This window comes from Stutzerimonas kunmingensis (assembly GCF_032106285.1).
GTDB lineage: Bacteria > Pseudomonadota > Gammaproteobacteria > Pseudomonadales > Pseudomonadaceae > Stutzerimonas > Stutzerimonas kunmingensis_B.
On the sequence record NZ_DAMCPO010000016.1, the window covers coordinates 56,884 to 114,554 of the forward strand.

Annotated in this window: 48 protein-coding genes (2 of these 48 only partly in view); 13 read left to right on the forward strand and 35 right to left on the reverse strand. The window is 65.1% G+C overall.

The features are described from left to right. A protein-coding gene (locus RT582_RS14020; protein WP_313477978.1) for an aldehyde dehydrogenase crosses the window boundary here: on the forward strand, positions 1 to 750 show its 3' portion. It extends 744 nt beyond the left edge of the window; the window shows 750 of its 1,494 coding nt (coding positions 745–1,494); its start codon lies beyond the left edge, outside the window; the stop codon is at positions 748 to 750. Positions 751 to 850: 100 nt separating this feature from the next. On the opposite strand, the gene RT582_RS14025 is transcribed toward RT582_RS14020, so the two are convergent. From RT582_RS14025 to RT582_RS14070, 10 genes are all read right to left on the reverse strand, one after another. After that, positions 851 to 2,254 (reverse strand): glycosyltransferase family 2 protein, encoded by a 1,404-nt coding sequence (locus RT582_RS14025; RefSeq protein WP_014822187.1) that lies wholly within the window; start codon positions 2,252 to 2,254, stop codon positions 851 to 853. Next, positions 2,251 to 3,375 carry a HEAT repeat domain-containing protein gene (locus RT582_RS14030; RefSeq protein ID WP_313477980.1) on the reverse strand — a complete coding sequence of 375 codons (1,125 nt, stop codon included), beginning with the start codon at positions 3,373 to 3,375 and terminating at the stop codon, positions 2,251 to 2,253. The genes RT582_RS14025 and RT582_RS14030 overlap by 4 nt, the downstream gene beginning before the upstream one ends. Beyond that, positions 3,365 to 4,501 (reverse strand): YaiO family outer membrane beta-barrel protein, encoded by a 1,137-nt coding sequence (locus tag RT582_RS14035; RefSeq protein ID WP_313477982.1) that lies wholly within the window; start codon positions 4,499 to 4,501, stop codon positions 3,365 to 3,367. Before RT582_RS14035 ends, RT582_RS14030 begins: the two co-directional genes overlap by 11 nt. Next, positions 4,498 to 4,887: a response regulator transcription factor gene (locus RT582_RS14040; RefSeq protein ID WP_014822184.1), complete on the reverse strand. Its 390-nt coding sequence runs from the start codon at positions 4,885 to 4,887 to the stop codon at positions 4,498 to 4,500. Before RT582_RS14040 ends, RT582_RS14035 begins: the two co-directional genes overlap by 4 nt. Beyond that, the gene (locus RT582_RS14045; protein WP_313477983.1) at positions 4,884 to 7,760 is read right to left on the reverse strand and encodes a CHASE3 domain-containing protein; all 2,877 of its coding nucleotides are present in this window, start codon (positions 7,758 to 7,760) and stop codon (positions 4,884 to 4,886) included. Before RT582_RS14045 ends, RT582_RS14040 begins: the two co-directional genes overlap by 4 nt. Positions 7,761 to 7,892: 132 nt before the next feature. Beyond that, the gene (locus tag RT582_RS14050; RefSeq protein ID WP_313477985.1) at positions 7,893 to 9,530 is read right to left on the reverse strand and encodes a diguanylate cyclase; all 1,638 of its coding nucleotides are present in this window, start codon (positions 9,528 to 9,530) and stop codon (positions 7,893 to 7,895) included. Beyond that, positions 9,523 to 9,909 (reverse strand): response regulator, encoded by a 387-nt coding sequence (locus tag RT582_RS14055; RefSeq protein WP_014822181.1) that lies wholly within the window; start codon positions 9,907 to 9,909, stop codon positions 9,523 to 9,525. Before RT582_RS14055 ends, RT582_RS14050 begins: the two co-directional genes overlap by 8 nt. After that, complete coding sequence (locus RT582_RS14060) at positions 9,909 to 12,320, reverse strand: PAS domain S-box protein (RefSeq protein ID WP_313477987.1); 2,412 nt, start codon at positions 12,318 to 12,320, stop codon at positions 9,909 to 9,911. Before RT582_RS14060 ends, RT582_RS14055 begins: the two co-directional genes overlap by 1 nt. 73 nt (positions 12,321 to 12,393) lie before the next feature. Continuing rightward, positions 12,394 to 12,780 (reverse strand): response regulator, encoded by a 387-nt coding sequence (locus RT582_RS14065; RefSeq protein WP_313477990.1) that lies wholly within the window; start codon positions 12,778 to 12,780, stop codon positions 12,394 to 12,396. Positions 12,781 to 12,826: 46 nt separating this feature from the next. Then, the gene (locus RT582_RS14070; RefSeq protein ID WP_313477992.1) at positions 12,827 to 15,790 is read right to left on the reverse strand and encodes a PAS domain S-box protein; all 2,964 of its coding nucleotides are present in this window, start codon (positions 15,788 to 15,790) and stop codon (positions 12,827 to 12,829) included. A 315-nt stretch (positions 15,791 to 16,105) separates the two neighbouring features. Between RT582_RS14070 and desA the strand changes: the two genes are divergently transcribed. Beyond that, a complete protein-coding gene (gene desA / locus RT582_RS14075; RefSeq protein ID WP_312143016.1) occupies positions 16,106 to 17,296 on the forward strand; it encodes a delta-9 fatty acid desaturase DesA in 1,191 nt (396 codons plus the stop codon). A gap of 124 nt (positions 17,297 to 17,420) precedes the next feature. Beyond that, positions 17,421 to 18,419: a GGDEF domain-containing protein gene (locus tag RT582_RS14080; RefSeq protein WP_014822177.1), complete on the forward strand. Its 999-nt coding sequence runs from the start codon at positions 17,421 to 17,423 to the stop codon at positions 18,417 to 18,419. 27 nt (positions 18,420 to 18,446) lie between these two features. Here RT582_RS14080 and RT582_RS14085 read toward each other — a convergent pair whose 3' ends face one another. The 5 genes from RT582_RS14085 to RT582_RS14105 form a co-directional block, all read right to left on the reverse strand. After that, complete coding sequence (locus RT582_RS14085; RefSeq protein ID WP_313477994.1) at positions 18,447 to 18,851, reverse strand: VOC family protein; 405 nt, start codon at positions 18,849 to 18,851, stop codon at positions 18,447 to 18,449. Positions 18,852 to 18,894: 43 nt separating this feature from the next. Continuing rightward, on the reverse strand, positions 18,895 to 20,001 hold the full coding sequence (gene aguA, locus RT582_RS14090; protein WP_313477996.1) for an agmatine deiminase: 1,107 nt from the start codon (positions 19,999 to 20,001) through the stop codon (positions 18,895 to 18,897). 65 nt (positions 20,002 to 20,066) lie between these two features. Beyond that, the gene (gene aguB / locus RT582_RS14095; protein ID WP_313477998.1) at positions 20,067 to 20,948 is read right to left on the reverse strand and encodes an N-carbamoylputrescine amidase; all 882 of its coding nucleotides are present in this window, start codon (positions 20,946 to 20,948) and stop codon (positions 20,067 to 20,069) included. A gap of 132 nt (positions 20,949 to 21,080) precedes the next feature. Further along, entirely contained in the window at positions 21,081 to 21,731 is a 651-nt protein-coding gene (locus RT582_RS14100) for a TetR/AcrR family transcriptional regulator (RefSeq protein WP_313478000.1), read from the reverse strand. Between the two features lie 74 nt (positions 21,732 to 21,805). Next, positions 21,806 to 23,179, reverse strand: coding sequence for a glutamine synthetase family protein (locus RT582_RS14105; RefSeq protein WP_014822170.1), 1,374 nt, complete (start codon positions 23,177 to 23,179; stop codon positions 21,806 to 21,808). 240 nt (positions 23,180 to 23,419) lie between these two features. On the opposite strand from RT582_RS14105, the gene RT582_RS14110 reads away from it, so the two are divergent. The 8 genes from RT582_RS14110 (at position 23,420) to RT582_RS14145 (ending at position 32,714) form a co-directional block, all read left to right on the forward strand. Continuing rightward, a complete protein-coding gene (locus tag RT582_RS14110; protein WP_046618196.1) occupies positions 23,420 to 24,166 on the forward strand; it encodes a gamma-glutamyl-gamma-aminobutyrate hydrolase family protein in 747 nt (248 codons plus the stop codon). A gap of 42 nt (positions 24,167 to 24,208) precedes the next feature. Next, entirely contained in the window at positions 24,209 to 25,567 is a 1,359-nt protein-coding gene (locus RT582_RS14115; RefSeq protein ID WP_041015505.1) for a glutamine synthetase family protein, read from the forward strand. Between the two features lie 86 nt (positions 25,568 to 25,653). Next, entirely contained in the window at positions 25,654 to 27,012 is a 1,359-nt protein-coding gene (locus tag RT582_RS14120; RefSeq protein ID WP_014822167.1) for an aspartate aminotransferase family protein, read from the forward strand. Positions 27,013 to 27,230: 218 nt separating this feature from the next. Beyond that, a complete protein-coding gene (locus tag RT582_RS14125; protein WP_313478003.1) occupies positions 27,231 to 28,328 on the forward strand; it encodes a polyamine ABC transporter substrate-binding protein in 1,098 nt (365 codons plus the stop codon). Between the two features lie 206 nt (positions 28,329 to 28,534). Continuing rightward, the gene (locus RT582_RS14130) at positions 28,535 to 29,620 is read left to right on the forward strand and encodes a polyamine ABC transporter substrate-binding protein (RefSeq protein WP_313478005.1); all 1,086 of its coding nucleotides are present in this window, start codon (positions 28,535 to 28,537) and stop codon (positions 29,618 to 29,620) included. 150 nt (positions 29,621 to 29,770) lie between these two features. After that, positions 29,771 to 30,922, forward strand: coding sequence for a polyamine ABC transporter ATP-binding protein (gene potA, locus RT582_RS14135; RefSeq protein WP_014822164.1), 1,152 nt, complete (start codon positions 29,771 to 29,773; stop codon positions 30,920 to 30,922). After that, complete coding sequence (locus tag RT582_RS14140; protein ID WP_014822163.1) at positions 30,919 to 31,815, forward strand: ABC transporter permease subunit; 897 nt, start codon at positions 30,919 to 30,921, stop codon at positions 31,813 to 31,815. Before potA ends, RT582_RS14140 begins: the two co-directional genes overlap by 4 nt. Further along, positions 31,812 to 32,714 (forward strand): ABC transporter permease subunit, encoded by a 903-nt coding sequence (locus RT582_RS14145; protein ID WP_014822162.1) that lies wholly within the window; start codon positions 31,812 to 31,814, stop codon positions 32,712 to 32,714. The genes RT582_RS14140 and RT582_RS14145 overlap by 4 nt, the downstream gene beginning before the upstream one ends. Before the next feature lie 114 nt (positions 32,715 to 32,828). On the opposite strand, the gene RT582_RS14150 is transcribed toward RT582_RS14145, so the two are convergent. Further along, positions 32,829 to 33,398 carry a DUF6436 domain-containing protein gene (locus tag RT582_RS14150; RefSeq protein ID WP_041015499.1) on the reverse strand — a complete coding sequence of 190 codons (570 nt, stop codon included), beginning with the start codon at positions 33,396 to 33,398 and terminating at the stop codon, positions 32,829 to 32,831. An 84-nt stretch (positions 33,399 to 33,482) separates the two neighbouring features. Between RT582_RS14150 and RT582_RS14155 the strand changes: the two genes are divergently transcribed. Beyond that, entirely contained in the window at positions 33,483 to 34,421 is a 939-nt protein-coding gene (locus RT582_RS14155) for an alpha/beta hydrolase (RefSeq protein ID WP_312723048.1), read from the forward strand. A gap of 5 nt (positions 34,422 to 34,426) precedes the next feature. On the opposite strand, the gene RT582_RS14160 is transcribed toward RT582_RS14155, so the two are convergent. After that, positions 34,427 to 35,191, reverse strand: a complete 765-nt coding sequence (locus tag RT582_RS14160) for a hypothetical protein (RefSeq protein ID WP_023445782.1) — start codon at positions 35,189 to 35,191, stop codon at positions 34,427 to 34,429. A 154-nt stretch (positions 35,192 to 35,345) separates the two neighbouring features. Here RT582_RS14160 and RT582_RS14165 point away from each other — a divergent pair, with 154 nt between their 5' ends. After that, entirely contained in the window at positions 35,346 to 35,954 is a 609-nt protein-coding gene (locus RT582_RS14165) for a 2OG-Fe(II) oxygenase (RefSeq protein WP_023445783.1), read from the forward strand. Positions 35,955 to 36,030: 76 nt separating this feature from the next. Here RT582_RS14165 and dctM read toward each other — a convergent pair whose 3' ends face one another. From dctM to RT582_RS14255, 18 genes are all read right to left on the reverse strand, one after another. Further along, the gene (gene dctM / locus RT582_RS14170) at positions 36,031 to 37,311 is read right to left on the reverse strand and encodes a C4-dicarboxylate TRAP transporter large permease protein DctM (protein WP_023445784.1); all 1,281 of its coding nucleotides are present in this window, start codon (positions 37,309 to 37,311) and stop codon (positions 36,031 to 36,033) included. Then, positions 37,311 to 37,937 (reverse strand): TRAP transporter small permease, encoded by a 627-nt coding sequence (locus RT582_RS14175; RefSeq protein WP_023445785.1) that lies wholly within the window; start codon positions 37,935 to 37,937, stop codon positions 37,311 to 37,313. The genes dctM and RT582_RS14175 overlap by 1 nt, the downstream gene beginning before the upstream one ends. 265 nt (positions 37,938 to 38,202) lie before the next feature. Then, complete coding sequence (gene dctP / locus RT582_RS14180) at positions 38,203 to 39,198, reverse strand: C4-dicarboxylate TRAP substrate-binding protein DctP (RefSeq protein WP_228207838.1); 996 nt, start codon at positions 39,196 to 39,198, stop codon at positions 38,203 to 38,205. 345 nt (positions 39,199 to 39,543) lie between these two features. Then, positions 39,544 to 40,938, reverse strand: coding sequence for a sigma-54-dependent transcriptional regulator (locus RT582_RS14185; RefSeq protein ID WP_313478010.1), 1,395 nt, complete (start codon positions 40,936 to 40,938; stop codon positions 39,544 to 39,546). After that, positions 40,935 to 42,743: a sensor histidine kinase gene (locus RT582_RS14190; RefSeq protein WP_313478014.1), complete on the reverse strand. Its 1,809-nt coding sequence runs from the start codon at positions 42,741 to 42,743 to the stop codon at positions 40,935 to 40,937. The genes RT582_RS14185 and RT582_RS14190 overlap by 4 nt, the downstream gene beginning before the upstream one ends. Before the next feature lie 125 nt (positions 42,744 to 42,868). Continuing rightward, positions 42,869 to 43,783: a dTDP-4-dehydrorhamnose reductase gene (gene rfbD / locus RT582_RS14195; protein WP_313478017.1), complete on the reverse strand. Its 915-nt coding sequence runs from the start codon at positions 43,781 to 43,783 to the stop codon at positions 42,869 to 42,871. After that, on the reverse strand, positions 43,780 to 44,325 hold the full coding sequence (rfbC, locus tag RT582_RS14200) for a dTDP-4-dehydrorhamnose 3,5-epimerase (protein ID WP_313478019.1): 546 nt from the start codon (positions 44,323 to 44,325) through the stop codon (positions 43,780 to 43,782). Before rfbC ends, rfbD begins: the two co-directional genes overlap by 4 nt. Then, on the reverse strand, positions 44,322 to 45,194 hold the full coding sequence (gene rfbA, locus RT582_RS14205; protein WP_003282440.1) for a glucose-1-phosphate thymidylyltransferase RfbA: 873 nt from the start codon (positions 45,192 to 45,194) through the stop codon (positions 44,322 to 44,324). The genes rfbC and rfbA overlap by 4 nt, the downstream gene beginning before the upstream one ends. Next, positions 45,191 to 46,261 (reverse strand): dTDP-glucose 4,6-dehydratase, encoded by a 1,071-nt coding sequence (gene rfbB / locus RT582_RS14210; RefSeq protein WP_313478026.1) that lies wholly within the window; start codon positions 46,259 to 46,261, stop codon positions 45,191 to 45,193. Before rfbB ends, rfbA begins: the two co-directional genes overlap by 4 nt. Before the next feature lie 204 nt (positions 46,262 to 46,465). After that, positions 46,466 to 47,593, reverse strand: coding sequence for an ABC transporter permease (locus tag RT582_RS14215; protein WP_313478029.1), 1,128 nt, complete (start codon positions 47,591 to 47,593; stop codon positions 46,466 to 46,468). Between the two features lies 1 nt (position 47,594). After that, positions 47,595 to 50,336, reverse strand: coding sequence for a ribosome-associated ATPase/putative transporter RbbA (rbbA, locus tag RT582_RS14220; protein ID WP_313478032.1), 2,742 nt, complete (start codon positions 50,334 to 50,336; stop codon positions 47,595 to 47,597). Next, a complete protein-coding gene (locus RT582_RS14225; protein ID WP_313478035.1) occupies positions 50,333 to 51,409 on the reverse strand; it encodes an HlyD family secretion protein in 1,077 nt (358 codons plus the stop codon). Before RT582_RS14225 ends, rbbA begins: the two co-directional genes overlap by 4 nt. Positions 51,410 to 51,526: 117 nt before the next feature. After that, complete coding sequence (locus tag RT582_RS14230; protein WP_313478037.1) at positions 51,527 to 52,153, reverse strand: ABC-type transport auxiliary lipoprotein family protein; 627 nt, start codon at positions 52,151 to 52,153, stop codon at positions 51,527 to 51,529. Further along, a complete protein-coding gene (locus RT582_RS14235) occupies positions 52,150 to 53,088 on the reverse strand; it encodes an MlaD family protein (RefSeq protein ID WP_023445796.1) in 939 nt (312 codons plus the stop codon). The genes RT582_RS14230 and RT582_RS14235 overlap by 4 nt, the downstream gene beginning before the upstream one ends. 144 nt (positions 53,089 to 53,232) lie before the next feature. After that, on the reverse strand, positions 53,233 to 54,015 hold the full coding sequence (locus RT582_RS14240) for an ABC transporter ATP-binding protein (protein WP_313478040.1): 783 nt from the start codon (positions 54,013 to 54,015) through the stop codon (positions 53,233 to 53,235). Next, on the reverse strand, positions 54,012 to 55,160 hold the full coding sequence (locus tag RT582_RS14245) for an MlaE family ABC transporter permease (RefSeq protein ID WP_313478041.1): 1,149 nt from the start codon (positions 55,158 to 55,160) through the stop codon (positions 54,012 to 54,014). Before RT582_RS14245 ends, RT582_RS14240 begins: the two co-directional genes overlap by 4 nt. A 127-nt stretch (positions 55,161 to 55,287) precedes the next feature. Beyond that, positions 55,288 to 56,424: a catalase family protein gene (locus tag RT582_RS14250; protein ID WP_221104313.1), complete on the reverse strand. Its 1,137-nt coding sequence runs from the start codon at positions 56,422 to 56,424 to the stop codon at positions 55,288 to 55,290. Between the two features lie 26 nt (positions 56,425 to 56,450). Next, positions 56,451 to 57,671 carry part of the coding region annotated (locus RT582_RS14255; RefSeq protein WP_313478043.1) for a di-heme-cytochrome C peroxidase on the reverse strand (this coding region is incomplete at its 5' end). 270 nt of the annotated region lie beyond the right edge of the window, so 1,221 of the 1,491 annotated nt are shown.

Sequence of the window (57,671 nt, forward strand, 5' to 3'; positions counted from 1 at the left end):
GCCAAGCAGCTGATGATCTATGCCGGCGAGTCGAACATGAAGCGCGTCTGGCTGGAGGCGGGCGGCAAGAGCCCGAACATCGTCTTCGCCGACGCGCCCGATCTCGAAGCAGCAGCTCAGGCTGCGGCCGGCGCCATTGCCTTCAACCAGGGCGAGGTCTGCACCGCCGGCTCGCGCCTGCTGGTGGAGCGATCGGTCAAGGAGCGCTTCCTGCCCATGGTGGTGGAGGCGCTCAAGGGCTGGAAGCCGGGCAACCCGCTGGACCCGGCGACCAACGTCGGCGCGTTGGTAGACACCCAGCAGCTGAATACCGTGCTCGGCTACATCGACGCCGGGCGTGAGGCGGGCGCGCAGGTGCTGATCGGCGGCCAGCGTACGCTGGAGGAAACCGGCGGGCTGTACGTCGAGCCGACCATCTTCGATGGCGTCGACAATGCGATGAAGATCGCTCAGGAGGAAATCTTCGGCCCGGTGCTGTCGGTGATCACCTTCGACAGCGCCGAGGAAGCGGTGGCGATCGCCAACGACACGCCCTACGGCCTCGCCGCCGCCGTGTGGACCGCCGACCTGTCCAAGGCACACCGCACCGCGCGGGCGCTGCGCGCCGGCAGCGTGTGGGTCAACCAGTACGACGGCGGCGACATGACCGCGCCGTTCGGCGGCTTTAAGCAGTCCGGCAACGGCCGTGACAAGTCGCTGCACGCCTTCGACAAGTACACAGAGCTGAAGGCGACCTGGATTCAGCTCTGACGGCATCCGTAGGGTGGATGTCGCTTTTTACATCCACCTTGTTGCACGGCCATGGTGGATCGATGAAGCGTGATCCACCCTACGGTTTTTGAGCGTTCAGCTAGCTTTGCCCCCACTGCCCGCTGCGACGCATTGCGCCCCAGTGGTGCTTGCGTCGCGAGAACCATTGCCAGAGCCCGCGGCAGCGCCAGACGGTGTTCAGCTGGCGGTAGCCGAAGTTCTCCAGCACGGCCATCAGAAACAGCTGCAGCATGTCGCGTCGGCGGCTGTAGACGCGGAACGACATGGTTTCCAGCAGCAGGCCGTTGACCGACAGCAGGATGCCCATGCCGATCGCCACCAGCAGGAAGGCCGCCAGCGCCGCGTAGGACACCGCACCGAAGGCGAAGCCGGCGAGCATGAAGCCGTAGCCGACCAGCTCGATCAGCGGGCCGATCCATTCGAACAGCGCCATGAACGGCCAGGCCAGCCAGCCCGGCGTGCCGCCACGCAGGCTGAAAGCCAGCCGCGCATGACGGCCGAGGCTTTCGGCCAGGCCGCGCTGCCAGCGGCTGCGCTGGCGGCCGAGGGTGCCGAGATCTTCCGGGCATTCGGTCCAGCAGATCGGGTCCGGCAGGTAGCGGATGCGGTAGGGGATGCGCTTCTCGCGGTGATAACGGTGCAGCCGCACCACCAGCTCCATGTCCTCGCCAACGGTATCGGTGCGATAGCCGCCGACCGCCATCACCCGTTCGCGGTCGAACAGGCCAAAGGCGCCGGAGATGATCAGCACGGCGTTGAGCGGCGACCAGCCGAGACGGCCGAAGAGAAACGCACGCAGGTATTCGACGATCTGGAAGCGCGCCAGCCAGTTGCGTGGCAACCCGGCCTGGATAAGAAAGCCGCCGCGCACCTGCGAGCCATTGGCGATACGCACGGTGCCGCCGGCGGCAATGGTGCGCTCGTCTTCGAGGAAGGGCTGCACCACGCGCAACAGGCTGTCGCGCTGCAGGATCGAGTCGGCGTCGACGCCGCAGAACAGTCCATGGCGTGCCGCGTTGATACCGGCATTCAGCGCATCGGCCTTGCCGCCGTTGGCCTTGTCCACCACCCGCAGATTGGCGTAGCGCCGCGAACGATAGATGGCCTGCACCGGTTGGTGGGCCACGGCCTGGCGCAGCGGCTCGGGGTGCGGCACCAGGTCGAATTCCTCGATCAGCACGGCGAGGGTGTTGTCCTTCGAACCGTCGTTGATCACCACGATCTCGAACTCGGGATACTGCAGCTGCAGCATCGAGCGCACCGAGGTGCGGATGGTCGCTTCCTCGTTGAACGCCGGCATCAGCACCGAGACTGGCGGTTCAACCCCCAGGTAGGGCGCCAATTCGCCGGTTTCCGCCCGTTGCCGGATGTAGCCCATGAGGCTTGCCATCGACAGCATGTTGAGCAGCAGGTACATGCCGTTGAGCAGCAGGAAATAGAGGATGAATGCGACCTGCAACCACCACAGCCAGGTATCGGTCACCGGCGCACCTCCGCGATGGCGCGGCGCAGGGCGTCCCTGCCGTAACGATCACGAACCTGTTCAAGCATATGCTGCAGCCCCTCCAGCGTTGCGCCCGGCATCGCCGCCAGGCTGTCGGCCGCCGCCTGGCGCACCCACCAGCTGCTGTCCGATAGCAGCGGCAGGAACAGTTCGCTGTCTTCGCGGCGTGCCTGTTTGTGCAGTGCCTGCAGCGCAGCCAGACGCACGGTGTCCTGATCGTGCTGCAGGGCGCGTAGCAGGCGGTGGCGGTCGCGCGGGTCGCCGAGTTCGCACAGGCAGCGCAGCGCTACCTGCAGATATTCTGCCGGTGCGCCTTCGTCCAGCCGGGCACGGGCCCAAGGCGCGGCGTGGCGGGGATCGCCCTGCACGAGCAGGGGAACCAGACGCTCGCGACGCGGATCCTCCGAGGAGGACAGCACGATCAGCAGCGGCGTGGTCACGGCCTGTTCGCCAGCCTGCTGGCAGAGACTGATCAGCCGCGGCAGTGCCCAGTCGGGGCGATTCACCGCCGCCGGCAGGATTAGCGCCATGGCTTTGCTGGCGTCCATCGCCACCAGGGTCTGGGCGGCGGAGAGGGCGACGATGGAGTTGCGGCTCAGCAGTAGCGGTTGCACCGCCTGCCAGTGCGCCGGGTCAGCCAGATGCCGCAGGCAGGTCAGGCCAATCAGCTTGCTGCGCACCCTCCCGCGCAGCAGGATCAAGGCCTGGCGGTCCATGCCCAGGGCGATCAGCGCGCGGTTCATGCGCTCACGGGCGGCGCCGCGCAGTTGCAGCTGGGTACGGTTCCACTGCAGCAGGAACCAGAGCTGATGCCGTCGTGGCAGCGGCGCATGGCTGGCTGGCAGTTCATCGCTGAGGCTGCAGAGGGCGAAGTAGGGCCGCCACTGTTCGTTGAACTGCTGCCGGCGCACGGCGCGTCGGCGCGACAGCTCGCCGAGCAGCAGCACCTGCAGCAGCACCAGCAGCGTCAGCGCGCCGAGGCCGAAGGCGCCGTACAGCGCCAGCTGCAGCATGCGGTCTTCCGGCCAGAGCTGCGCCCAGGCGTTCGCCGGTGCTTCGCACAGCCAGCGGGGGCAGCGCGCCAGCCATTCAGAAAGCATGACGCAGGCCGAGCTGCAGCCATTGACGGTCGTAGTAGCTGCCCTGCTGGTGATGGCCGATTTCCCAGCTCAGCGCCCAGCGGCTGTCGAACCAGTGGCGACCCTGCAGGCTGATGGCGCGCACGTCGCTGGTGATCAGCTGCTGTTCCTCCACCGCTTCTTCCTCGCCCACGGTCAGGCGCAGGCCGGCGTAGCTCAGGCCCTGGTAGTAGTAGTCCAGCGCCACATCATGGCCGATTGGCGTGCCGGCATTGGCGACATCGGTGACGTTCAGCGTGTAGCCGGCGCGCCAGGCGTTCCAGTAGCGTTCGGCACTCAGCGCCAGGCGGTCGACCCGGGTGGTTTCGTACTCGGTGCGGCGGACACTGACAGCGCCGAGGTAGCCGTCCGGTAGCCGCCGCTGCAGGCGCAGATCGGCATGCCACTCGGGAAGGAAATAGGGTGACGGCTGGTAGCCGACCTCCGGTTGCAGGGTCCAGTTCTCGTCCAGCGCAATGACGGCGCCGGCTTCGACGCCTTCGTCCCACTCGCCGAAGCGTTGCTCGCGTGTCAGCGCGCCATACCAGCCGAGACTCTCCGGCTTCGTCGAGGCGTAGTCCAGGCGCTGGCTGCGCCAGTTGTCAAAGCCGCTGTCGAGCCAGTCCTGGCGAGCAGAGATTTCCAGTTCGTGGCGTCGCCTGGTCGCGGCGTCGACGACCGGCACGGGCGCCGCTGCGGTGCTGGGCACGGTCAGCGCAGCACGGGCCTGCTGGATCACCTGCTGCACCTCGGCATAGTCCGGGGCGAGCTGGGCGGCGCGTTCGAGCGATTGCAGCGCACGTTGCGGATGACCGGCCCAGAGTAGCGCCTGGCCCTCGCCGAGCAGATAGTCGGCGTTGTCCGGCTGATGCTGCAGCAGGCGGCGATAGATCGGCAGCGCCTGTTCAGGGCGGCCTTGCCAGCTCAATACGCGGGCGAGCAGGAACTGCGCCGCGGTGTCGTCCGGCTGCCCGGCCAGATGCGCCCGAAGTGTTGCTTCGGCCGCGTCCAGTTGTTGCGCCTGGACCTGCCGCTCGGCGGTGGTGACGTCCGCCAGCGCCGCACCGCAAGGCAGCGCCAGGGCAAGCAGCATTACCGCTCGCTTCATCGGCGGCCCCTCAGCAGACGGCGGATGCGCGCCAGCAGTTCTTCCGGCTGGAACGGCTTGGTCACGTAGTCGTCGGCGCCGAGTTCCAGCGCTCGGACGATGTCCACTTCACGGGCCTTGGCCGTCAGCATCAGCACCGGCACGCTGTCCCAGCCGGGTTGCGCCCGCAGCCGTTCGATGAGTTCCAGGCCATCATGGTAGGGCAGCATGATGTCCATCAGCGTCAGGTCCGGCGGCTCGCTCTGGGCGAAGTACTCCAGTGCCTGCCGGCCATCGGCGGCGTGGTCGACCACGAAGCCGTGACGTTCGAGCATGTAGCGGATGAGAAAGGCGATGTCTTCTTCGTCTTCCACCATGAGAATGCGTTTGCTGGCGGATTCGCTCATGGGTGAGCCTCGTCGGTTTCGTGTGTGTGCCCCGGCGGCCAGTGTTGCAGCAGGTGCTGGATCAGCCTGGCCAGCTCATCGCCGTCGTGACGGGATTTCACCAGTTGGCGCAGCGCCAGGCGGTCGTCCTGAATCGGGGTGTCGAGCGCGGAAAAGATGATCACCGGCGGCGGTGGGACGCTCTGCGCCAGCTGGTCGAACAGCTCGGTGCCCTGGCCGTCCGGCAGCATCAGGTCGATGATCGCCAGGTCGAAGGTCTGTGCCGCGATCAGCTCGCGCGCGTCGTGCAGCGTCGCGGCGCCGGAAAGATCGACATCGAGCGCGGCGATCTGCCTGGCCAGCAGCACCCGCAGGTCGTCGTCGTCCTCGACGTGCAGGATGCGCGGTTTGTGCCCGCCGAGCTGCAGACAGGCGCGGATCACGTCCATGACCCGCGAGGGGTCGATCGGTTTGTGCAGCCAGTCGATCACGCCTACCGCGCCGCCGCGCAGCGTGCCGTCGTCATCATCGCGGCGCTGCGGCTGCAGGCTGACGATCAGCACCGGCAGGTTGCGGTAGTTGTGCTGGCTGCGCAGGCTCTGCAGGAAGGCCGCGCTGTTTTCGTCATCCAGCGCCGGGCTGAGGGTCAGTGCCTCGACGTCGAACCGCTGCAACAGCTGACGCGCCTCGGCTGCGCTCCCGCTGATCAGGGTGGCGTAGCCATGTTGTTGCAGCGCTCTGGCCAACTGCTCGGCGGCCCGCGCATCCGGCTCGAGGATGAGGATCAATGGCGCGTCGTCACGCTGAGCGGCGCTGGCTGGCGCTGCGGCGGGTCGCTGCAGCGGCGTCGCTGGTTGCTCCGCCAGCGGCAGCTGCAGCCAGAAGCGCGAGCCGTGACCTTCCTGGGAGTCGAAACCGATCTGTCCGTGCATCTGCTGCACCAGCGAGCGGGTGATCGCCAGTCCCAGCCCGGTGCCGCCGCGCTGGCGGGCGTCGGAGGAATCGGCCTGGGCGAAGCGCTCGAAGATGCGCCCACGGAAAGCCTCGGGAATCCCCGGCCCCTGATCCTGTACGCCGAGTTCCAGCACGTTGTCATGGTGACGTAGATCGACCGTCACGCTGCCGCCGGCGGGGGAATGCTTGATCGCGTTGGACAGCAGGTTGGCCATCACCTGGGCGAAGCGGTCGGGGTCGACCATCGCTTCGCTCGACAGCGACTCATCGGCGCCCACCAGCCTGAGATTGACGTCGTAGTCGCGGGCGTACGGCTGGATATCCGACAGCGCCTGCTGCACCAGCGCGCGCACGTCATGGTGGCCGAAGTTGAAGGCCAGGCGTCCGGCTTCGAGTTTTTCGATGTCGAGGATGTCGTTGATCAGGCGCACCAGGCGTTCGCTGTTCTTGTGAGCGATATCCAGCAGCGGGCGGGCGTCGTCGCCGATATGTCCGGCAATGCCTCCGATCAGCATACCGAGGGCGCCGCGGATGGCGGTCAGCGGCGTGCGCAGCTCGTGGCTGACGATGGAGATGAATTCGGTCTTCATCTGCTCCATGCGTCGGCGCAGGGAGATGTCCACCGCCACCGTGACCACATGACAGGTACGTGTCGAGATCCGCAGCGGGCGCTTGACCACCTGGAACCAGTGCTCCGCGCCATGGGCATCGGTCAGCGCGACCTCGGTGCTGCGCAGATCGCCGCTGCCTCCCGCCAGTTCGGCCAGCTCTTCGTCACCCAGCAGCAGCGGTTGCAGCCGCACGGCAGACGGCACCTCGTCGGGGCGGCGCTGCTCGATGTCCTGCGGGCGCACGTCCAGCAGGGCCGCGAGCGCCGAATTGCAGAGCAGGAAACGGCCCTGGGCGTCGCGAACGAAGATCAGGTTCTCGTCGGTGTCGACCACGCGGCGGAGAAAGACCTGCTGGTCATGCAGGCTGTCGCGGTTGTGCTGCAGTTCGCTGACGTCGCGCGCGATGGCCAGATGATCGCCCAGCCCGGTGGGCGTCAGACGAACCTCGAAGGTGCGCTGGGTCTGCAGCTCGCACCAGGTCTTCTGGCGCAGTGCGCCCTCGTCGGTCTGATTGAGCAGCTCGATGAGCAAGGGTTCGATCGCTTCCGGCGGCGGTGCGCGGCGCGGGGTGCCTCGCGAAATGCTCGACACCTGCTGCCGCTCATCGACCGCGTAGAGGTGGTCCGGGATGGCCTGCAGCAGCGCCCCGAGGCGTGCCTCGCCGGCCTGGGCGCTGCGGGCGAGCTGCTGGCGAATCTGCAGATTCCGCTGCAAGGCCCAGAAGGCCGCCAGAAACAGCCCGATCACCACCAGCGTGCCCATCAGTGCCAGTTGCTGCGCGCGCTCGGTGGTGCGTGCCACGGCTGCGCTGGCGGCGGCCAGGTGGCTGCGCTCGTGCTGCTCGACGGCGTTGAGCAGTGCGCGCAGGCGGTCCATCAGCAGGTGCCCGCCGGCCTCGCGCAGACGCTCCACGGCAGCCTGCAGCCCGGCCTCGCGGCGGGTCTGCATGTTGCCGGCGGCTACTTCGAGGCGGTCGGCGATGGTGGCATCGAGGGTCCGGAACCAGCGTCGGTCGGGATAATCACGTCCTTCGACCTGGCGCTGCAGGCTGCGTCGGTTGCCTTCCAGCTGTCTGAGGCCACGTTCGTAGGGTTCGAGATAGGTGGGGTCGCCGGTGAGGATGAAACCGCGCGAACCGGTTTCGATGTCCTGTAACGAAGAAAAGATCGCCTGGACCGAGGTGATGATTTCCAGGCTGTGGCTGACCGAGCGATTGGTCTGCAACAGCGCTTCCTGCGTGCGCTTGCCTTGCCAGCCAAGCGCGACGAGCAACAGAAACGCAGCGAGAAAGGCGATTGAATGCCAACCGATCGCGAGTCTTGCGGGCAAATCGGACTCCTTCCGCCGGGGATGACTGCACAGAATCCCCAGTTGCCTCGCTACCGCGTGGTCACCGGGATGAACTCAGTGTAGTCAGACCTGCACGAACCACAGCGGTTCGCCGCCGAAAGGGCCGGGCGCTCAGCGCTGGGCGATCTGCACCTGGTTGCGGCCGTTGTGCTTGGCCACGTACAGCGCCTGGTCGGCATGCTCGAGCAGCAGGCCGGAGGCGCTCTGGCCGTCGGTCTCGCAGATGCCGGCACTGAAGGTCACGCGGAACTCCTGGTCGCCGGCATTGAAGCTCAGCGCAGCGAAGCGCACGCGGATTTCGTCGAAAATGCGTCGGGCCTGCAGGGCCGAGCATTCGGGCAACACGGCGACGAACTCCTCGCCCCCGTAGCGGCCGAGGCTGTCGATACGCCGCAAGCGCTGGCGTAGCAGGTTGGCCAGGGCGCGGATGACGTTGTCGCCGGCGGCGTGCCCGTAGGTGTCGTTGATCTGCTTGAAATGATCGAGGTCGAGCATCACCACGCTGGCGGGTTTGCCGGTGCGGGTGGTGCGCTGCACTTCCAACGCCAGCTGTTCCTTGATATCGGCGTGCTTGAGCAGGCCGGTCAGGCTGTCGCGGGCCAGCGCCGTACTCAGCGAGCGCGCACGCTGGGCGTGGGAATACACCGCGGCCACCAGCGCGGTATCGCTGATCGGCTTGGTGATGAAATCGTCGCCGGCCTTGAGCAGCGCCGCCATCTGCCGGTGGGTATCGGTCTCGGCGGAAAGGTAGATGATGGTCACCCGCAGCCATTCGTCATGCAGGCGGATCATCTGCGCCAGCTCTGGCCCCGAGCAGTCCGGCATGTTGACGTCCAGCAGCAGTACCTCGGGGTTGAAGCTGCGCATGGTCTCCAGTACGCGGGTCGGTTCGGTAAGGATCTGCACCTGCATCTGCGCGTTGCGCAGCACCAGGCTGTAGCGTGCGGCCAGCTCGGCGTCGTCATCGACGATCAGCACGCGGAAGGGTTCGCCCTGCTGCCGATCGAGGCAGCGCTCCAGGCTGTTCTCCAGCTGGGTGATATCCAGCGGGCGGACGAAGAAGCCCTGGGCGCCGGCACGCACCGCGGCCAGCTGGCTGGCGAAATCGGCCCGGTCATGGATGACCAGCAGCGGCAGTGGCTGCTCGAGGCCTTGCTGCAGAGCGGCGAGCGCGTCGAAATCGCTGTCCTGCTGCACGCTGACGATCAGCGCGTCGGGCAGTTCATCGGCCACGGCCGCTTGCAGTGCGGCGAAGTTGGGCCACTGGCTGACCAGATAACCGAAGTTGCGTAGGGTCACCGCCATGCTGGCGCCCGCGACCGGATCGGCCTTCATCAGGTAGATGCGACAGCCGGGTGCAGGCTCCTCGTGGTGCTCCGGCAGTTCCGCCGCGCCGTCGCGTTCCTGGCCAGGGGTTTCGCCGGCCAACTGCAGCACCGCGCGGGCGAAGGCCTCGGCGGCGCGGCTGCCCGGCTTGGCCGAATCCAGCCAGCGGTCAGCCCGCTGCTCCAACTGCCTGGCGCGCTCCCCGAGCTTGGCGAAGCCGAAGGTGCCGGCGGCGCCGGCCAGCCGATGCAGGCGCTCGCGGATGCTCAGCATCACCAGCCGGCGGCTGGCGGTGGCACGGGTCTGCTGCAGATCCTGGGCGAGCGTGGCGAGGTCGGTCAGGTCGGCCTGCAGGCGCTCGCCGAACTGCTGTTCCAGCTGCGCCAGCTGCTCTTGCAGCGCCAGGCGGGTGCGATCATCCATGCTCGGCCTCCCAGATCTGCCGCAACTGGGTGGCAAGTTGCAGCGGGTCGAAGGGCTTGCCCAGCACCTGGCGCACGCCGAGCTGGCGCAGCTCCTGCAGCCGTTCGGGCTGCAGGTGGCCGGTGAGAAACACCACGGGCGTCTGCTGCAGATCGACCAGATCGGCTAGTTGGCGAACCAGCTCGATGCCGTCCATCTGCGGCAGCATCACATCGAGCAGGATCAGGTCCGGAGCGAAGGCCTGCACCTGGTCGAGCGCGGCCTGGCCGGACTGACAGCTGAGCACTTCGAAGCCGCCGAGCTTTTCCAGGGCGATACGCGTCACCACCTGGATGGACGGTACGTCTTCGACGTGCAGGATGCGCTTGAGCTGTTTCATCACGGGCTCTCCTTGGCCTGGCCTTGTATGGGTAGTTCGAACCAGAAGCAGGCGCCCTGGCTCGGTTCGGATTCGAAGCCGATCTGCCCGCCCATGTGCTCGATCAGCTCCTTGCTGATCGCCAGGCCCAGTCCGGTTCCGCCTTGCTGGCGGCTGTCGGACGAGTCGGCCTGGGCGAACTTCTGGAATACCCGCGCACGAAATTCGTCGGAAATGCCCGGGCCCTGGTCTCGGACGCTGACCCGTACCCGGCCGTCACTGACCTGCGCCGACAGCTCGACCCGTTCACCGGCCGGGGAAAACTTCGCCGCGTTGGACAGCAGGTTGCTCAGCACCTGCTGCAGGCGCATGGCGTCGACCGTCACGTTTACCGGCGGGCAGGCGCCGAGGTGCAGTTGCACGCCATGCCGTTCGGCGTAGCTGCCGTTGCTGCGCAGGGCCAGCTCCAGCTGCGGCTGCAGCGGTTGTTCGAGCATGTCGAAGCGCATCTTGCCGGCGTGCAGCTTGTCCATGTCCAGCAGGTCGTCGATCAGCGCGCTCAGGCGCTGGCTGTTCTGCTGGGCGATCTCCAGCAGTTCGTGCATCGACTCGGGCACTTCGCCCATGACGTTCGAGCAGATCAGCGCCAGCGCACCGGTGATGGACGTCAGCGGCGTGCGCAGCTCATGACTGACGGTGGAGATGAACTCGCGCTGCAGGCGTTCGATGCGCTTGCGTTCGGTGATGTCGTGCAGCACGACGACCGCGCCCATTCGCTGGCCATCGGAGGTGTACAGCGGGTCGGCGTTGGACAGTACGTGCCGCGGTGCGCCATTGCTCAGCAGCACCATCTCGTGATCGATGACGTGCTCGCCATTGAGGGCGCGGCGCAGCGGAATCTCTTCGGGTTCCAGCGGGGTGACGCCATCGGCGCGGTACAACCGGTAATGGCGGGCCCATTCGCTCGGCGATAACGGGGCGACATCGGCGCCATGCCACTGCTTGGCCTTCTCGTTGAACAGGGTCAGATTGCCCTCGGCGTCGCAGGCGATCACCGCTTCGCTCAGCGCCTCGAGCAGGCGCCGGTTCATTTCCTGCTGCTTGTCCAGCTCCAGCTGCTCGGCCTTGCGCGCGGTGATATCGGTGACGAAACCGTGCCAGAGTACAGTGCCATCGGCCTGCTGCAGTGGCGTGGCCCGTGCCTCGACCCAGATCAGCCCCTTGCGCGGGTGTTCGACGCGGTGCTCGCTGTGCCAGGGCGTAAGCTCGCTTGCAGCCTTGCGGATGCTGATCAGCAGCGCGCTGCGGTCGGGCCCGTGAACCCGGCCGACGATCGGCGCGAAGCTGCCGGCCAGCTGCCCGGGGCTCAGCCCGTAGATCTGCTCGACGCCCTCGCTGACGTAGGGAAAGCACGCCGGGCCATCGGCGCGCCAGTGGAACTGGAAGAGCATGCCCGGGACCTGCGCGGCGATCTGCTGCAGGCGCAGTTGCAGCTGCTCCTGATAGGCCAGGTCGTAGGCGTTGACCAGGTAGCCGCGCAGGTGCTCCTGCTCGTCATGGATCGCAGTCACGCCCAGCAGCACCGGCACCTCGTGGCCATTCTGGTGGCGCAGGCGCCATTCGGACATGTCGCGTCGGCCGCGGTGCAGCGGCGCGCTCAGCACCGAGAAATCGGCCTCGACCGGCACCTGCAGTTCGCTGGAAAGCAGCAGCGCCCGGCGCTGTAGCGCCTCCGGACGGAACAGCGCGGCGGTCAGCGGATGGCCGACCAGCGCCTGTTCGCTGTAGCCCAGCAGGCGTTCGGCGGTCGGGTTGACGCTGGTCACTACGCCGTCGGGGCGGGTCACCAGCACGGCGCTGGAGGCGCTGTCGAGGATCGCCTGTTGCAACGCCGCCTGCTCCGCATGGCGGTGCGCCAGCAGATGCTGCTCGAACAGGCGGATCACCTGGCGCCCGAGGCGCTCCAGGGTCTCGCGCTGCTCTGGGCTGAGGCGGCGTGGCTGGCGGTCGATCACGCACAGGGTGCCGAGGTTGTAGCCATCCGGCGAGGTCAGCGGCGTGCCGGCATAGAAGCGGATATGCGGATCGCCGAGCACCAGCGGGTTGTTGCTAAAACGCGGGTCCTGCAGCGTATCCGGTACCTCGAAGATCTCGTCGCCGGCGATGGTGAAGGTGCAGAAGGAGATCTCCCGCGAGGTCTCGCTGACGTCGAGGCCGACCCTGCTCTTGAACCACTGGCGGCGGTCGTCGACCAGCGAGATCAGCGCGATCGGCGTGTCGCACATCTGCGCGGCAAGCGCTGTGAAGTCATCGAAGGCGCTGTCTTCGGGGGTGTCGAGGATTTCGTAGCGCAGCAACGCTGCCAGGCGTGACAGCTCGCGCGGCTGGGCGGTCGATGGCATCGGCGTCGTGCTTTGTTGCGGTGACTCCATCGTCGCGCCTTGCTGGTTCGGTGGGGGCGTCCGGTCGGCAGCGTTTCACGACCGGGGGGTTAAGCAGTTCTGCCTAGTATCGGCCACTCAGCCAGATGCTGCGAATCTGCTCGGCCAGCTGCATCGGGTCGAACGGCTTGACGATCACGTCGCGCGCGCCCAGCTTGCGCAGGTGCTCGATCTCGCTCGGCTGCACCTTGGCGGTCATGAATGTTACCGGAATCCGTTCCAGGTCGATGCGCTCGCGCAATCTGAGCAGCGTCTGCGGACCGTCCATGCCCGGCATCATCACGTCCAGCAGGACGAAGTCGGGGGCGAAGGCTTCGACTTCCTCCAGCGCCTGTGCGCCAGAGGAGCAGGACAGCACCTCGTATCCGCCAACGGCCTCCAGGGCCAGTTTGGTCACCGCCTGAATCGACGGATCGTCTTCAACGTGCAGGATGCGCCTTAGCTCGGCCATTGTGCCTCCGGGGGTCGTTTGCGTGCGCGTCCGCTTAACGGAAGCATCAGGATCGATCTTGCGCCAGCGGCGCGACTGGTAATTCGCACCAGAAACAGGCGCCTTCGCCGGGCTCGGAATCGAAACCGATCCGGCCGTGCATGTGTTCGATCAGTTCCTTGCTAATGGCCAGGCCTAGCCCGGTGCCTTCCTTCTGGCGGCTGTCGGAGGAATCGGCCTGGGAGAACTTCTGGAAGATTCGTGTGTGGAATTCGGCGGCGATGCCCGGTCCCTGATCGCGTACCGAGATTCGCACCCAGTCATCGCGTCGCTCGCTGCCGAGCGTAACGGTGCCACCCTGCGGCGAGAATTTGACCGCATTGGAGATGAGATTGGCCAGTACCTGCTGCAACCGGTCGTCGTCTGTCATCAGCTGCACGTCCGGCGCGGGCAGCAGCTCCAGCGTGACACCGTGCTTGGCGGCATAGCCCTGATTGGCGGCGATTGCCTGTTGCAGCTGCGTCGGCAGCGCATGCGCGCGCAGGTCGAGGGTCATCTTGCCGGCGACCAGCTTGTCCATGTCCAGCAGGTCGTCCACCAGGCGCCCCAGGCGCAGGCTGTTCTGGTGGGCGATGCTGATCATCTGGCCCATGTTTGGCGAGGGTTCGCCCAAGGCACCGCCGACGATCAGGCCGAGGGCACCGGAGATCGAGGTCAGTGGCGTACGCAGCTCGTGGCTGACGATGGACACCAGCTCACTCTTCATCCGCTCGATGCGCTTGCGCTCGGTGATGTCGCGCACCAGGCCGATGAATCGGCGCTCGCCGTGGTGGTTGATCTGCGAGACGCGCAGTTCGATGGTGAAGGTTTCGCCGGTACGCCGCAGGGCGGTGAGTTCGCGGTTCTGCTCCAGCGCGCGAGGAATGCCGCGTCGCTCGTAGGTTTCCAGATAGCCGTCGTGGGCGGAGCGGTCCGGTTCGGGCATGAGCATCGACAGGTTGCGGCCGATGACCTCCGCGGCGCTGTAGCCGAAGATCTGTTCGGCGGCATGGTTGAAGGTTTCGATGATGCCGCGGGCGTCGATGATGATGATGGCGTCGATCACGTTGTCGATCAGCATGCTCAGGTAGCGCTCGCGCTCCTGCATCTCTTCCTTGGCCAGCGCCTGGTCGGTGACATCCCAGATGAAGCCGTCGCACCAGCCCACCGGGTCGTCACGCTCGTGCAGGACGCGGGCTTTTTCCCGCACGTAGACGGTCCGGCCTTCGGCATTGGTGAGTCGGTAGATGCCCTCGAAGGTGTCCTGCTCGGCGTGCTGCCGGGCCAGCTCCAGATCCTCGGGATGAATCAGGCTGGCGTAGCTGCGCACACGGTCGCCGACGAAATCGCTGGCCGGGTAGCCGGTCAGGCGTTCGATGCCGTCGCTCAGGTAGCTCATGCGCCGGCGACCGTCGTTGCGGCAGCGGTAGACCACGCCCGGCAGGTTGCTGACCATGGCGCGGAAGCGGCTCTCGCTCTTCTGCAGCGCGCGGGTGGCTTCCATCAGTTCGGTGATCTCGGTGACGAAGCCGTGCCAGAGCACGGTGCCGTCGGGACGTCGTTCGGCGGTGGCACGTCCCTCGGCCCAGAGCAGGCCGCGTTGCGGATGCTGGATGCGGAACTCCACCGAACCGGTCGTCGACCGCGCAGCCAGGCGCAGCAGTGCGGCTTTCAGCCGCGGCAGGTCTTGCGGGTGAACGTGCACCAGGGCCTGGGAAGCATCTTCCAGTAGCCGCTGCGGGTCGATGCCGTACAGGTCACGTGCGCCCTCGCTGGCATAGAGGAAGGCATAGCGGCCGTTGGCGAAGCGCTTGAGCTGAAACACCACGCCGGGCAACAGGCTGGCGATCTTCTGTGCGCGGTCGAGCAGGCGCTGGCGACGACGGCCTTGCTGTTGCTGGCTGAACTGGTGCTGCAGCTGCACGCTGATGCGCCGTTGCAGCAGCACCGCCAGAGTCAGCAGCAGCGCCTCGGCGATCAGCCAGGCCAGGCTCCATTTGATCAGCAGCCGGCGCTCGGCCTGTTCGTGCTCCTGCTGCATGGCGCTGATGTCGCGCCAGACCAGCGCCGCTGCCAGCAGCGGCGCCGATGGCTGGGCCCGGCGCTCGCTGTGCAGGGGAATCTGGTTGAGCATGTAGGTGCGACCGTCGGCACTCAGCAGGCGCAGGGCCATGCCGCTCTCCGGCTCGGGCAGCATGCCCTGCTGCGCCCAGTGCAGAATCTGCGTCGCCGAATGCTCGATCAGCAGCCAGTCGCCGTCGCTGCGCAGTTGCACGCCACTGGGGGATTCCACGTCCGCCGCCTGCAGTGCCTGGCGATTGACCACCAGCGCCAGCCCGGCAGCCAGCTGATCGCCCAGCTCGGGCAATTCCGGCAGCACGTTGTAGCCGACTTCCAGGGCGCCGATGATCTCGCCGGACTCGCTGTCGGTGGCACGCAAAGGAACGATGGCGCGACTGCTGGCGCCGAGCGCATTGACCTCCATGCCGTACTGCATGCTGCCTTCGCTCATCGCGCGGCGCAGCATCGGGCGCTGCGCCGCCATTGCGTCACCGAAGCGCTCCGGTTGCTGCATGCGCAGCAGGGCGACCCCGGCGTCGCTCCAGAATATCTGCAACTGCAGCGCGCCGTGGCGTTGCATGGCGCTCCAGGCCGGGCTCAACGCGGCGCGCAGACGCTGGCGTGCCAGTTCGATCCGTGCTTCGTCCATGGCCCGGCCATCGCGCAGCACCGTATCGATCTGGCGCACCTGGCGCAGCACTTCGGCATTGCCGGCCAGCGCCGTGGCGACCATGTCGGCCTGCCGCCGCTGATTGAGCTGCGCGCTCTGCAGCGCCAGGCTCTGCAGCTCGCCGTGAGTGTCGATTTCCAGGTGCCAGGCGGCATCGCGCGCGCGGTAGTCATTGAATGCCAGGCTGCCGAACAGCAGCACGAGCAGCAGGCTGCCGAGCGTAAATATCCAGTGGGGTGTGGTGATGCCGGCGTTCGTCATCGGCGGGCCGGCCAGAGGCGCGAGGTGCTGCGCTCGACGTACGACGTTTGCATGAGCCGCAACTTTCCAAGGCAAAAAAGAAACAATGATAGCTCTATGCCAGTACGGCCGATAGCGTCTTTCGGGAATGCACGTCAGCATGCGCCACGTACCGAAGCGTAGCGATTGCAGCCGAATCTGGCTAAAAAATCACCAGCTTTTAGACGGTCGGTCGGGCCGTTTCCTAGACTCGCCGACGCCTGGTGTTAGGCTGAAGGCAGGTGGACGCCAGCGGAGGTCGCTGGCGCACCGTTCTGCAAGAGGCACCCCGTTATCATGTGGCACACCGGTTTACTCGACCTGTCGGTCTGGCAACTCATCGCGACCACGCTGCTGCTGACTCACGTCACCATCGTCAGCGTCACGGTCTACCTGCACCGTTACTCGGCGCACCGCTCGCTGGAGCTGAATCCGGCGCTCAAGCATTTCTTCCGCTTCTGGCTGTGGCTGACCACGGCGATGAACACCCGCGAGTGGACTGCCATCCATCGCAAGCACCACGCCAAATGCGAGACCCCCGACGACCCGCACAGCCCGGTACACAAGGGGCTGAGCACGGTCGTGCGCAAGGGCGCCGAGCTGTACATGGAGGAGGCGAAGAACGAGGAAACCCTGCGCATCTACGGCAAGAACTGCCCGGACGACTGGATCGAGCGCAACCTCTATTCGCGTTTTCCCAATACCGGCATCGTGCTGATGCTGCTGATCGACCTGGCGCTGTTCGGCGCGCTCGGCCTCACCGTGTGGGCCGTGCAGATGATCTGGATTCCGTTCTGGGCCGCCGGTGTGGTCAACGGTCTCGGTCACGCGGTCGGCTATCGCAACTTCGAATGCCGTGATGCGGCGACCAACCTCGTGCCCTGGGGCATCCTCATCGGCGGCGAGGAGCTGCACAACAACCACCACACCTATCCGAACTCGGCCAAGCTGTCGGTGCGCAAGTGGGAGTTCGACATGGGCTGGGCCTGGATTCGCCTGTTCAGCCTGTTGCGGCTGGCAAAGGTCAACCGTACCGCGCCGATCGCCCACCGCATCGAGGGCAAGCAGCAGCTGGACATGGACAGCGCCATGGCGATCCTCAACAACCGTTTCCAGATTATGGCGCAGTACCGAAAGCTGGTCATCGTGCCGCTGGTGCGCCAGGAACTGGGCCGCGCCGACGCCACGCTGCGTCATCAACTGCGCCGGGCCAAGCGTCTGCTGGCGCGAGAGCCGAGTCTGCTGCAGCAGGAGCAGCAGGCGCACATCGACGACATGCTGGCGCAGAGCCAGTCGCTCAAGGTGATCTACGAGAAGCGTCTGGCGCTGCAGCAGATCTGGACGCGAACCAGCTCGAACGGCCACGAAATGCTGGCGGCGATCAAGCAGTGGGTGCACGAAGCGGAGGCCAGCGGCATCCAGTCGCTGCGCGAATTCGCCGAGCATCTGCGGACCTATTCCCTGCGCCCGTCGGTCGCCATCGCCTGACCTTCCATCGGCTCAAGCACAAGGCCTGCAGCCGGCCGGAACTTTGCCTCTGGCCGGCTCTCTGAACAGCATTCTCAACATGCAGTACCGTCGCAATCGCGACGGTCGTTTCAGGAAGAAGGCTATGCGGCTGGCGAGTAATCAGGGTGATTCGGGTATGGGCATGCTACCGGGCGGCGATGCGCAGACATTGCTCGCACTGATGCATGCGCGCGCGGAGGCTGCCCGCCTGGGCGAGCGCGAGCAACTGTTCAGCACCCTGCTGGGCGGCGTCAACGCCGTGCTCTGGGCGTTCGACTGGCAGGCGCAGCGGATGATCTACGTCAGCCCGGCCTACGAGCGCATCTTTGGTCGCTCGCCGGCCCTGCTGCTGGCCGATTACGGCGAATGGCGCAACGCGATCTATCCAGATGACGTCGAGTTCGCGCAGAAGAGCATGCTCGCCGTGCTCGACGAGGGCGCGGTGGAAACCCGCGAGTACCGCATCATCCGTGGCGACGGGCAGTTGCGCTGGTTGAGCGACAAGTGTTTCCTCGGTCGTCGCGCCGATCGTGGCCAGGGCCCGATCATCGTGGGTATCGCCGAAGACATCACCGAGAAAAAGCAGCTCGAAGGCGAACTGCAGCGCCTGGCCACTACCGATGTGCTAACCCAGAGCAGCAACCGCCGGCACTTCTTCGAATGCGCCCGCGGCGAGTTCGAGCGGGCGCGGCAGTTTGCTTCCTCGCTGGCGTTTCTGCTGCTGGATATCGATGACTTCAAGCGCATCAACGACACCCACGGCCACCAGATGGGCGATCAGGTGCTGCAGAAGGTGGCCCGCTGCGGCGCCGCCGTGCTGCGCCAGAGCGACCTGTTCGGACGCATCGGCGGTGAGGAATTCGCCGCGGTACTGCCAGGCTGTCAGCCGGATCTGGCCGAACAGATCGCCGAACGCCTGCAGCGCGAGATCGAACGCGTGGTGTTTACCGCCGAGAACGGCGAGCGTTTTCGCGTCACCGCCAGCCTGGGCCTGACCTACCTGAAAGCCAGCGATCCCGAGCTGAGCAGCGTGTTCGCCCGCGCCGACGCGGCGATGTATACCGCCAAGCGCCTGGGCAAGAACCAGGTGATCGTCGGCTGAGCAGACAGGTGGGGATGTCCGATCAGCTCAGTTGGCCAGCTCGTCGTAACCCCGGCCGATGAACTGCAGCAGGCAGAAGCCATGGCCGAATGGATCGGCCATCAACGCCGGCTTGTGCCCGGCCTGAGCCGTTATCGGCTGTTCCAGCTGCGCGCCGTGAGTGACGGCTCTGGTGGTAGCGGCTTCGATGTCGTCGACGACGAAGTCCAGGTGCACCGGCGTCCAGTGCCGCGCATAGTCGCGTTGCCGAGAGCCATAGGGCGTCGCGGCGCTGCCCGCATCCTTGAGCAACAGATAGATCGGCGTCGGGCCGCCGAGCATTTCCACCGCGAAGGTGCCGAGAGGGCGGCCGACCCGTAGACCGAACACCGATCCGTAGAAGTCGACGGCCCGTTCCAGGTCGTCGACGTCGAGGTTGACCAGAAACTCCATCGAACCTCCCCTTGCCTGGCTTGGCAGGCTCAAGGCCAGCGTTTCAGCGCGATAACGGTGCCGGCTGCTGCTGGGTGATGCAGTGGATGTTGCCGCCGCCGAGGAGAATCTCGCGGCCAGGCACCATGACGACCCGGTGCTCCGGAAAGACCTGCGCCAGGATGCGCTCGGCTTCGGCGTCCAGCGGGTCGCGGAAGGCTGGGGCGATGATGCCGCCGTTGACGATGAGGAAGTTCACGTAGCTGCCGGCCAGGCGTATCGACGGGTCGCGCGGCTGGCTGCCATCCAGGGCGAGGACCCCGGCGCATTCTTCGGCAGTCGCATGCAGCGGGCCGGGAATCGGCATCTTGTGCACCGTCAGCGTGCGGCCCTTGGCGTCGCGAACGCTCTGCAGCACGGCCATGGCCGCCTGACAGCGCTCGAAGTTGGGGTCGTTCGCATCGTCGGTCCAGGCCAGCAGTACTTCGCCCGGGCGCACGAAGCAGCAGAAGTTGTCGACGTGACCGTCGGTTTCATCGTTGAACAGGCCGTGCGGCAGCCAGATGATGCTGTCGACCGCCAGCTGTTCCCGCAGCACGCTCTCGATCTGCTCGCGGGACAGATGCGGGTTGCGATTGCGATTGAGCAGGCATTCCTCGGTGGTGATCAGCGTGCCCTCGCCGTCGACGTGGATCGAGCCGCCCTCGAGCACGAAGCCCTCGGTGCGGTAGCGGTCGCAGTATTCGAGTTCGAGGATCTTGCGCGCCACTTCGTCGTCGCGCTGCCAGTCGGCATAGAGGCCGCCGTCTTCACCGCCCCAGGCATTGAACGTCCAGTCGACGCCGCGCAGGCCGCCTTGGTCGTCGATGACGAAGGTCGGCCCGGTATCGCGCACCCAGGCGTCGTCGGTGCTCAGTTCCACCACGCGGATGCGCGGATCGTCCAGTGCCGCGCGGGCTGCGAGGTACTGCTCGGCGCTGGCGCAGACGGTAACCGGCTCGAAGCGTGCAATGGCCTTGGCGACAGCGGTGAACGCGGCCTGCGCGGGCGCGCCATTGTCACGCCAGTTGTCCGGGCGTTGCGGCCAGACCATCCAGGTCTGGCTGTGCGGTGCCCATTCGGCGGGCATGAAGTAGCCATCGGTACGCGGCGTGGTGGTCAGGGTGGTCATCTGCATCTCTCATGAAGCGGGAAAGGACAGGCCTTTCCCGTGGTTCGTAGCGGCGGGCGCGCGGCTCACTCTGAAGGCTGCGAGCCGTCCAGGGTCCGGATCGAGCCGTAGAGATTCGGCCGGCGATCGCGGAACACGCCCCAGGCGCTGCGGATGTGTTCGAGCTGGTCGAGATCGAACTGGTGCACCAGCACGCCCTCGCTGGTTTCGTCCATTTCCTCGACCTTGGCCCCGAACTGGTCGGCGATGAACGACGAGCCGTAGAAGGTGATGTCGTAGCCGTCCTGCTCTTCGCGGCCGATGCGGTTGCTGGCGATCAGCGGCATCAGGTTGGCGCCGGCATGGCCCTGCTGTACGCGCTGCCAGTGGTCGCGCGAGGTGATGTTCGGGTCGTGCGGCTCGCTGCCGATGGCGGTCGGGTAGAACAGCAGTTCGGCGCCCATCAGCGCCATGCTGCGTGCGGTTTCGGGGAACCACTGATCCCAGCAGATGGCCACGCCGATCTTGGCGTAGCGGGTGTTCCACACCTTGAAGCCGGTGTCGCCCGGGTTGAAGTAGTACTTCTCGTGGTAGCCGGGGCCATCCGGAATGTGGCTCTTGCGGTAGACGCCGAGCAGCTTGCCGTCGGCATCGATGATGGCGACGGAATTGAAGCGGGCGCGTCCGGCCAGCTCGAAGAAGCTGATCGGCAGCACCACCTGTAGCTCGGCGGCGACCTTCTGAAAATGCTGGATGGCCGGGTTTTCCTCGACCGGCGTCGCCAGCTGCAGGTACTCGGCATTGGGTTTCTGGCAGAAGTAGGGCGTCTCGAACAGCTCCTGAATGAGGATGATCTGCGCGCCCTTGGCGGCGGCCTCGCGCACCAGCTTGTCGGCATTGGCGATGTTGGCCTGGCTATCCCAGGAACAGGCCATCTGGGTGGCGGCAACGGTAACGACTCGGGACATGGAAACCTCGCGGCTGCAGTTGAAAGGGCGACGGCTATCGAAAGCGCAAATTTATTCGATAGTTATCTGGATTGATAGGGGGCTGAACGCCGATGGCAAAGAAATGGCTGACCGTTTATCGATATTTATCGGTCAGTGGTTCGGTGTTTCCCGCTTCGGCAGGCATGGCGGCAGATACAGGCCGAGATAGGCATCGAATACACGCAGGCCTTCCTCGGCCATGCGTGGCGTCAGGCTGCCGTACAGCTGTATGGATCGAGCATAGACGCGGTCGCCGAGTTCCACGGCCATGGCGAACACATCGATGTCCTGCGGCAGAGGCGGCAGGGCGAAATGTCGCTCGAACACGGCCTGCATCGCCTGGCCGAGTTCCAGGTCCAGGCGCTGATCGGTCTGCGTCACCTCGCCGAGGCCGTGCTGCGCGAGGATCAGCTGGCGGGCTGCGCTGTCCTGTTCGTAGACCCCGAGCATGCGCTGTTCGATCAGCCGCGACAGGTCGCGCCAGCTGCTCAGGCTCTGGTGATCGATGGGCTGCTCGAGGCTGGCCCTGAACGTCGCGTGCACATCGGCCGTGAGCGCCGCGAGCAATGCCGGCACGCCGGAGAAGAAGTGGTAGACGGAGGAGGGCGGAATGCCGGCGCGCTCCGCCACCGCGTACACCGATAGCGTCGCGGCACCCTGCTCGGCGAGCAGTTCACGGGCGCTGGAGAGAATCTGGCGGATGCGCGCCTGGCTGCTGGCGCGCGGGCGGCGACTGGGCGTCGCGGGGCTGGGCTTGGTCATCGGCCTATTTGAAGCCAGCACGGCGGCGGATGCAAACCGCCGTGGCGGTCGCCCCGCTGCACGCGGGCCTGCGGCTAGACGGTATGCAGATACCAGTTGTACTCAAGGTCCGAGATCGAGTGTTCGAACTCGGCCAGTTCGCTTTCCTTGCAGGCGACGAAGATGTCGATGTAATCCGGGCTGATGTAGCGCGCCATGATTTCGCTGTCGTCCAGCTCGCGCAGGGCGTCGCGCAGGTTGGTCGGCAGGCTCTGCTCGACTTGCTCGTAGGAGTTGCCCTCGATGGGGTCATCCGGCTCGATCTTGTTGGTCAGGCCGTGATGCACCCCGGCGAGGATGCCGGCGAGCAGCAGGTAGGGGTTGGCGTCGGCACCGGCGACCCGATGTTCCACACGCACGGCGTCGGGGCTGTCGGTCGGCACGCGCAGCGCCACGGTGCGGTTGTCCATGCCCCAGCACGGCGCATTGGGCACGTAGAACTGGGCGCCGAAACGGCGATAGGAATTCACGTTGGGGCAGAGGAAGGCCATCGAGGCCGCCATGGTCTGCTGCAGGCCGCCGATGGCGTGACGCAGCGGCTCGCTGTCCAGCGGATTCTCGGTGGCGAATATGTTGTTGCCATTCTTGTCGAGCAGCGAGATATGCACGTGCAGCCCGTTGCCGGCCTGTCCCGGATAGGGCTTGGCCATGAAGGTGGTGTCCATCTCGTGGTCGTAGGCGATGTTCTTGATCAGGCGCTTGAGCAGCACCGCGTAATCGCACGCCTTGATCGGATCGGCGACGTGATGCAGGTTGACCTCGAACTGCGCCGGGGCGCTTTCCTTGACGATGGCGTCGGCCGGAATGCCCTGTTCCTTGGCGCCTTCGAGAATGTCCTGCAGGCAATCGACGTACTCGTCGAGATCGTCGATCAGATAGACCTGGGTCGAGTGCGGGCGCTTGCCGGAGATCGGCGAGCGCGGTGGCTGCGGCCGGCCGTTGATGTTCTCCTGATCAATCAGATAGAACTCGAGCTCGAAGGCGGCGCAGATGGTCAGGCCCAGCTCGTCGAACTTGCTCACCACCTGGCGCAAGACCTCGCGCGGGTCGGCGAAGAAGGGGTCGCCGTCGCGCTCGTGCATGGTCATCAGCAGCTGCGCAGTGGGACGCTTCTGCCAGGGTTCCTTGCACAGCGTGTTGGGGATCGGGAAACAGGTGCGGTCGGAGTCGCCGATATCCATGCCAAGGCCGGTGCTTTCAACGGTGATTCCGTTGATGTCGAGGGCGAACAGCGAAGCGGGGAGGTTGATGCCCTTTTCGTAGACCTTGTGCAGGCTGGCGCGCTCGATGCGCTTGCCGCGCACGACTCCATTCATGTCGGTGATCAGCAGATCGACGTACTGAACCTCCGGATGTTCCTTGAGAAATGCGTTAGCTTCGTTGAGCTGAACGGCACGCGGCGGGGCCATGATGAATTACCTTAATTGTTAAAAATTTCAATCATCAGATGCTTGTCTGGGAGTCAATCGAAAAGCCTGTTCACTGTCAATAGTAGCCCGCCAGCGCCCCATGAGTGCCCACAATGGGCCTTTTTTGGGGCATCTCCGGTGCGCTGAATCCATCGCGCACCGGGCTAATGCTCGGGCTATTGTCTATAAAAATGAACAAGACTACTCTCCGGTATGCCCCATTCGAACAACGAGTATCCCATGCCTCGCAAGCCTCTGATCGGCGTTTCGGCCTGTACCAAGCAGATCGGACATCACGGTTTCCACATCGCCGGTGACAAGTACCTGCGTGCCGCGGCGATTGCCGGTGTGCCGCTGGTGATTCCGGCGCTGGATGAGCTGATCGACCCGGCGGCCCTGCTGGAGACCTTCGATGGCCTGCTGTTCACCGGCTCGCCTTCGAACGTCGAGCCACACCACTATGGCGGCCCGGCGAGCGAGACGGGCACCCATCACGATCCGCTGCGCGACCGTCTCACCCTGCCGCTGATTCGCGCGGCTGTCGAGGCGGGCATCCCGGTGTTCGGCATCTGCCGTGGGTTTCAGGAAATGAACGTGGCCTTTGGCGGCAGCCTGCACCAGAAGGTTCACGAAGCCGGCCCGTATCAGGACCACCGCGAACGTCCGGACGATCCATTGGAGGTGCAGTACGGACTCAGCCATCCGCTGCACGTGCAGCCGGGCGGGCTACTCGAGCGGCTGGGCCTGCCGGCGCAGATCCAGGTCAACTCGGTGCATGGCCAGGGCGTCGAGCGGCTTGGAGCCGGTCTGCGCATCGAGGCGCTGGCGCCGGACGGGCTGATCGAGGCGTTCTCCGTCGAGCAGGCGCGCAGCTTCGCCCTCGGCGTGCAGTGGCACCCGGAGTGGAAGGTTCACGAGCATCCGCATTATCTGACGTTGTTCCGCGGCTTCGCCGAAGCCTGCGAGGCGCGCGCCCGACAACGCTGACGGCCGACCCAGGCGGCCCTCCCCAGCAACCCCGAGGTCAACATGAGTATCCAACTCGACCAGCTCACCGGCTGGCTGAAAGAACGCAAGATCACCGAAGTGGAATGCCTGATCAGCGACCTGACCGGGATCGCCCGCGGCAAGATTTCACCGACCAACAAGTTTCTCGACGAAAAGGGCATGCGCCTGCCGGAAAGCGTGCTGCTGCAGACCGTGACCGGCGATTACGTCGAGGACGACATCTACTACGAACTGCTCGACCCGGCCGATATCGACATGTTCTGCCGACCCGACCCGAACGCGGTGTTCCTCGTGCCCTGGGCCATCGAGCCCACCGCTCAGGTGATCCACGACACCTACGACAAGATGGGCAACCCCATTGAGTTGTCGCCGCGCAACATCTTGAAGCGCGTGCTGAAAATGTACGCCGACCGCGGTTGGCAGCCCATCGTCGCGCCGGAGATGGAGTTCTACCTGACCAAGCGCTGCGAAGACCCGGACCTGCCGTTCCAGCCGCCGATCGGCCGCTCAGGCCGCCAGGAAACCGGCCGCCAGTCGTTCTCCATCGACGCCGCCAACGAGTTCGACCCGCTGTTCGAGGACATGTACGACTGGTGCGAAGCGCAGGGCCTGGATCTGGATACGCTGATCCACGAGGAAGGCACCGCGCAGATGGAGATCAACTTCCGTCACGGCGAAGCACTGCACCTGGCCGACCAGATCCTGGTGTTCAAGCGCACCATGCGCGAGGCGGCGCTCAAGCACAACGTCGCCGCCACCTTCATGGCCAAGCCGATGACCGGCGAGCCGGGCAGCGCGATGCACCTGCACCAGAGCGTCATCGACCTGCAGACCGGGCGCAACATCTTCTCCAACGAAGACGGCTCCATGAGCCAGCTGTTCCTGCACCACGTCGGCGGCCTGCAGAAGTACATCCCCGAGCTGCTGCCGATGTTCGCGCCGAACGTCAATTCGTTCCGCCGCTTCCTGCCCGACACCTCGGCGCCGGTGAACGTCGAGTGGGGTGAGGAAAACCGCACCGTGGGCCTGCGCGTGCCGGACTCCGACCCGCAGAACCGCCGCGTCGAGAACCGTCTGCCGGGTGCCGATGCCAATCCTTATCTCGCCATCGCCGCCAGCCTGCTGTGCGGCTATATCGGCATGGTCGAACAGCTGCCACCGAGCCAGCCGGTCAAGGGCCGTGGCTATGAACGGCGCAACCTGCGCCTGCCGCTGACCCTGGAAGCAGCGCTGGAGCGGATGGAAACCTGTCGCGAGCTGGAGAAATACCTGAGCCCGAAATTCATCACCGGCTACGTCGCGGTCAAACGCGCCGAGCAGGAGAACTACCACCGCGTGATCAGCTCATGGGAGCGGGAATTCCTGATGCTGTCGGTGTAGGGCCGCTTCCGCCGGAGCCGGTCGTAGGGTGGATGACGCTTTTCTCGTCCACCGAACATGCACGAACTTTTATCGAGAGGTGACTGATGAGCGATTCGCAAACCCTGCACTGGCAAGCGCTGAGCCGCGACCATCATCTGCCGCCGTTCACCGATTACAAGGCGCTGAACGCCAAAGGCACGCGCATCATCACCAAGGCGTCAGGCGTCTATCTGTGGGACAGCGAAGGCCACAAGATCCTCGACGCCATGGCCGGGCTCTGGTGCGTCAACCTGGGCTATGGCCGCGAGGAGCTGGTCGAGGCCGCGACCAGGCAGATGCGCGAGCTGCCGTACTACAACCTGTTCTTCCAGACCGCCCACCCGCCGGCCGTGGCGCTGGCCAAGGCGATTGCCGACATCGCGCCGGCCGGGATGAACCATGTGTTCTTCACCGGCTCCGGCTCGGAGGCCAACGACACCGTGCTGCGCATGGTGCGCCATTACTGGGCGATCAAGGGCCAGCCGGCGAAGAAGGTGGTCATCGGCCGCTGGAATGGCTATCACGGCTCGACCATCGCTGGCGCCAGCCTCGGTGGCATGAAGGCCATGCACGAGCAGGGCGACGGCCCGATCCCCGGCATCGAGCATATCGACCAGCCCTACTGGTTCGGCGAGGGCGGCGACATGAGCCCGGAAGAGTTCGGCGTGCGCATCGCCGACCAGCTGGAGCAGAAGATCCTCGAGGTCGGCGAGGACAAGGTCGCCGCCTTCATCGCCGAACCGATCCAGGGCGCCGGCGGCGTGATCATCCCGCCCGAGAGCTACTGGCCGCGGGTCAAGGAAATCCTCGCGCGCTACGACATCCTCTTCATCGCCGACGAGGTCATCTGCGGCTTCGGCCGTACCGGTGAGTGGTTCGGCAGCGACTACTACGGCCTCGAGCCGGACCTGATGCCGATCGCCAAGGGCCTGACCTCCGGCTACATCCCCATGGGCGGTGTGGTGGTGCGCGACGAAGTGGTGCACACGCTCAACGAGGGCGGCGAGTTCTACCATGGCTTCACCTACTCGGGGCATCCGGTGGCCGCCGCGGTGGCGCTGGAGAACATCCGCATCCTGCGCGAGGAGAAGATCGTCGAGCGGGTGAAGACGAAGACGGCACCCTATTTGCAATCCCGTTGGCAGGAACTGCTCGAGCATCCGCTGGTAGGCGAGGCGCGTGGCGTCGGCCTGCTCGGCGCGCTCGAGTTGGTGAAGAACAAGAAGACCCGCGAACGCTTTGCCGATCCCGGTGTGGGCATGCTCTGTCGCGAGCACTGCTTCCGCAACGGCCTGGTGATGCGTGCGGTTGGCGACACCATGATCATTTCGCCGCCGCTGGTGATCAGCGAAGAGCAGATCGACGAACTGGTCGGCAAGGTGCGGTTGTGCCTCGACGCCACGGCCAAGGATGCGCTGGGTTGAGCCGTGCGGCGGCCCGCGCCAGCTGAGCTAAGGTTGTCGTTTGCACCGCTGTGCGTTCGGCTTGTTGAAAAGAGGGTCCTGACCTTGCCAGACTGCGCGCGTGCTGGAGGCCAGACCTGCCGAGGGGTGTGTCGATGCCGCCACACCGCCAGGCCGCCGCGTTGTTCATGGCCTGTTCCACTGCCCCGACATTAATGATGACAAAAGGAGCTGCACGGATGAATCCCTTCGCCAAGACACTACTTGCCATGACGCTGGCCGGCACCGTTGCCGGGGCTGCGCAGGCCCAGGAAAAGGTTCTGCACGTCTACAACTGGTCCGACTACATCGCCGAAGACACCCTGGAGAACTTCACCAAGGAAACCGGCATCAAGGTCGTCTACGACGTCTTCGACAGCAACGAAGTGCTGGAGGCCAAGCTGCTGGCCGGCAGCTCCGGTTATGACGTGGTGGTGCCGTCCAACCCCTTCCTCGCCAAGCAGATCAAGGCCGGCGTGTTCCAGAAACTGGACAAGTCCAAGCTGCCGAACTGGGAAAACCTCGACAAGGACCTGCTCAAGGCGCTGGATCCGAGTGATCCGGGCAACCAGTACTCGATTCCCTACATGTGGGGCACCATTGGCATCGGCTACAACGTCGACAAGGTCAAGGCCGTGTTGGGTGACAACGCGCCGGTGGATTCCTGGGACCTGGTGTTCAAGCCGGAAAACATCGAGAAGCTGAAGTCCTGCGGCGTTTCCTTCCTCGATTCGCCGACCGAAATCCTGCCCGCCGCCCTGCATTATCTGGGCTACGCCCCGGACAGCGGCAAGGCCGACGAGCTGAAGAAGGCCGAAGAGCTGTTCATGCAGATCCGTCCGCATGTGGCCTACTTCCACTCTTCCAAGTACATCTCCGACCTGGCCAATGGCGAGTCCTGCGTGGCGATCGGCTATTCGGGTGACATCTATCAGGCCAAGGCGCGCGCCGAGGAAGCCGGCAACGGCGTCAACGTCGGCTACAAGATTCCCAAGGAAGGTGCCGGCAGCTTCTTCGACATGCTGGCCGTACCGGCTGACGCGAAGAACGTCGAGAGCGCCCACGTCTTCATCAACTACCTGATGAAGCCGGAAGTCATGGCGTCGATCACCGACTATGTGCAGTTCCCCAACGGCAACGCCGCGGCCACCCCGCTGGTGGATGAAGCGATCCGCACCGACGCGGGCATCTACCCGAACCAGGACGTGCTGAAGAAGCTGTACACCTTCCCCGACCTCGATCCGAAAACCCAGCGCGCCATGACCCGCAGCTGGACCAAGATCAAGTCGGGCCGCTGATACGACCGATCCGTTGCCGGGCCGCATGGAGCATGCGTACCGGCACCGGAGCCCGGTTGAGCGCAGCTCGTCTCGTAGCCACGTTCCCTGTCTTTTGTGATGCACCGACATTTGCATCAAATCTGTTGATTTTCAGAGGTTTTTCCAATAAACAGCCCGCCTTTCCCGCCGGGATCACGCGCGGCCTGTAACAAGAGGACTCATCCATGCGCTCGACACTCAAGTCGTTGATCGTCGCCGCCGCCGTAGCCGGTGCGGCCACCGCCCAGGCCGCCTCCGTGCATATCTACAACTGGTCGGATTACATCGGCGAAACGACGCTGGAGGAGTTCGAGCAGGAGACTGGCATCAAGCCCGTCTACGATGTCTTCGATTCCAACGAAACCCTTGAAGGCAAGCTGCTGGCCGGCCGTAGCGGCTACGACGTGGTGGTGCCTTCCAACCATTTTCTCGGCAAGCAGATTCGCGCCGGTGCCTTCCAGCCGCTGGACAAGAGCAAGCTGCCGAACTGGGAAAACATCGATCCGGCACTGCTCAAGCAGCTGCAGAAGAACGATCCCGACAATGCCCATGCGGCGCCCTATCTGTGGGGCACCAACGGCATCGGCTACAACGTCGAGAAGGTCAAGGCCGCACTGGGCGTCGACACGATCGACTCGTGGGCGGTGATCTTCGAACCGGAGAACGCCGAGAAGCTGGCCAGTTGCGGCATCGCCTTCCTCGATTCGGCCGATGAGATGATCCCGGCCATGCTCAATTACCTGGGGCTCGACCCCAACAGCGAGAACGCGGCGGACTATCAGAAGGCCGAGGAGAAGCTCCTGGCCGTGCGGCCGCATGTACGTTATTTCCACTCGTCCAAGTACATTTCCGATCTGGCCAATGGCAATATCTGCGTCGCCGCCGGGTTCTCCGGTGATGTGTTCCAGGCCGCCGCCCGCGCCGAGGAAGCCGGCAAGGGTGTCGAGATCGCCTATGCCATTCCCAAGGAGGGCGCGAACCTCTGGTTCGACATGCTCGCCATCCCCGCGGATGCCAGCAATGTCGAAGAAGCCCATGCCTTCATCAACTACCTGCTGCGCCCCGAGGTGATTGCCGCGGTGAGCGACTACGTCGGTTACGCCAACCCCAATCTCAACGCGGGCGAGCTGATGGACCAGGAAGTGCGTGGCGATGCGTCGGTGTATCCGCCGCAGGAAGTGCTCGACCGGCTGTACGTCTCCGCTGAGCTACCGCCGAAGACTCAACGTCTTTCGACGCGCTCCTGGACCAAGGTGAAATCCGGCAAGTGAACTCCATGGCCTGTTCCCGTTTCGTCTGCGGCATTGCCGGGACGAATCGGAACCGGCCGATCGGGAGCATGTCAGGCGACGCGCTCTCTGCAACGACCATTAGATCCCCGGCCCAGGCCGGCCAACCTTTTTCATTTCGGGAGTTCGCGCATGGCCGTTGCCTCCAGCGCCTACAAGAAAGCCCTCAGTGGCGAAAGCAAGAACAAGCAGGTGCTGCTGAAGATCGACCGCGTCACCAAGAAGTTCGACGAAACGGTGGCGGTCGATGATGTCTCGCTGAGCATCCATCAGGGCGAAATCTTCGCCCTGCTCGGTGGCTCGGGTTCGGGCAAGTCGACCTTGCTGCGCATGCTCGCCGGCTTCGAGCGGCCCACCGAGGGGCGCATCTTCCTCGATGGCCAGGACATCACCGACATGCCGCCCTACGAGCGGCCGATCAACATGATGTTCCAGTCCTACGCGCTGTTTCCGCACATGACGGTGGAGCAGAACATCGCCTTCGGCCTGAAGCAGGATGGTCTGCCGAAACAGGAAGTCGAGGCGCGGGTGAAGGAGATGCTCGGCCTGGTGCAGATGACCCAGTACGCCAAGCGCAAGCCGCACCAGCTGTCGGGCGGGCAGCGCCAGCGCGTTGCCCTGGCGCGTTCGCTGGCCAAGCGGCCGAAGCTGCTGCTGCTCGATGAGCCCATGGGCGCGTTGGACAAGAAACTGCGCTCGCAGATGCAGCTCGAGTTGGTGCAGATCATCGAGCGCGTCGGCGTGACCTGCGTGATGGTGACCCACGACCAGGAAGAGGCGATGACCATGGCCGAACGCATCGCCATCATGCATCTGGGCTGGATCGCCCAGGTCGGCAGCCCGATGGACATCTACGAGACCCCGGCGAGCCGCCTGGTTTGCGAGTTCATCGGCAACGTCAACCTGTTCGACGGCGAGCTGATCGAGGACATGGGCGACCACGCAGTCATTGCCAGCGCAGGCCTTGAGAACCCGATCTACGTCGGCCACGGCATCAGTACCCGCGCTCAGGACAAACAGATCACCTACGCGATCCGCCCCGAAAAGCTGCTGATCGGCACCGAACTGCCGGAATTGGAGCGCCCCGGCTACAACTGGGCCAAAGGCGTCGTGCATGACATCGCCTATCTTGGCGGCCACTCGGTGTACTACATCAAGCTGCCGTCCGGCGGTGTGCTGCAGGCCTTCATGGCCAACGCCGAACGTCACGTGAAGCTGCCGACCTGGGAGGAAGAGGTGTACGTGTACTGGTGGGATGACAGCGGCGTGGTGTTGCAGGCATGAAGCGCTCGCCCCTGAACACCGGCCGCCGACTGGTCATCAGCGTGCCCTTCCTGTGGCTGATGCTGTTCTTCCTGCTGCCCTTTGCCATCGTGCTGAAGATCAGCTTTGCCGAAGCGGATGTGGCCATTCCGCCGTACACCGACATCTTCGCCTACGCCGACCAGCAGCTGCAGGTGCTGATCAACCTGGGCAACTACATCTTCCTCAGCGAAGACGAACTGTATCTGGCGGCCTATCTGGGCTCGCTGAAGATTGCCTTCTTCAGCACGCTGCTCTGCCTGTTGATCGGCTATCCGATGGCCTACGCCATTGCCCGTGCGCGCAAGGATCTGCAGACGGTTCTGCTGCTGCTGATCATGATGCCGACCTGGACCGCCATCCTGATTCGCGTCTACGCCTGGATGGGCATCCTCAGCAGCAACGGCATCCTCAACGGACTGTTGCAGGGCCTCGGCCTGATCGACGCGCCGTTGCAGATACTCAATACCGACGCTGCGGTATACATCGGCGTGGTCTACTCCTACCTGCCGTTCATGATCCTGCCGCTCTACGCCAACCTGGTGAAGCACGACCCGAGCCTGCTCGAGGCTGCGTCCGACCTCGGCGCGCGCAACCTCTCCAGCTTCTGGAAGATCACCGTGCCGCTGTCGAAGAACGGCATCATCGCCGGCTGCATGCTGGTGTTCATTCCGGTGGTCGGCGAGTTCGTCATCCCAGAGCTGCTCGGCGGTCCGGAGACGCTGATGATCGGCAAGGTGCTCTGGCAGGAATTCTTCAACAACCGTGACTGGCCGGTGGCCTCGGCGCTGGCGGTGGTGATGCTGGCGATCCTGCTGGTGCCGATCATCCTGTTCAACCGGAACCAGGCGAAAGAGCTGGAGGGCAAGCTATGAAACGCTGGAGCTTTTCCAACCTGATCCTGGTGCTCGGGCTGCTGTTCATCTACCTGCCGATGGTCATCCTGGTTATCTACTCGTTCAATGCCTCGCGGCTGGTGACGGTGTGGGGCGGCTGGTCGCTGAAGTGGTACGCCGGCCTGCTCGACAACTCCCAGTTGATGGGCGCGGTAATGCGCTCGCTGGAAGTCGCGGCCTATACCGCGATCGCCGCGGTGGCTCTGGGCACGATGGCGGCTTTCGTCCTCACCCGTATCCCGGTGTTCCGCGGCCGTACGCTGTTCGGTGGCCTGGTCACCGCGCCGCTGGTGATGCCGGAAGTGATCACCGGTCTGTCCCTGCTGCTGCTGTTCGTCGCCATGGCGCAACTGATCGGCTGGCCGGCGCAACGCGGGCTGGTGACCATCTGGATCGCCCACACCACGTTCTGCTCGGCCTACGTCGCGGTAGTGGTGATGGCGCGCCTGCGCGAGCTGGACCTGTCCATCGAGGAAGCGGCGATGGACCTCGGAGCGCGGCCGTGGAAGGTGTTCTTCCTGATCACCATGCCGATGATCGCGCCCTCGCTAGCGGCCGGCGGCATGCTTTCGTTCGCACTGTCACTGGACGATCTGGTACTGGCCAGCTTCGTCTCCGGGCCGGGTTCGACCACGCTGCCGATGGAGATCTTCTCCGCCGTGCGCCTGGGCGTGAAGCCGGAGATCAACGCGGTGGCGAGTCTGATCCTGCTCAGCGTGTCGCTGGCGACCTTTCTCGCCTGGTACCTCAGCCGCCGCGCCGAGAAGCGCCGTATTCGCGCGATGCAGCAGGCGATGGATGAAACCGCTGGCAATCCCACCTGGCGTCAGGTGATCGACAGCCGCAAGGTGCTGGTGCCGCCCTCGGCGCATACCTGATGATGGTTTGAGCAGCAAAACGAAAAGGGCGCATCGATGCGCCCTTTTCATTCCGTCCACCTGCGAACGGACGATTGATATCACCATCGCGCAGTGTGCGCGATGTCGAATTGCTCACTGCTGCCAGTCGCAGAAGCAGGCCACCGCCAGCGAATGGGTGGCGCGCACCTTGCGCCCGGCCAGCACGGCATCGAGGATAGGCTCGACGAAGCTGTTGTCCGAACTGCACACCGCACCCTCGCTGTAGGGGCCGATATAGACCAGCTCCCCGCTTTGATCCCAGATGCCTACAGCGGGGCTGGCCGGTAGTTGCTCGGAGCCGGGCGGGGCGCTCAGCGGTTTCAGCGCTGCCAGCGGCTGCGGCAAGCGGCCCTTGCTGCCCGGTTTGCGTACTTCGTAGAAGTCCACGGGTTGTCCGGCAAAGCGCTTGAGCAGTTCTTCCAGGTGCTGCTGATTGCCGACGTTGCACGGGCATCCCGGGTCCCAGAAATGCACGAAGCGCACTGGTCCCGGGCCCTGCAGCTCGGCCGGCAGGCGAAGGGCGTCGCCGGAGAACAGCTCGGCGCGCTCGCCGTCGAAGGTGCGCAGGTAGCGCGCCTCGAACCACCAGAACGCAGCCAGCATGGCGCCGCCCCAGAGCAGGGCGATCAGTGCGGCGATCAGGTATTTGCGACGAGCGCTCATGGCGGGCTCCGATGTGGGTGCGCAAGCTTGCCATGGGGCGGCGCAGAGCTGAATATCCTAGGTCAACGCAATCGAAGAATTTCCATGCCCTCGCGTATCGACCCCGAGCGCCTGCGTAACAGCCTGCCCGCCCTGTCCGAGGCGGGCGCCGCAAGCGCCGAAACCCTCCACTACCAGGCCTACTACGGGCTCGACCTGCCGCATCGCACGCAGGTCCAGCGCCGCCTGGGGCGCTTTCGCGTGCATGACTACGATGTTGTCGCTCAGGCCTGGTGGCCGGAGCAGCCCCACGCCAGCCTGCTGATCCTGCACGGCTACTACGACCACATGGGCCTGTATCGCCATGTGGTCGACTGGGGACTGGAGATGGGGTTCGCCGTGCTCGCCTGCGACCTGCCGGGCCATGGGCTGTCCAGCGGTCCCCGGGCGAGCATCAACGAGTTTGCCGAATACCAGGCGGTGCTGAGCGGTCTGTTCGAACAGGCACGCCAGCTCGATCTGCCGCGTCCCTGGCACCTACTTGGCCAGAGTACCGGCGGTGCCATCGCACTGGATCACCTGTTGCATCAGGTCGAAAACCCTGACCTGGGGCGCACCATCCTGCTGGCGCCGTTGGTTCGCCCGCGCGCCTGGCTGCGCTCGCGCATCAGCTACGAGTTGCTGCGGCGCTTCGTTCAGCAGATCCCACGAACGTTCAGCGAGAACTCCGGCGACCCGGCCTTCCTCGAATTCGTCCAGAGCCAGGACCCGCTGCAGCCGGACATCCTGCCCACGGCCTGGGTCGGCGCCCTGTCACGCTGGATTCCCCGTATCGAGGGTGCGGCTGACAGTAGGCACGCGCCGTTGATCATTCAGGGCGAGGCGGACATGACCGTGGATTGGCAGTACAACCTGCCGATTCTGCAGCGCAAGTTCCCAAGTGCTGAGGTGCTGCGACTGCCCGAGGCGCGCCACCATCTGGTGAACGAGCGCGAGGAATTGCGCCAGGCGTACTTCGACTTCCTGCGCGAACGCCTCAGATAGCGGGATCAGATGCCCTGCTGCGGCTCCAGCTCGGCGCCGCTCATGCCCACCGCCAGGCCGGCGCGTAGCGCCTGCAGCGCGGCTTGGTAATAGGCCTTGCCTTCGTCCGACTGGGCGAATGTCACATATTCCTCCAGTTCGGCATCGGACAGGTCGCGATAGACGTACAGCAGCGTGTTGTCGAGATCGGCCTCTATCTGCTCGATCATGCGTTGGCGCTGGCTGCTCAGCAGGCTCTGCGCCTGATTGCCACCGAGCAGGCCGGGAATCATCTGGCTGAGACTGTCGGCGGCGACGCCGGCCAGTGCCAGGCTGACTTCCGCGCCCGCTTCGCTGGCTGGCAGCGCCTGAGCCAGGTGGCGGATCAGCAGCTGTCGGTTGCTGCCGGCTTCCACCCTCGGCAGGCCGGCAGCGTGCTTGGCCAGCTGTTCGCGCCGTGCGGCGAGCACTTCGGCCGAGACGATCTTGCGTCCCAGGGTCGACTGAAAGAATTCCAGCGCCGGCTGCGGCTCGGCCAGGTTGCCGCGCAATGCCTGCTGCGCGCGCTGGTCGATGGCATGGGCGGCGAAGCGGCGGTTGCTGTTGGTCACCAGTGCCTGGAATACCGCCGGTGGCAGGGTGTCCTTGTAGCGTTGCTGGGCCGCGGTCAGGGCATCGCCGAAATTGGCGCGCTGTTCGGTCCAGCCGGCGGTTTCGTAGAGTTCCTGATAGGTGTCGGCGAAGCTGCTGAAGCTCAAGGTCAGCAGTACACAGGTCAAGAGGGCGCGCATGGAAGCTCCTGTCTGGCGGGCGGTTCATTTTCCGTGCGTCGACGCGTGCTTGTCGAGGCGCACGGTTACTGCTGCCATTTGGCGCAGCGACGCAGCTTGTAGCGGAGTCTCAACAGACCCTAGACTCCTGCGGTATCCCTTCGGAGTCACTTCCTTGCCGTTCTCTTCGATCATCGACGACCTGGCCGAGCGCGGCTGGTCGGTGCAGAGTTCTTTCCTTCCCAGTGATGTGACCCACAAGCTGGCCGACGAGTGCCGCAGGCGGGAAGCCGAGGGTGCGCTGGCACCGGCAGGGGTCGGCCGCGGCGAGGCGCAGGCGGTGCGCGAAGGCATTCGCAGCGACCATATTCAGTGGCTCGAACCGGGCCAGTCTGCAGTCTGCGACGACTACCTCGAACTCATGGACGGCTTGCGCCAGCAGCTTAACCGCGAGTTGTTCCTCGGGCTGGAAGAGTTCGAGTGCCATTTCGCCTTCTACCCGCCGGGCGCCTTCTATCAGACGCACCTGGACCGCTTTCGCGATGACGACAGCCGCTCGGTGACCGCCGTGCTCTATCTGAACCCGGACTGGCAGCCCGGGCATGCCGGCGAACTGCGCATGCACATGCCCGACGGCTCGCAACTGGACGTGCCGCCGCTGGCCGGCAATCTGGTGGTCTTTCTCTCCGGCGATTTCCCCCACGAAGTGCTGGTCACCCAGGCCGACCGTCTGTCGCTGACCGGCTGGTTCCGTCGGCGGCCGGCCGATGTGCTGGCGCTCTGACGAGCCCGCATCGACATTTGCGCAGACGAAAAAAAGCCCGGCACAGGCCGGGCTAAAGGGAAGTAAGTGTTTCGGGCTACATGCCCAGCATGTTCGGCAGCGCCAGGGAAATCGACGGCACGTAGGTGATGATCACCAGGAAGCTCAGCATCAGCGCCAGCCATGGCAGCACTGCGCGGATCACCTGGGTCACCGGCATGCCCGTCACCGCTGAGGCGACGAACAGGTTCAACCCCACCGGTGGCGTTATCAATCCGATCTCCATGTTCACCACCATGATGATGCCAAGGTGGATCGGGTCGATGCCCAGCTGGATGGCGATCGGGAACAGGATCGGCGCCAGGATCAGGATGATCGCCGACGGCTCCATGAAGGCGCCGGCCACCAGCAGCACGATGTTCACCACCAGCAGGAACATCCACGGCTGCAGACCTGCCTCGATGACCCAGGCAGTGATCGCCTGCGGAATCTGCTCGGTGGTCAGTACGTGGGCGAAGAGCATGGCGTTGGCGATGATGAACATCAGCATGATGCTCAGCTTGCCCGACTCCAGCAGTACCTTCGGGCATTCGCGCAGCTTGAGGTCCTTGTAGACGAAGATCGCGACGAAGGCCGAATACACCGCCGCGACCGCTGCCGCTTCGGTGGGCGTGAACATGCCCGAGTAGATGCCGCCGAGGATGATCACCATCAGCAGCAGGCCCCAGACCGCCTTGCGCGCGGCGGACAGCCACTCGCGGAAACTGGCGCGCGGCAGTGCCGGCAGGTTCTTCTTCACCGCGATGATGTAGATCGCCAGCATCAGCGCGCCGCCGAGCATGATGCCGGGGACGACACCGGCCATGAACAGCTTGCCCACCGAGGTCTCGGTAGCCGCGGCGTAGACCACCATGACCACCGACGGCGGGATCAGGATGCCCAGGGTACCAGCGTTACAGACGATGCCAGCGCCGAACGCCTGCGGATAACCGGAGCGCACCATGCCGGCGATGGCGATGGAACCCACCGCGGCCACGGTGGCTGGTGACGAGCCGGACAGCGCTGCGAAGAGCATGCACGCCAGCACCGCACCGATCGCCAGGCCGCCACGGATGTGGCCGACACAGGCGTTGGCGAAGTCGATCAGGCGACGCGCCACGCCGCCGGTGGTCATGAAGGCGCCGGCCAGGAGGAAGAACGGGATCGCCAGCAGGGTGTAGTGCTCGGAGGTCTCGAACAGCTTGATCGCCAGCGAGCGCACCGAGTCCTGGCTGAAGATCATGATGGTCAGCGAACCGGCCAGGCCGAGGGATACGGCCACCGGCACGCCGATGAACATCAGCACGAAGAGGGCGACGAACAGGAACAGGATGGTCATTACTTGGGCTCCTCTTCGCCGTGCTTGAGCGCATCGGCCGCTTCATCGGCGAGGCCGAGGCCGGTCTGCTCGTTGCGCAGGATACGCACGAAGATTTCGGCGAAACGGATGAACACCATGGCGAAGCCGAACGGCACGATCATGCCGATGTGCCACTGCTTGACGCCGACATGGCCCAGGTCTTCCGCGCCGATGTTGGCAACGAACAGCGCCTGGATCCACTCGAAGCTGGCCACGGTCAGCAGACCGGCGTAACCCAGGCAGAGCAGGCAGGCGATAATGCCGATGACGCGCTGGATGTGTCGCGGCGCCAGCTTCACCAGTGCATCGACACCGATGTGGCCGGCGGTGCGCACGCCATAGGCGAGGCCGGAGAAGATCAGCCAGGCGAACAGCGCCTTGGTCAGCGCGGTGCTCCAGGTCATGGACTGGGCCAGGCCGATGATGAAGTCACCGATGGCGAACCAGAAGTCGGCGCTTCCCTCGAACCGGTCGCCCAGGTCGTAGAAAAGTGTGTAGAGGTTGTTGAGGATCACGTAGACGAAGGTCACCAGTGTCATGGCGGCCAACAGAAAGGCGATGAAACCTTCCTCGAAGTGGTCCCAGACGCGCCAGAGGGCGTTCATGGATGACATCTCCCGATGGACTGCTTGTTGTATCGAAGGCAGCACGGAGGTGCGCCGTGAACCAGCCGGGGCAGGCTGGGAGACAGAGCAATGAAAAACTCTTGTTGTCGCCATCGAAGCGGCGCGGCCCGGGATCGCCTTGGCCTGACCTATCTGCCCTTGGTGCGGGCTTCGTCTTCGCTAGCTGCTTTGTTTTTTCACTGGGCTGTCGGGTATCACTGGGTGGTGCAGCAAAGGGGCGGGGTGTCCGCCCCCCGGCAAAGGCTTATTTAGCCTGGTTGGCAGCTTCGGCGGCCTTGATCAGGTCTGCACCGATTTCGCCTTCGAACTTCTTCCACACCGGCTTCATGGCTTCGCGCCACTTGGCACGCTCTTCCGGGGTCAGCACCAGAATTTCGGTGGTGCCGGCGGCAAGAATGTCAGCCTTGGCCTTCTGGTTCAGGGCGTCGGCTTGCTTGTTCACTTCAACAGTGACTTCTTCCACGATCTTTTGCAGCTCGCCACGTACATCGGCAGGCAGGCCGTCCCAGAACTTGGTGTTGGTGATCAGCATGTAGTCCAGCAGGCCATGGTCGGACTCGGTGATGTGCTTCTGCACTTCGTGCATCTTCTGCGAGTAGATGTTCGAGTAGGGGTTCTCGGCACCGTTGACCACGCCGGTCTGCAGGCCCTGGTAAACCTCGGCGAAGCTCATCTTGCGCGGGTTGGCACGCAGCGCCTTGAACTGCTCGTCCAGCACTGCAGAAGCCTGTACGCGGAACTTCAGGCCGCGCGCGTCCTTCGGCTCACGCAGTTCCTTGTTCGCCGACAGCTGCTTCATGCCGTTGTGCCAGTAGCCCAGGCCGGTGATGTTCTTGTCTTCCATGGAACGCAGCAGGCCCTGGCCAGCCTCGCTCTTCTGGAAGCGGTCGACTGCCGCGATGTCGTCGAACAGGAATGGCAGGTCATAGACCTGAACGCCCTTGGAGTAGTGTTCGAACTTGGCCAGCGACGGAGCGATCAGCTGAACGTCACCCAGCAGCAGGGCTTCCATTTCCTTGCCATCACCGAACAGCGAGGAGTTCGGGTAAACCTGTACCTCGACCTTGCCGGCCAGACGCTCTTCCACCAGTTTCTTGAACATCAGGGCGCCCTGGCCTTTCGGCGTGTTTTCGGCGACCACGTGAGAGAACTTGATGGTGATCGGGTCAGCCGCATGGGCCAGACCGGCGATGCTCAGCGACAGGGCGCATGCCAGCGCCTTGGCAGTCAGTTTGAACATTGATGTTTCCTCTTGTTGTGGATGGGAGGCCACACGGCATCCCGGCAGTAACCAGCTGGACAAGTCTAGGCGTTGAAGCCCGGGTGCGATGCTCTATCGCGACTCGTTCCGTCCGGTTCATTGAGTTTCAGGAGCAATGCCTGTGCCAAGAGCTAGCAGAGCCGCCTGAGGGCAGCGAGTTTACCCAGCAATAGATGAAGGTTTGAATGGCCAATTGCCAACAAGCGCGTCTAGGTCGCACCTTTGCGCGGGACCGCCGGTGCTGGCGAGGGCCACGCACCTGCCGTGGTCTGTGCCGGCGAGTTCGACCCCTGGTCAGCATCGAAGATGGCGGGTTTCCGCCATCTAGTCGTTTTCATCGGGCGAGCTTCCGCCAGCATCGGTAAAACTCAGCCCGTGCTTGCGCAGCTTGTCGTGCAGCGTCTTGCGCGGCAGGCCCAGCGCTTCGGCGACGCTGCGCAGCGAGCCATGCGGGCGATTCAGCTCGTCGGCGATCAGTGCGCGCTCGAAGGCCTCGACCTGCTCGCTCAGATTGCCACCTCCGGCTATCCCGGCAGCCGGTTCGCCGGCCGACTGGTCGAGCCCCAGGCCAAGGCCCAGGGCGAAGCGCTCGGCGGTGTTTTGCAGCTCGCGCACGTTGCCCGGCCAGGCGTGACGTAGCAGTGCAGCGCGTTGTTCCGGCTGCAGCTCCCGGATCGGCAGGCCGTGGCGCTGGGCGGCGGCTTCGGCGAAATGCTGGAACAACAGCAGGATGTCCTCGTTGCGCTCGCGCAGCGACGGAATTCGCAGCGGCGCGACGTTGAGCCGGTAATACAGGTCGGCACGGAACCGGCCCTGATCCGCGGCCACCCGCAGGTCCTCCTTGGTCGCGGCGATGACCCGGATATCCAGGGCGATCGACTGGTTGCCGCCGAGCCGTTCGACCACCCGCTCCTGCAGCAGGCGCAGCAGCTTGACCTGCACATCCAGGCTCATGCTCTCGATCTCGTCGAGGAACAGCGTGCCGCCGTTGGCGAATTCGAACTTGCCGATGCGCCGCTTCTGCGCGCCGGTGAAGGCGCCCGGCTCGTGGCCGAACAGTTCGCTTTCCACCACCGATTCAGCGAGCGCCCCGGCGTTGATCGCGACGAAGGGGCCGTTGCGCCGGCTGGACAGGTCGTGCAGCGCCCGGGCAACCACCTCCTTGCCAGCGCCCGTTTCGCCGAGAATCAGTACATCGGCCTGGGTCCCGGCCAGCGCGCCGATCTGTTCGCGCAGACGCAGCATCGCCTGGGATTGTCCGAGCAGGCGCGCCGACAGCTGCTGCCGGTCGGCCAGGGCCAGGCGCAGGGAGCGGTTGTCCAGTACCAGTTGGCGTAGCGCCAGGGCACGGCGCACGCTGTCCAGCAGCGCTTCGCTGGGGAAGGGTTTTTCCAGGAAATCGTAAGCGCCGGCGCGCATCGCCTGCACCGCCAGCTGAATATCACCGTGCCCGGTGATGAGGATCACCGGCATCTCGCTGTCGCGCGTGCGCAGCTGTTGCAGCAGCTCCAGCCCATCGATGCCGGGCATGCGAATGTCGCTGACCACCACGCCTGGCCAGTCCGCTGGCAGCCGCGCGGCCAGGTCGCGGGCATCGCCCAGGCTGACGACCTTGAGACCGGCCAGGTCGAGGGTCTGGCTCAATGCCTGACGCAGGTGCGGATCGTCGTCGATCAGCAGCACCTGCGCCTGGGCGCTGATCGGCTGGTTACTGCTCATTGAAAATGGTCCTCGGTGGGGAAGGCGACGCCGGGCTCGGCGCAACGCAGAAACAGGCCGAGCTGCGCACCACCCTCGGGATGGTTGCTCATGCGCAGCTCGCCGCCCAGGGCGCGGGTGAGGGTATCGCAGATCGCCAGGCCGAGGCCCAGCCCCTGCGCGCTGGTCTTGGTGGTGAAGAACGGCTCGCGGGCGCGCTGCAGCGCTTCCTCGCTGAAGCCGGGGCCGTTGTCGCGCAGGCTGAGCAACACGCCGCCACCCTGCTGTTCGGCGCGCAGCCAGATGCGTCGCGGCTGCGGCCGCTCGGCCAGCGCATCGAGGGCGTTGGCCAGCAGGTTGGCGAGGATCTGCCGCAGCCGCGTCTCGCCGGCCTGCACCCACAGGGTGGCCTCCGGCAGGTCGCGGATCAGCTCCACGCCCATGGCCTGGCGGCGCTTGGCGAGCAGGGCCAGGGCGTCGTCCAGCGCCGGCTGCAGCGCGACCCGCTCCGGCGCGTGCTGGTCGCGACGGGCGAAGGCGCGCAGGTGGGCGATGATCGACGCCATGCGCGCGGTCAGTTCACTGATCAGCCGCAGATTGTCGCGGGCTTCGGCGTTGCGCTGCTGGTCGAGCAGCACTCCGGCGTTGTCGGCGTAGCTGCGGATCGCCGCCAGCGGCTGGTTGAGTTCGTGGCTGATGCTCGCCGACATGGTGCCCAGCGCCGACAGCTTGCCGGCCTGCAGCAGTTCGTCCTGGGCGCGCACCAGTTCCTGCTGGGCCTGCTCGCGCTCCAGTACCTCGACCTTGAGCCGGCTGTTCAGCGCTTCCAGATCACGGGTGCGTTCCAACACGCGCTGTTCCAACTGCTGGCGCGCCTGGGTATCGAGGGCGAGCCGCTCAAGGAAATGGCGGCGGCGCTGCATCAGCAGGCCGATCCAGAGCAGCAGGGCGAGCAGTGTGGCGGCGCCGATGGCGACCACGGTGCGCACCGGTCGCTCGATCAGGTTGATCGGCGCGAGGATGCGCACCGTCCAGCCGGTCTCCTTGAGCTCACGGCTCTGGATCAGCCAGGCATCGATGTCCAGCGTCAGGTCCTGCGGATAGAGGGTTGGATAGGGCTGATCGAAGGCGATCTGTTCGCGCTCGTCGACACCCAGCCCGCGGGTCGCGCGGAAACGCCATTCCGGGCGCGAGGTGAGAATCACCACGCCGAAGTTGTCGGTCACCAGCAGCTGCTCCGGGGTATTGCCCCAGAGCGTCTCGGTATGGTCGAGGTCGACCTTGACCACCAGCACGCCGAGGATGCCGCGCTCGTCGCGCACGGCGGCGCCGAAGTAGTAACCGCGCTTGCCGGAGGTGGTGCCAAGGCCGAAGAAACGCCCCAGGCGACCTTCCATGGCCTGGCGGAAATAGGGGCGGAAGGCGAAGTTGCGGTCGACGAAGCTGTCTTCCTCGTCCCAGTTGGAGGCCGCCAGGGTATTGCCGTCCGTGTTCATCAGATAGATCACGTCGGCCCCGGTCTGGTTGCGCAGGCGTTTGAGCAGGCGATTGGCATTGTCCCGCACGGCCGGCGCTTCTGCCTGCTGCAGGACGGCGCGCAACGCCGGCAGGTCGCCGAGGATGCGCGGCAGCACCTCGTAGCGGTTCAGCGTGCCGAGCAGGTTGGCGACGTAGAGGTCGAGGGTCTGGCGATTCTGCTCGGTCAGCTCGTTGCGGTAGTAGCGCTCGGCGAGCTGCTGCAGCGGCCAGAGCAGAGGCGCAAGCAGCAAGGCCAGCAGGGCGAGGTTGCGCCAGCGAGGGCGGCGGGATGGATGCAGTGCAGTCATGCGTGGGCGCCTGGATGTCGGGCGCATTATGCACGCAGAGCGTGCCGGCGTTCAGCGTCACTTATCGAGCTGGCCGGATCGGAGCAGAGTGGCAGAGGCAGCCGTGAGGCTTAGCCGCTGTTGCCTCAGCGACCGGCTGCAGCGGTCTGGGGCGCGTTCGCCGCATCGAAGTGCCGGGATTGGGCAATACATTCGTGCAGCGCGGTTTCCCAGTCCGGCAGGCGGATGCCCCAGTCCTGTTGCAGGCGTGCGCAGTTCAGGCGGGAATTGAGCGGACGCTGGGCAGCGGTCGGGTAGTCCTTGGACAGGATCGGCGTGATCTCGGCGCGCAGACGACCCTGCTGGCGAAGCTGTTCGGCAATGCTGCAGGCGAAGCCGTACCAGGAGGTCTCGCCGCTGGCGGTGAGGTGATACAGACCGCTGGGGCCCGCTTCGCCCGCACTTCGCTTGCGTACCATTTCTGCCGTGGTGTGGGCGATGGTCGCCGCCCAGGTCGGCGCGCCGATCTCGTCGCTGACCACCGACAGCGCATCGCGCTCCTGCAGCAGGCGCTGCATGGTCAGCAGGAAGTTCTTGCCGTGCTGCGAATAGACCCAACTGGTACGCAGAATCAGGTATTCGCCGCCGACCGCCTGAATCGCTTGTTCGCCGGCCAGCTTGCTCGCGCCGTAGACGCTAAGCGGTTGCGGTACGTCCGCTTCGCAGTAGGGTTCGGTCTTGTGACCGTCGAACACATAGTCGGTGGAGTAGTGGATCAGCGGCACGCCAAGACGTGCAGCCTCTTCGGCGAGCACCTGTGGCCCGCGTGCGTTGACCGCGAAGGCCAGTTCACGGTGGCTTTCCGCCGGATCGACGGCGGTGTAGGCCGCCGCATTGATGATCAGATCCGGCCGCAACAGGCGTACCTGTTCGCGAACCTGATCCGAGTCGGACAGGTCCAGTGCGTTGTGCCCAAGCGCCAGCAGCTTGCCGGCGCCTGCCAGCTCCAACTGCAGCTCACGGGCGAGTTGCCCCTTGCTGCCGGTGATCAGGATTTTCATGGAAACAGCTCCGCATCGCTGAGGCGCTTGCCAGCCTGGTCCTTCGCGGACAGTTGTGGTGCTTCGTCGAACGGCCATTCGATGCCGAGCTCCGGATCGTTCCACAACAGGCTGCGCTCGTGCTCTGGCGCGTAGTAGTCGGTGGTCTTGTAGAGGAACTCGGCGCTTTCGCTGAGTACCACGAAACCATGCGCGAAGCCCTCTGGGATCCACAGCTGACGCTGGTTCTGCGCGCTCAGGTGAGTCCCGACCCAACGGCCGAAGCTCGGCGAGCTCTTGCGCAGATCGACGGCGACGTCGAAGACTTCGCCGGCCACCACGCGCACCAGTTTCCCCTGCGGTTGCTGAATCTGGTAATGCAGCCCGCGCAGCACGCCGCGCTGGGACTTGGAGTGGTTGTCCTGGACGAACTGCCGCTGGAGCCCCGTGGCCGCCTCGAAGGCGGCCGCATTGAAGCTCTCGTAGAAGAAACCGCGTTCGTCGCCGAAGACCTTGGGCTCGATGATCAGTACGTCGGGAATGCTGGTTTCGATGATTTTCATGCGTCTTCACCCGCCAATTTGAACAGGTACTGGCCGTAGCCGGTCTTGCCCAGGGCGTCGGCGCGGCGCAGCAGCTGCTCGCGGTCGATCCACTTGTTCTGGTAGGCGATTTCTTCCAGGCAGGCGACCTTCAGACCCTGGCGATGCTCGATGGTCTGCACGTACTGCGAGGCTTCCAGCAGGCTGTCGTGGGTACCGGTATCGAGCCAGGCGAAGCCGCGGCCGAAGCGCTCGACATTGAGGTCGCCGCGCTCGAGGTAGGCCATGTTGACGTCGGTGATCTCCAGCTCGCCGCGTGGCGAAGGCTTGATCGACTTGGCGATCTCGATTACGTCGTTGTCGTAGAAATACAGGCCGGTCACCGCATAGCTGGACTTGGGCTTCTTCGGCTTCTCTTCGATGGACAGGGCTTTACCAGTCTCGTCGAAGTCGATCACGCCGAAACGCTCCGGGTCCTTGACCCAGTAGCCGAATACGGTGGCGCCGGTCGGCTGGGCCGCGGCACGTTGCAACTTCTCGGTGAAGTGCTGGCCGTGGAAGATGTTGTCGCCGAGGATCAGGCAAACCGAGTCATCACCGATGAACTCTTCGCCAATCAGGAACGCCTGCGCCAGGCCGTCCGGTGAAGGCTGCTCGGCATAGGTGAAATTGACGCCGAACTGGCTGCCGTCGCCCAGCAGGTTCTTGTACTGAGGCAGGTCCTGCGGGGTGGAAATCAGCAGGATGTCGCGGATGCCAGCGAGCATCAGCACCGAAATCGGGTAATAGGCCATCGGCTTGTCGTAGATCGGCAGCAGCTGCTTTGATACGCCAAGGGTAATGGGGTGCAGACGTGTGCCGGAGCCTCCGGCGAGGATGATTCCTTTCATGCGTTCTCCAGTGCGCCAAGGCGCTCGCGTTGATAGCTACCGTCCTGAACGCGACGGCACCATTCGAGGTTGTTCAGATACCACTGCACGGTCTTGCGCAGGCCGGTCTGGAAGGTTTCCTGCGGCACCCAGCCGAGCTCGCGCTCGATCTTGCTGGCATCGATCGCATAGCGCAGGTCGTGGCCAGGACGATCCTTGACGAAGGTGATCAGGTCTTCATAGCGCGCAAGCCCGGCAGGCTTGCTCGGCGCCAGTTCTTCCAGCAGTGCGCAGATGCCGCGCACCACCTCGATGTTCTTCTGCTCGTTGTGGCCGCCGATGTTGTAGGTCTCACCGACCTTGCCTTCGCTGACCACCTTGAACAGAGCGCGGGCGTGGTCCTCGACGAATAGCCAGTCGCGAATCTGCGAGCCATCGCCGTAAACAGGCAGCGGCTTGCCGTCCAGGGCATTGAGGATGACCAGCGGGATCAGCTTCTCGGGGAAGTGATACGGGCCATAGTTGTTCGAGCAGTTGGTGATCAGCACCGGCAACCCATAAGTACGCTGCCAGGCGCGAACCAGGTGATCCGATGAGGCCTTGCTGGCCGAGTAGGGCGAGCTGGGCGCGTAGGGCGTGGTTTCGGTGAACAGATCGTCGACACCGTGCAGATCGCCATACACCTCGTCGGTGGAAATATGGTGGAAGCGGAAGGCCTCGCGCCGCTCGACCGGCAGGCTCTGCCAGTAGGCGCGGGTGGCCTCGAGCAATTGATAGGTGCCGACGATGTTGGTCTGGATGAATTCGGCCGGGCCGTCGATGGAGCGATCGACGTGGGACTCGGCGGCCAGATGCATGATGGCGTCCGGCTGAAATTCCAGCAGCGCCTCGCTGACCCGCTCACGATCGGCGATGTCGGCCTGAAGGAACTGATAGCGTGGGTTGTCTTCCACAGTTGCCAGCGACTCCAAGTTGCCGGCATAGGTCAGTTTGTCCAGGTTGAGCACACTGTGCTCGGTATCGAGAATGAGATGGCGGATCAGTGCGGAGCCGATGAATCCGGCTCCGCCAGTAACGAGAATGCGCATAGTGATGGGGCTTCCTTGGCGCGCTGTCGAGCGTCAGGCTCTTAGCATGTCGGCACGATAGACCGGCCACTGATACAAAAATTCCCGAGCGCTTCGGGGCGTTGGGTAACCGTGTGGTTTCGGGCGCAAGTATAGGCTAGTGGCCTTTTGCTGGTCAGCCAGCGTGAATCGCGCAAGCCCCTGATAGAGGTTGAGATTTCGCCGCTAGCGCAACGACACCCGTAGTCGCGATAGCGCGCCAAGAAAGAACACCGTGCCGATCACGCCCAGCGCGAGCAGCTGTGGCCAGACGATGGACGGGCCGGCGCTGCGGAAAAGGATCGCCTGCGCTAGTTCGACGAAATGCGTTGTCGGCGCCACCAGCATGATGTTCTGCACCAGCTCGGGCATGCTCTCGCGCGGCGTCACCCCGCCGGAGAGGATCTGCAGCGGGATCAGCGTGAGGATCACCAGCAGGCCCAGCTGCGGCATGGAGCGCGCCACCGTGCCGAAGAAGATGCCCATGGAGGTGGCGGCGAACAGGTGCAGCGCCGCGCCGCCGGCGAACAGCCAAAGCGAGCCCTGGATCGGGATGTCCAGCCAGCCCTCGACGACGAAGCGCAGGGCGAACGCGGCGGCGGTCAGCACCACGAGGCCCATGGCCCAGACCTTGCCGACCATGATCTCGAACGGCGTTACCGGCATCACCAGCAGGTGCTCGATGGTGCCGTGTTCGCGTTCGCGGATCAGCGCCGCGCCGGTGAGGATGATCGCCAGCATGGTGATCTGGTTGATCACCTCGTTCACCGCGCCGAACCAGGCGCGGCTGAGGTTGGGGTTGAACGCGGTGCGCACCACCGCTTCGACCGGCAGTGCGTCGCTGCTGCGGTAGCGACGGACGAACTCGGCGGTCTCGCTGGCGATGATCTGCTGGATATGCCCGGCGCCGGTGAACGCCTGGCTGACCTGGGTGGCATCGACGTTGAGCTGGATGCTCGGCTGGCGGCCGGCGAGCAGGTCCTGCTGGAAGCGCGGCGGAATGTTCAGGGTGAAGGTGTAGAGGCCATCGTCCATGCCGCTGTCCATTTCCTGCAGGCTGATCGCTTTCGGCTCGATGAAATAGGGCAGTTGAAAGGCGTTGATGATGCGCAGCGAGGCTTGCGAGCGATCCTCGTCGACCACCGCGATGCTCGCCCGGTGCGGTGCCTCAGGCACAGCGGTGGCACCTTCGTAGATGGCCAGGGTGAACGAATAGATGATCAGCACCAGCATCGCCGGGTCGCGGTAGAGGCTGCGCAGCTCCTTGAGGCCGAGCTGGAAGATGTTGCCGAGTTTGCGTCGCAGGCCGCCCATGTCATTTCTCCTGCTTGCGCAGGCCGGCGACGCTGAGCAGGGTCAGCAGCGGAATGGCCAGCAGCATGGGGATGAAGTAGGGATACAGCTCGGCCAGCCCGAGCGCCTTGGAGAACACCCCGCGGCTGATGATCAGGAAGTGGCTGGTCGGGTAGAGTTTGCCGATGAAGGCACCGGCACCTTCCATCGCAGAAACCGGATGGATCAGCCCGGAGAACTGGATGGCCGGCAGCAGGGTGACGATGGTGGTGCCGAAGATCGCCGCGATCTGGCTGTTCAGGATCGACGACATCAGCAGGCCAAGGCCGGTGGCGCAGGTCACGTAGAGCAGCGCGCCAAGGCAGAGGGTGAGGATGCTGCCCTTGATCGGAATACCGAAGACGAACACCGCCAGCAGCGCCAGGGTGGCGAAATTGAACATGCCCAGGGCGATATAGGGCAGTTGCTTGCCGAGGAGGAATTCCAGGCGGGTGGTCGGCGTGACGTAGAAATTGGTGATCGAGCCCAGTTCCTTTTCGCGCACCACGCCGAGGGCGGTGAGCATCGCCGGGATCATCATCAGGAGCAGCGGGATCATCGCCGGTGCCATGGCTGGCAGGCTCTGCACGTCCGGGTTGTAGCGATAACGAATGGCCACGTCAGCCGGTGCCAGCTGCCCGTCGACGCCCGCCTCGCGGGCCAGCTGCTGCAGGTAGCTCAGGTGGATGCCTTGCACATAGCCCTTGATGGTGTCGGCGCGCATCGGCATGGCGCCATCGATCCAGAACGCGACTTGCGGCACGGCGCCGCGCTTGAGGTCGCGGCCGAAATTCGGCGGAATCTCCACCGCCAGGCTGATGTCGTTGCTGCGCATGCGCTGGTCCAGCTCGGCATGGTTGGCCAGCGGCGCCTGCTCGATGAAGTAGCGCGAGCCGGCCATGTTCAGCAGGTAGTGCTGGCTGGTGGTGGTCTGGTCGCGGTCGAGCACGGCATAGGTCAGGTTCTCCACGTCGAAGCTGACGCCGTAGCCCATGATGAACATCAGCAGCACGCTGCCGAGCATGGCCAGCGTTGCACGTATCGGATCGCGGCGCAGCTCCATGGCCTCGCGGCGGGTATAGCTGAGCAGGCGGCGCAGGCTGAAGCGGGCCTGACGTCCATTGTTGCCGGCCGGTTGGATCGGGTTGCGCGTCGCGGCAGGAGGCGCTGCTGGCTGTTCGGCCGCATGTGCGGCGGCGGCTTCCTCCAGGTAGGCGATAAAGGTCTCTTCCAGCGTCGGCAGGCCGCGCTTGGCCATCAGCGCCTGCGGCGTGTCGCTATCGAGCACCCGTCCGGCATGCATCAGCGAGATGCGGTCGCAGCGCATTGCCTCGTTCATGAAGTGGGTGGAGATGAAGATGGTCACGCCGTCCTCGCGCGACAGCTGCACCAGCAACTCCCAGAAGCCATCGCGGGCCACCGGATCGACCCCGGAGGTGGGCTCGTCGAGGATGAGGATTTCCGGGTTGTGGATCACCGCCACGGCCAGCGACAGGCGCTGGCGCACGCCCAGCGGCAGGCTGCTCGGCAGGCTATCGGCATCGCCGGTGAGGTCGAAGCGGGTGAGCATCTCCTGCACGCGCGGCCCGCGCCTTTCAGCCGGCAGGTGAAACAGTCGTGCATGCAGGTCGAGGTTCTGCCGCACCGTCAGCTCGCTGTACAGCGAGAAGGCCTGGGACATGTAGCCGACGCGTTGGCGGGTCTGCATGTCGTGCGGGTCCACCGGTTTGCCGAACAGCAGCGCCTCGCCCTCGCTGGCCGGCAGCAGGCCGGTGAGCATCTTCATGGTGGTGGTCTTGCCGCAGCCGTTGGAGCCTAGAAAGCCGAAGATTTCGCCGCGGGAGATGCGGAAATTGACCTGGTCCACCGCGACGAAATCGCCGAAGCGCATGGTCAGCCCGTGGGCCTCGATGGCAATGCTGTCACTGTGCGGCTGTGGCGGAATGACCAGTTCGCGATGCTGGCTGCGCTTGGCTTCCGGCAGGAGGCGGATAAAGGCCTGCTCCAGCGAGTCGCTGTTGGTGCGCGCCAGCAGCTCAGCGGGTTTGCCGGTGGCAAGTATGCGGCCGGCGTCCATCGCCACCAGATGGTCGAAGCGCTGCGCTTCGTCCATGTAGGCGGTGGCGACCAGCACGCTCATCTGTGGGCGCTCGCTGCGGATGCGTTCGATCAGTTCCCAGAACTGCGCGCGCGACAGCGGGTCGACGCCGGTGGTGGGCTCATCGAGGATCAGCAGGTCGGGGTCGTGGATCAGCGCGCAGCAGAGGCCGAGCTTCTGCTTCATGCCGCCGGAGAGCTTTCCCGCCGGGCGCTCGACGAACGGCGCGAGGCCCGTGCTGCGGGTCAGTTCGGCGATGCGCCAGTGGCGCTCTTCGGCGTCCTGGCCGAACAGCCGGCCGAAGAACTCGAGGTTCTCGAACACCGTCAGCGTCGGGTAGAGGTTCTTGCCCAGCCCCTGGGGCATGTAGGCGATGCGTGGGCAGACCGCGCGGCGGTGGCCGGCATCGCCCATGTCGCCGTCGAGCACCTGCACATGGCCCTGTTGCAGCTTGCGCGCACCGGCGATCAGCGCCAGCAGGCTCGACTTGCCGACCCCGTCCGGGCCGATCAGGCCGACCATGCAGCGCGCCGGCAGGCTCAGGCTGAGGTTGTCCAGCGCGCGGGTCTTGCCGTATTGCAGGCTGACGCCGCTGATCTCGGCGACCGGGGCAGGGGACTGGTTCATTGGCCGACATTGATCTGCAGGTGCGCTGGCCATTCGGCGTCAGCGTCGAGCTTCAGATAGGCCATTCCGGGCAGCCCGGTCTTGACCTGCTCCATGTGTTTTCTCAGGAGTTCCGGGTCGATCCGCGCCTTGACCCGGAACATCAGCTTCTCCCGCTCGCTCTCGGTTTCCACCGTCTTCGGTGTGAACTGCGCGACGCTGGCGATATAAGTGACCTTGGCGGGAATCACGTACTGTGGCGCCGCATCGATCACCAGGCGCACCTCGCTGCCCATCGCCACCCGGCCGGCCTGGCGCTCGGGGAGGAAGAAGGTCATGTAGACGTCGGCCAGGTCGACCAGATTGAGCAGCTTGCCGCCGGCGCCGAGTACCTCGCCCGGTTGCGCCACGCGGTACTGCACGCGCGCCACGCGATCGGTCTTCAGTTCGCTATCCGTGATGTCCGCCTGCAGCCGAACCACGCTGGCCTGTGCCGCCTCCAGCGCAGATTGCGCTTCGATGACCTGGGACCTGGCGGCGGCGATGCCGGCATCGGCCGAGAGCACCTGCGAGCGCGAAGCAGCCAGCGCAGCCTGCGCGCTTTGCATGGCGGCGAGGTCGTCGTCCAACTGCTGGCGCGGCATGGCGTTGCGGTCGACCAGCGTCTTGGTACGTTGGTGGCGTTTCTGCGCGGCGGTCAGTTCGGCGCGCCGCTGCAATACCACTGCCTCGGCTGTGGCCTTCTCGCTCTCGCGCTGGGTGACCAGCGCCTGGGCGGTGAGGATGGCGTTTTCCGCCTGGCGCACCTGGGCGCGGGCCTGGTTGAGCTGGGCGTCGAGCACTTCGGTATCCATGCGCGCGATGACCTGGCCCGGCTGGACGAAGTCGCCCTCGTCGACGGTGATCTCGCGGATGCGCCCACCGAGCTTGGTCGCCACATCGATCTCGGTGGCCTCGATCCGGCCGTTGCCGCTGGCAAAGCCCTCGCCCAAGCCATCCGTGCGCAACTCCGACCATGCCAGCAGGCCGATTACCACGAGCGCGACGAGCGCGAACAGCACCCGTCGAAGATTTTTCTGGGCTGGCGCTTTCATGGGCGTTCCTTACGTGAAGCGATAGTTCGCATGCTAAGCGATTGCCCTGAAGGTTACGCTTAGCCTGAGTCAATAAAACTGCGGTTCAGCGTCTTTAATCGACCTTTTCGCCGGTTTTCACTGCGCGGGATGGCTTTTTGCTACCGCCACGACCCAGCTTTGCAACTGCTGACTCAGCTCGTCGCTGGCCTGGCCGAAGGCATCGACGACGCTTTCCAGTTGTGGGCTGTGGGCGGGCTGGAGAATGTCGAAGCGGCGACTGGCGAGAATCCGCTGGTCAGTGGTCGAGGCGAGCTGTGCGTCGAGACGGATCCGCACATGAGGGCGGCCGTCGATGTATTCGCTTTGAAACGCCCTCAGATCGCTGAACAGCTCCAGCTCGGCGAACAGGTTGCTTTCCTCATTGCTCACTGCCGCTGCCGGCCCGCCTTGCCTGAACTGCTCGACCAAGCGGTCGCGCAGTAGCGTCGGTGCCGCATCGCCCCAGCGTGCGCCCTGATAGCTGCTGATCTGATTGCCGTTTGGCACCACGGCGATGCGTGGCCCGGCAAGAATGCGGCTTGCGTGGGGGGTATGAATACGCAGTGCCTGGCGCAAGGTGCCAGTGGACTGATTTGCCGGCACGTCGCCGGTCGGCAGCAGAAACACCCGGATTGGTTCGGCGTCGGGCAGCAAGGTGCAGGCCGAAAGCGTGCCGAACAGCGTCGCGAGGGCGAGAGGGCGGAACAGCGCTAGGCGGCTCATGGGGTGAACTCCTGAATCTTCTCGCGGCCGAGGAGGAAACCGCTCGGATTGTCTTCGAGGCGCTGGGTGACGCGACGCAGCGCGCCGAGGGTGCCGCGCAGTTCGTTGATCGCCGGGCCCAGATCGCTGAAGCCTTGCAGGCCGTTGTTCAGCGCGCCCTGGTTGTCTGCCAGCAGGGCGTCCAGCCGCGAGGTGGCGCGTTCCAGTGCCGCCATCGACTCGCCGGCAGTGCTCAGCAGCTGGCGACCTTCATCGTCGATGAGGCCGTTGGCGTTCTGGGTCAGGCGGGTGATTTCCTCCAGCGCAGTGTTGGTCCGCTGCCCCAGTTGGGCCAGCTGGGTCAGCGCTTCGCTCAGATCGCCACGCTGTTCGGCCAGCACGCTGGTCGCCTGCTCCAGATTGGCCAGGGTGCGACCGATGCGACCGGCATTGTCCTCGGAGAGCATCAGGTTGGCGCTGCGCAGCAGGTTGTTGATGTTGGTCATCAGGTCTTCGCCGTTCTCCAGCAGCGCGCTCAGCGGCGATGGGTCGGCGATGATCAGCGGCGGCTCGCCGCGCTTGCCCTCCAGCGGCGGGCTCTGCGGCGTTCCGCTGTGCAGCTGGATGATCATGCTGCCGGTGATGTTGGCCAGCGCCAGGCGGGCGCGGGTGTCCTGCTTGATCGGCGTGCCGGAATAGACGCGGATGCGCGCCCGCACCTTGCGCGGGTCGTCCGGCTCGAGCCACAGCGCTTCGACGTCGCCGACCTTGATGCCGCTGTACTCCACAGAGCTGCCGTTGGACAGCCCGCTGACCGCGCGATTGAAGCTGATCTCGTAATAGTTGTATTCACGATCCATGCTCGACTTGCCCAGCCAGAGGGCGAACAGCAGGGCACCGCCGACTGCCAGGACGGTGAACAGGCCGATCAGCACGTGGTGGGCACGGGTTTCCATGTCAGCTCTCCAGCTCTGGCAGGTCGTTGGAAACTACCTGCGTTGGCAATACTGCGTTAAAAACAGGCTCGGAATGTTCATTTAGGCAACTAAACTCCGCTTCCTCGCCTGTTTTTGCCTTGTCTTGCCTGCCTCGCATACGTTTCAACGACCCGCCAGGGCGGCCTGTTGCGCCGCCCGGCCACGTGGGCCGTGGAAGTAGTCGCGAATCCAGGCGTCGTCGGTGGCTTCCACCACCTCCAGGCGATCGGCCACCAGCACCCGCTTGCGCGACAGCACGGCGACCCGGTCACAGATGGTATAGAGCGTATCCAGATCGTGGGTTACCAGAAACACGCTGAGGCCCAGCGCGTCGCGCAGGGTCAGGATCAGCTGGTCGAAGGCTGCCGCGCCGATGGGGTCGAGGCCGGCGGTGGGCTCGTCGAGGAACAGCACCTCCGGGTCCAGCGCCAGCGCGCGGGCCAGGGCGGCGCGCTTGACCATGCCCCCGGACAGTTCGTCGGGGTACTTGCAGGCGGCATCCGCCGGGAGACCGGCCAGCGCCAGCTTCAGCCGCGCCAGGTGCTCGGCGTCGCGGCGCTCGAGCCCGGCATGCTCGATCAGCGGCAGCGCGACGTTCTCCTGCAGGTTCAGCGAGGTGAACAGCGCGCCCCGCTGGAACAGTACGCCGAAACGTCGTTCCAGCTGTGAGCGGCGCTCGGCCGACAGTTCCAGCAGGTTCTCGCCAAATACCGTTACGCTGCCGGTGTTGGGCCGGCGCAGGCCGACGATGCTGCGCAGCAACACCGACTTGCCGGTGCCAGAGCCGCCGACCACGCCGAGAATCTCACCACGGCGGATGTCCAGGTCGAGATTCTCGTGCACGGTCTGGCTGCCAAAGCGATTGACCAGTCCGCGTACCTGAATCAGCGAGTCGTTGCTCGTCACCAACCCATCTCCATGAAGAACAGCGCGGCGATGGCGTCTAGCAGGATCACCATGAAGATTGCCTGGACCACACTGGAGGTGGTGTGCTCGCCCACCGACTGCGCACTGCCGCTGACCTTGAAGCCTTCCAGACAGCCGATCACCGCGATGATGAAGGCGAACACCGGCGCCTTGCCCAGCCCGACCAGAAAATGGCTGACGGCGATGTCGCGCGCCATGATGTTGAAGAACATCGTCGGCGAGATGTCCAGCGCCAGCACGCAGGCCACCAGGCCGCCGGCGATGCCACTGAGCATGCCGACGAAGGTCAGGATCGGCAGGGTGATCAGCATCGCCAGCACGCGCGGCAGCACCAATAGCTCGATCGGGCTCAGGCCTAGGGTGCGGATCGCGTCGACTTCCTCGTTGGATTTCATCGAGCCGATCTGCGCGGCGAAGGCGCTGGCGCTGCGCCCGGCGAGCAGGATCGCCGCCAGCAGCACGCCGAATTCGCGCAGGAAGGAAAAACCCACCAGGTTGACGGTGTAGATGGTCGCGCCGAAGTCGGCGAGCACCGTCGCGCCAAGAAAGGCCACCACCGCGCCCACCAGAAAGGTCAGCAGCGCAACGATCGGCACCGCGTCCAGCCCGGTCTGCTCGATATGTACGGCCAGTGAGGTCAGCCGCCAGCGCCGCGGCCGCGGCAGCGTCAGCAGCAGCGTCTGCAGGGTCAGGCCGATAAAGCCGAGCAGCATGCGCTGCTGCTTCCATACCGCAGCGACGGTGCGACCGACGTGGGCCAGTATGTCGCCGAAGGCATAGCCACGCGGCGGCTCGGCGGCATCCGGTTGATCCAGGGCGCTGGCGACGGTGCGCAGCAGCGCCAGGCGTTCGGCCGGCAATTGCGGCGCCCAGGCTTCAATGGCGGCGATCCGCTCGGGCCCCAGCAGTTCCACCAGCAGGCCGGCGCCTGCCGTATCCAGTGCACCCAGCCCGCTCAGCTCGATCTGGCTGCGCTCGTCGATCCGCGCCCTGAGCCGCTGCACCTCACGACGCAGTGCTGCGTAATGGGTGAGGGTCCAGTCACCGACGATGTGCGCCCGCAATGGTGAAGCCCCTTGATCGAGGGTCACCGAACCGGGAGACGAGGACAGGGTGGAGCTCATCTTCTGCAAACGGGTGCCTATGTCGGGCGATGGAGTCCCGATTGATGCTAGCAGGGCTCTGCCCGGCAAGACAGGACCGGGTGGCCCGTGGTCGGCAACGGCCGGCGGATGAACCACGACGGTCGCGTCAAAGTGCGCCGTTACGCTCGAGCCGATAGCTGCTGATCGCCTCGTACACCGCCTTGCGCAGCCGATTGATGCCGCCGAGGGGGCGATGCTCCGGCAGTGCGTGCCAGGGGTTGAAGCTGAGGTTGTCGCAGGCGAGATTCTGCTCGGGGCTGTCGAAGTCCTGCGGCGGCAGGCGGATGTCGGCGACCGTCTCGAATGGCGCGATGGCTTCGTCCCACTCGATGCTGGTGTCCTCAATGGGCATGTAGTGCTCGGCGTTCTGCCGCTGCACCTGCAGGGCGAAGCAGGCGGGCGCGCGGTCGAGGGACAGCTGCTGATAGAGCGCACTGCGCAGGAAGTTCGGCAGGTCGCGGTTCTGCTCGGGCAGCTGGTAGGTTGGGCAGTTCTCCGGCGTCGGGATGACCCGGTACTTGATGTTGTGCGGGCCGAACTTGTAGGGCGCCACCGAGCTGTAGGTGGTGGCAACCGGGCTTTGCGGCGCAGGCGCCAGGGTCTGCAACGCGATGAACAGGTGGCGCAGCTCCCAGCTGCGCGGATCAACGCTAGGGAAGAACGCCAGCGCCTTCTTGCCCTGCGCCTGGGCGGCGAAGTTGCTGCGGTATTCGGCAACGTCGCGGACGAAGAACACCGGGTGGTTGAACATCACGAAGTCCTGTTCACTGGCGTGGCGCGGGTCGCGGCTGAGCTTTTCCCCCGGCACGTCGAGCAGCTTGATCGCCATACCGCGCGCGTCCCGGATGCGGTCGAACTGCGGATAGGCGTTGCCGTTGGACAGTCGCACCCAGGCCTGCCAGGTCTTGCCCGGTTCGCTGAAAACGCCCTGGCGCAGCGTCGGCTCCAGGTCAGCGCGCACGCTGACCTCGGCGCGCACGCAGCCGTGGGCCTTGGCATGGGCGTCGCGCAGCACACGGGTGTTCTCGCTGTGCTGCTCCACCACGGCAATGGCGTCGGCGATGATCGCCTGGGTGTCGGCCGCTTCGCTCGGCGCGATGACTTCTTCGCTGGAGACGGGGCCACGATGGGTGAGGTGAAAGTGGACGGCGGCAATCGCCCAGCCTGCCAGGCCCACGGCGGTGACGGCGAGCAGCAGCCGGCCCAGCAGGCGACCGATCCAGAGCCAGAGTCTTGTCAGCATGAAACAGATCCTTGTGCGGCGGCAGGTCAGGGGCAGCTTGGGCCGGGGTTGTGGGGGGGCGCCGGCAATTCCTCGAGGCGCGGTTCGAAGCGGGGGTCGCCGAGCACCTTGAGGTACTCGACCAGCGCCCAGCGCTCGTGCGGTGCCAGTGCCCGGCCGATCACGCCGTTGCCACGGCAGCCGGCGCGGAATTCATGGCCGCGGTTGCTGTTGCCGGTGATCGCGGTATCCAGCAGAAAGCCGCCGTCGAAGCGCTCGGTGCGGATACCTACGTGCTGCGGATCGTATTCGCGACTACCCACCCAGAACTGCTTCTGCCGTTCGGCGACCGGCGACAGCAGCTGGAACAGAGTGGGGACCGAGCCGTTGTGCAGGAACGGCGGCGTCGCCCAGATGCCGTCCAGCGGACGTGCCTTGTAGCCGCGCAGTTCCTGCACGCCGATCGGCAGGCCGAAGCCGTCGAATTCCGCGCGCTCGACCTCGTCGATGCCGGCGTCACGGTAGGCGCGCTCTTCGACATAGGCGGTGATATAGGCCAGCCCCTTGGCGCTGGACAGGCTGGCGAGATCGAGCGGGCCGGCTGGCGCGCCATACAGCTGCACATCCAGACGATCCAGCTCGTCCTGGGTCCAGCCCAGGCGGGTCAGGTCGAAGCGGTGGTCGGCGATATTGTCGGCCGTGGTCGGATCGGTACCGACGAAGGAGGTGGGGATCACCTTCATGCGCCACTCCGGGTCGCGTTCGGCAGCGAAACGCTTGTCGACCGGCTTGGGCCTGGCGTCGTGGCAATGCGCGCAGTTTTCCTTGTACAGCGCGCGACCGAGGCTGGCCTGCGTGAGATCGATCGCGCCCAGCACGTCTTCGGGCCAGCGGGGCGGGGCCAGCTGCATGAGGGTGGTTTCCAGCCTGTGCAGGTCGCGTACGCGAACGCCCGATGCGTAGCGCTCGGCTTCGGCGACGGGCTGGCCGTTCTCATGCAGCAGCCGCAGCGTGGCGCCAACACCCAGCGCCTCGCCGATATTGCGCGCCATCGGCTGCATGGCCGAGCCGTTCCACTGCACCCAGTCGAACTTCCAGATATCCCACAGATGCGGGTAGCTCACCGGCGCGTTGGCCACGCGGTAATTCGCCGGATCGATGGCGTCGCCGAACACGCTGTTGGCGATGCGACCGAACGCATCGGTACGGCCGAAGCCTTCTTCGGTAGGGTAGAGCCCGCGGTGCCAGTCGTTGTAGGCGGTGCCGAG

Bases quoted from the DNA above. Each gene is read 5' to 3' on its own strand.
- RT582_RS14215 (WP_313478029.1), bottom strand. From the start codon at position 47,593: ATGGGCGGCCTGCGACGCAAACTCGGCAACATCTTCCAGCTCGGCCTC.
- dctP (WP_228207838.1), bottom strand. From the start codon at position 39,198: ATGTTCAAACTGACTGCCAAGGCGCTGGCATGCGCCCTGTCGCTGAGC.
- RT582_RS14125 (WP_313478003.1), top strand. From the start codon at position 27,231: ATGAATCCCTTCGCCAAGACACTACTTGCCATGACGCTGGCCGGCACC.
- RT582_RS14040 (WP_014822184.1), bottom strand. From the start codon at position 4,887: ATGAGCGAATCCGCCAGCAAACGCATTCTCATGGTGGAAGACGAAGAA.
- aguB (WP_313477998.1), bottom strand. From the start codon at position 20,948: ATGTCCCGAGTCGTTACCGTTGCCGCCACCCAGATGGCCTGTTCCTGG.
- RT582_RS14175 (WP_023445785.1), bottom strand. From the start codon at position 37,937: ATGAACGCCCTCTGGCGCGTCTGGGACCACTTCGAGGAAGGTTTCATC.
- rfbA (WP_003282440.1), bottom strand. From the start codon at position 45,194: ATGAAAGGAATCATCCTCGCCGGAGGCTCCGGCACACGTCTGCACCCC.
- RT582_RS14065 (WP_313477990.1), bottom strand. From the start codon at position 12,780: ATGGCCGAGCTAAGGCGCATCCTGCACGTTGAAGACGATCCGTCGATT.
- RT582_RS14080 (WP_014822177.1), top strand. From the start codon at position 17,421: ATGCGGCTGGCGAGTAATCAGGGTGATTCGGGTATGGGCATGCTACCG.
- RT582_RS14100 (WP_313478000.1), bottom strand. From the start codon at position 21,731: ATGACCAAGCCCAGCCCCGCGACGCCCAGTCGCCGCCCGCGCGCCAGC.
- RT582_RS14085 (WP_313477994.1), bottom strand. From the start codon at position 18,851: ATGGAGTTTCTGGTCAACCTCGACGTCGACGACCTGGAACGGGCCGTC.
- RT582_RS14140 (WP_014822163.1), top strand. From the start codon at position 30,919: ATGAAGCGCTCGCCCCTGAACACCGGCCGCCGACTGGTCATCAGCGTG.
- RT582_RS14130 (WP_313478005.1), top strand. From the start codon at position 28,535: ATGCGCTCGACACTCAAGTCGTTGATCGTCGCCGCCGCCGTAGCCGGT.
- RT582_RS14145 (WP_014822162.1), top strand. From the start codon at position 31,812: ATGAAACGCTGGAGCTTTTCCAACCTGATCCTGGTGCTCGGGCTGCTG.
- RT582_RS14050 (WP_313477985.1), bottom strand. From the start codon at position 9,530: ATGGATGATCGCACCCGCCTGGCGCTGCAAGAGCAGCTGGCGCAGCTG.
- RT582_RS14155 (WP_312723048.1), top strand. From the start codon at position 33,483: ATGCCCTCGCGTATCGACCCCGAGCGCCTGCGTAACAGCCTGCCCGCC.
- desA (WP_312143016.1), top strand. From the start codon at position 16,106: ATGTGGCACACCGGTTTACTCGACCTGTCGGTCTGGCAACTCATCGCG.
- RT582_RS14150 (WP_041015499.1), bottom strand. From the start codon at position 33,398: ATGAGCGCTCGTCGCAAATACCTGATCGCCGCACTGATCGCCCTGCTC.
- RT582_RS14120 (WP_014822167.1), top strand. From the start codon at position 25,654: ATGAGCGATTCGCAAACCCTGCACTGGCAAGCGCTGAGCCGCGACCAT.
- RT582_RS14190 (WP_313478014.1), bottom strand. From the start codon at position 42,743: ATGACTGCACTGCATCCATCCCGCCGCCCTCGCTGGCGCAACCTCGCC.
- RT582_RS14230 (WP_313478037.1), bottom strand. From the start codon at position 52,153: ATGAGCCGCCTAGCGCTGTTCCGCCCTCTCGCCCTCGCGACGCTGTTC.
- RT582_RS14245 (WP_313478041.1), bottom strand. From the start codon at position 55,160: ATGAGCTCCACCCTGTCCTCGTCTCCCGGTTCGGTGACCCTCGATCAA.
- dctM (WP_023445784.1), bottom strand. From the start codon at position 37,311: ATGACCATCCTGTTCCTGTTCGTCGCCCTCTTCGTGCTGATGTTCATC.
- RT582_RS14110 (WP_046618196.1), top strand. From the start codon at position 23,420: ATGCCTCGCAAGCCTCTGATCGGCGTTTCGGCCTGTACCAAGCAGATC.
- RT582_RS14055 (WP_014822181.1), bottom strand. From the start codon at position 9,909: ATGAAACAGCTCAAGCGCATCCTGCACGTCGAAGACGTACCGTCCATC.
- aguA (WP_313477996.1), bottom strand. From the start codon at position 20,001: ATGACCACCCTGACCACCACGCCGCGTACCGATGGCTACTTCATGCCC.
- RT582_RS14105 (WP_014822170.1), bottom strand. From the start codon at position 23,179: ATGGCCCCGCCGCGTGCCGTTCAGCTCAACGAAGCTAACGCATTTCTC.
- RT582_RS14185 (WP_313478010.1), bottom strand. From the start codon at position 40,938: ATGAGCAGTAACCAGCCGATCAGCGCCCAGGCGCAGGTGCTGCTGATC.
- rfbD (WP_313478017.1), bottom strand. From the start codon at position 43,783: ATGAAAATCCTGATCACCGGCAGCAAGGGGCAACTCGCCCGTGAGCTG.
- rbbA (WP_313478032.1), bottom strand. From the start codon at position 50,336: ATGAACCAGTCCCCTGCCCCGGTCGCCGAGATCAGCGGCGTCAGCCTG.
- rfbB (WP_313478026.1), bottom strand. From the start codon at position 46,261: ATGCGCATTCTCGTTACTGGCGGAGCCGGATTCATCGGCTCCGCACTG.
- RT582_RS14035 (WP_313477982.1), bottom strand. From the start codon at position 4,501: ATGAAGCGAGCGGTAATGCTGCTTGCCCTGGCGCTGCCTTGCGGTGCG.
- rfbC (WP_313478019.1), bottom strand. From the start codon at position 44,325: ATGAAAATCATCGAAACCAGCATTCCCGACGTACTGATCATCGAGCCC.
- RT582_RS14060 (WP_313477987.1), bottom strand. From the start codon at position 12,320: ATGGAGTCACCGCAACAAAGCACGACGCCGATGCCATCGACCGCCCAG.
- RT582_RS14250 (WP_221104313.1), bottom strand. From the start codon at position 56,424: ATGCTGACAAGACTCTGGCTCTGGATCGGTCGCCTGCTGGGCCGGCTG.
- RT582_RS14070 (WP_313477992.1), bottom strand. From the start codon at position 15,790: ATGACGAACGCCGGCATCACCACACCCCACTGGATATTTACGCTCGGC.
- potA (WP_014822164.1), top strand. From the start codon at position 29,771: ATGGCCGTTGCCTCCAGCGCCTACAAGAAAGCCCTCAGTGGCGAAAGC.
- RT582_RS14160 (WP_023445782.1), bottom strand. From the start codon at position 35,191: ATGCGCGCCCTCTTGACCTGTGTACTGCTGACCTTGAGCTTCAGCAGC.
- RT582_RS14115 (WP_041015505.1), top strand. From the start codon at position 24,209: ATGAGTATCCAACTCGACCAGCTCACCGGCTGGCTGAAAGAACGCAAG.
- RT582_RS14225 (WP_313478035.1), bottom strand. From the start codon at position 51,409: ATGAAAGCGCCAGCCCAGAAAAATCTTCGACGGGTGCTGTTCGCGCTC.
- RT582_RS14235 (WP_023445796.1), bottom strand. From the start codon at position 53,088: ATGGAAACCCGTGCCCACCACGTGCTGATCGGCCTGTTCACCGTCCTG.
- RT582_RS14030 (WP_313477980.1), bottom strand. From the start codon at position 3,375: ATGCTTTCTGAATGGCTGGCGCGCTGCCCCCGCTGGCTGTGCGAAGCA.